53 protein-coding genes and 1 tRNA gene (2 of these 54 only partly in view) are annotated in these 57,671 nt (G+C 61.4%); 15 read left to right on the top strand and 39 right to left on the bottom strand.

The features are described from left to right. A protein-coding gene (locus LZ012_RS07540; protein WP_275709192.1) for a tautomerase family protein crosses the window boundary here: on the top strand, positions 1-45 show its 3' portion. The gene continues 387 nt to the left of window position 1, outside the view; the window shows 45 of its 432 coding nt (coding positions 388-432); the start codon falls outside the window, past its left edge; it ends in the stop codon at positions 43-45. A 9-nt stretch (positions 46-54) separates the two neighbouring features. On the opposite strand, the gene LZ012_RS07535 is transcribed toward LZ012_RS07540, so the two are convergent. Beyond that, positions 55-699: a DsbA family oxidoreductase gene (locus LZ012_RS07535; RefSeq protein WP_275709190.1), complete on the bottom strand. Its 645-nt coding sequence runs from the start codon at positions 697-699 to the stop codon at positions 55-57. Between the two features lie 244 nt (positions 700-943). Between LZ012_RS07535 and LZ012_RS07530 the strand changes: the two genes are divergently transcribed. From LZ012_RS07530 to LZ012_RS07520, 3 genes are read left to right on the top strand one after another with little or no spacing between them, the layout of a single operon-like run. Next, positions 944-3,697, top strand: coding sequence for a type VI secretion system Vgr family protein (locus LZ012_RS07530; RefSeq protein WP_275709188.1), 2,754 nt, complete (start codon positions 944-946; stop codon positions 3,695-3,697). Continuing rightward, complete coding sequence (locus LZ012_RS07525) at positions 3,694-4,302, top strand: hypothetical protein (RefSeq protein WP_275709186.1); 609 nt, start codon at positions 3,694-3,696, stop codon at positions 4,300-4,302. Before LZ012_RS07530 ends, LZ012_RS07525 begins: the two co-directional genes overlap by 4 nt. Continuing rightward, a complete protein-coding gene (locus tag LZ012_RS07520) occupies positions 4,299-4,961 on the top strand; it encodes a hypothetical protein (RefSeq protein ID WP_275709184.1) in 663 nt (220 codons plus the stop codon). The genes LZ012_RS07525 and LZ012_RS07520 overlap by 4 nt, the downstream gene beginning before the upstream one ends. 70 nt (positions 4,962-5,031) lie before the next feature. Here LZ012_RS07520 and pip read toward each other — a convergent pair whose 3' ends face one another. From pip to LZ012_RS07485, 7 genes are read right to left on the bottom strand one after another with little or no spacing between them, the layout of a single operon-like run. Beyond that, positions 5,032-5,982: a prolyl aminopeptidase gene (gene pip, locus LZ012_RS07515; protein WP_275709182.1), complete on the bottom strand. Its 951-nt coding sequence runs from the start codon at positions 5,980-5,982 to the stop codon at positions 5,032-5,034. Between the two features lie 11 nt (positions 5,983-5,993). After that, a complete protein-coding gene (locus LZ012_RS07510) occupies positions 5,994-6,635 on the bottom strand; it encodes a response regulator (protein WP_275709180.1) in 642 nt (213 codons plus the stop codon). Then, a complete protein-coding gene (locus tag LZ012_RS07505) occupies positions 6,632-8,023 on the bottom strand; it encodes a HAMP domain-containing sensor histidine kinase (protein ID WP_275709178.1) in 1,392 nt (463 codons plus the stop codon). Before LZ012_RS07505 ends, LZ012_RS07510 begins: the two co-directional genes overlap by 4 nt. A 2-nt stretch (positions 8,024-8,025) precedes the next feature. After that, a complete protein-coding gene (locus tag LZ012_RS07500; protein WP_275709176.1) occupies positions 8,026-10,332 on the bottom strand; it encodes a TonB-dependent receptor in 2,307 nt (768 codons plus the stop codon). Beyond that, on the bottom strand, positions 10,329-11,039 hold the full coding sequence (locus LZ012_RS07495; RefSeq protein WP_275709174.1) for an energy transducer TonB: 711 nt from the start codon (positions 11,037-11,039) through the stop codon (positions 10,329-10,331). The genes LZ012_RS07500 and LZ012_RS07495 overlap by 4 nt, the downstream gene beginning before the upstream one ends. Continuing rightward, on the bottom strand, positions 11,036-11,986 hold the full coding sequence (locus LZ012_RS07490; RefSeq protein ID WP_275709172.1) for a quinoprotein relay system zinc metallohydrolase 1: 951 nt from the start codon (positions 11,984-11,986) through the stop codon (positions 11,036-11,038). The genes LZ012_RS07495 and LZ012_RS07490 overlap by 4 nt, the downstream gene beginning before the upstream one ends. Next, entirely contained in the window at positions 11,983-12,753 is a 771-nt protein-coding gene (locus LZ012_RS07485) for a quinoprotein dehydrogenase-associated SoxYZ-like carrier (RefSeq protein WP_275709170.1), read from the bottom strand. The genes LZ012_RS07490 and LZ012_RS07485 overlap by 4 nt, the downstream gene beginning before the upstream one ends. Before the next feature lie 400 nt (positions 12,754-13,153). Between LZ012_RS07485 and LZ012_RS07480 the strand changes: the two genes are divergently transcribed. The 5 genes from LZ012_RS07480 to LZ012_RS07460 all read left to right on the top strand — a co-directional run bounded on the left by LZ012_RS07480 (position 13,154) and on the right by LZ012_RS07460 (position 20,023). Next, complete coding sequence (locus LZ012_RS07480; RefSeq protein ID WP_275709168.1) at positions 13,154-14,935, top strand: PQQ-dependent methanol/ethanol family dehydrogenase; 1,782 nt, start codon at positions 13,154-13,156, stop codon at positions 14,933-14,935. A gap of 212 nt (positions 14,936-15,147) precedes the next feature. Beyond that, positions 15,148-18,027 (top strand): PAS domain S-box protein, encoded by a 2,880-nt coding sequence (locus tag LZ012_RS07475; RefSeq protein ID WP_275709166.1) that lies wholly within the window; start codon positions 15,148-15,150, stop codon positions 18,025-18,027. 424 nt (positions 18,028-18,451) lie between these two features. Further along, on the top strand, positions 18,452-18,703 hold the full coding sequence (locus tag LZ012_RS07470) for a hypothetical protein (protein ID WP_275709164.1): 252 nt from the start codon (positions 18,452-18,454) through the stop codon (positions 18,701-18,703). Continuing rightward, entirely contained in the window at positions 18,700-19,080 is a 381-nt protein-coding gene (locus tag LZ012_RS07465) for a c-type cytochrome (RefSeq protein WP_275709162.1), read from the top strand. Before LZ012_RS07470 ends, LZ012_RS07465 begins: the two co-directional genes overlap by 4 nt. 88 nt (positions 19,081-19,168) lie before the next feature. Next, complete coding sequence (locus tag LZ012_RS07460; RefSeq protein WP_275709160.1) at positions 19,169-20,023, top strand: cache domain-containing protein; 855 nt, start codon at positions 19,169-19,171, stop codon at positions 20,021-20,023. A gap of 114 nt (positions 20,024-20,137) precedes the next feature. Here the strand turns inward: LZ012_RS07460 and LZ012_RS07455 are convergent, their stop codons facing one another. Then, entirely contained in the window at positions 20,138-22,111 is a 1,974-nt protein-coding gene (locus LZ012_RS07455; RefSeq protein WP_275709158.1) for an ATP-binding protein, read from the bottom strand. A 357-nt stretch (positions 22,112-22,468) separates the two neighbouring features. Here LZ012_RS07455 and exaC point away from each other — a divergent pair, with 357 nt between their 5' ends. The 3 genes from exaC (at position 22,469) to LZ012_RS07440 (ending at position 24,881) form a co-directional block, all read left to right on the top strand. Then, positions 22,469-23,989, top strand: coding sequence for an acetaldehyde dehydrogenase ExaC (gene exaC, locus LZ012_RS07450; protein WP_275709156.1), 1,521 nt, complete (start codon positions 22,469-22,471; stop codon positions 23,987-23,989). 167 nt (positions 23,990-24,156) lie between these two features. After that, on the top strand, positions 24,157-24,528 hold the full coding sequence (locus tag LZ012_RS07445) for a DUF779 domain-containing protein (RefSeq protein WP_275709154.1): 372 nt from the start codon (positions 24,157-24,159) through the stop codon (positions 24,526-24,528). Between the two features lie 14 nt (positions 24,529-24,542). Next, positions 24,543-24,881: a c-type cytochrome gene (locus tag LZ012_RS07440; RefSeq protein ID WP_275709152.1), complete on the top strand. Its 339-nt coding sequence runs from the start codon at positions 24,543-24,545 to the stop codon at positions 24,879-24,881. Positions 24,882-25,043: 162 nt separating this feature from the next. Here the strand turns inward: LZ012_RS07440 and LZ012_RS07435 are convergent, their stop codons facing one another. The 22 genes from LZ012_RS07435 to rlmE form a co-directional block, all read right to left on the bottom strand. After that, positions 25,044-25,586 carry an NUDIX domain-containing protein gene (locus LZ012_RS07435; RefSeq protein WP_275709150.1) on the bottom strand — a complete coding sequence of 181 codons (543 nt, stop codon included), beginning with the start codon at positions 25,584-25,586 and terminating at the stop codon, positions 25,044-25,046. 66 nt (positions 25,587-25,652) lie between these two features. After that, positions 25,653-27,131, bottom strand: a complete 1,479-nt coding sequence (nuoN, locus tag LZ012_RS07430; protein ID WP_275709148.1) for an NADH-quinone oxidoreductase subunit NuoN — start codon at positions 27,129-27,131, stop codon at positions 25,653-25,655. Positions 27,132-27,143: 12 nt separating this feature from the next. Continuing rightward, positions 27,144-28,628: an NADH-quinone oxidoreductase subunit M gene (locus LZ012_RS07425; RefSeq protein WP_275709146.1), complete on the bottom strand. Its 1,485-nt coding sequence runs from the start codon at positions 28,626-28,628 to the stop codon at positions 27,144-27,146. A gap of 32 nt (positions 28,629-28,660) precedes the next feature. Beyond that, a complete protein-coding gene (gene nuoL / locus LZ012_RS07420) occupies positions 28,661-30,715 on the bottom strand; it encodes an NADH-quinone oxidoreductase subunit L (protein ID WP_275709144.1) in 2,055 nt (684 codons plus the stop codon). Between the two features lie 2 nt (positions 30,716-30,717). Beyond that, entirely contained in the window at positions 30,718-31,029 is a 312-nt protein-coding gene (nuoK, locus tag LZ012_RS07415) for an NADH-quinone oxidoreductase subunit NuoK (RefSeq protein ID WP_275709142.1), read from the bottom strand. Positions 31,030-31,043: 14 nt separating this feature from the next. Further along, positions 31,044-31,640, bottom strand: coding sequence for an NADH-quinone oxidoreductase subunit J (locus LZ012_RS07410; protein ID WP_275709140.1), 597 nt, complete (start codon positions 31,638-31,640; stop codon positions 31,044-31,046). Positions 31,641-31,652: 12 nt separating this feature from the next. Continuing rightward, complete coding sequence (nuoI, locus tag LZ012_RS07405; protein ID WP_150427518.1) at positions 31,653-32,141, bottom strand: NADH-quinone oxidoreductase subunit NuoI; 489 nt, start codon at positions 32,139-32,141, stop codon at positions 31,653-31,655. Positions 32,142-32,151: 10 nt separating this feature from the next. After that, positions 32,152-33,201, bottom strand: a complete 1,050-nt coding sequence (gene nuoH, locus LZ012_RS07400) for an NADH-quinone oxidoreductase subunit NuoH (RefSeq protein WP_275709138.1) — start codon at positions 33,199-33,201, stop codon at positions 32,152-32,154. Beyond that, the gene (gene nuoG, locus LZ012_RS07395; RefSeq protein ID WP_275709136.1) at positions 33,202-35,538 is read right to left on the bottom strand and encodes an NADH-quinone oxidoreductase subunit NuoG; all 2,337 of its coding nucleotides are present in this window, start codon (positions 35,536-35,538) and stop codon (positions 33,202-33,204) included. A 45-nt stretch (positions 35,539-35,583) separates the two neighbouring features. Next, on the bottom strand, positions 35,584-36,912 hold the full coding sequence (gene nuoF, locus LZ012_RS07390; RefSeq protein ID WP_275709134.1) for an NADH-quinone oxidoreductase subunit NuoF: 1,329 nt from the start codon (positions 36,910-36,912) through the stop codon (positions 35,584-35,586). After that, positions 36,912-37,385: an NADH-quinone oxidoreductase subunit NuoE gene (gene nuoE, locus LZ012_RS07385; protein WP_150427514.1), complete on the bottom strand. Its 474-nt coding sequence runs from the start codon at positions 37,383-37,385 to the stop codon at positions 36,912-36,914. The genes nuoF and nuoE overlap by 1 nt, the downstream gene beginning before the upstream one ends. Continuing rightward, positions 37,385-38,638, bottom strand: coding sequence for an NADH-quinone oxidoreductase subunit D (locus LZ012_RS07380; RefSeq protein ID WP_275709132.1), 1,254 nt, complete (start codon positions 38,636-38,638; stop codon positions 37,385-37,387). Before LZ012_RS07380 ends, nuoE begins: the two co-directional genes overlap by 1 nt. Then, entirely contained in the window at positions 38,631-39,236 is a 606-nt protein-coding gene (locus tag LZ012_RS07375) for an NADH-quinone oxidoreductase subunit C (protein ID WP_275709130.1), read from the bottom strand. Before LZ012_RS07375 ends, LZ012_RS07380 begins: the two co-directional genes overlap by 8 nt. A gap of 19 nt (positions 39,237-39,255) precedes the next feature. After that, positions 39,256-39,732, bottom strand: coding sequence for a NuoB/complex I 20 kDa subunit family protein (locus LZ012_RS07370; protein WP_011286715.1), 477 nt, complete (start codon positions 39,730-39,732; stop codon positions 39,256-39,258). Between the two features lie 9 nt (positions 39,733-39,741). Continuing rightward, complete coding sequence (locus LZ012_RS07365) at positions 39,742-40,116, bottom strand: NADH-quinone oxidoreductase subunit A (protein WP_275709651.1); 375 nt, start codon at positions 40,114-40,116, stop codon at positions 39,742-39,744. Positions 40,117-40,178: 62 nt separating this feature from the next. Next, a tRNA-Leu gene (locus LZ012_RS07360) sits at positions 40,179-40,263 on the bottom strand. Between the two features lie 53 nt (positions 40,264-40,316). Further along, a complete protein-coding gene (gene secG, locus LZ012_RS07355) occupies positions 40,317-40,688 on the bottom strand; it encodes a preprotein translocase subunit SecG (RefSeq protein WP_275709128.1) in 372 nt (123 codons plus the stop codon). A gap of 11 nt (positions 40,689-40,699) precedes the next feature. Then, positions 40,700-41,449, bottom strand: coding sequence for a triose-phosphate isomerase (tpiA, locus tag LZ012_RS07350; protein ID WP_275709126.1), 750 nt, complete (start codon positions 41,447-41,449; stop codon positions 40,700-40,702). A gap of 86 nt (positions 41,450-41,535) precedes the next feature. Then, positions 41,536-42,888, bottom strand: coding sequence for a phosphoglucosamine mutase (glmM, locus tag LZ012_RS07345; RefSeq protein WP_275709123.1), 1,353 nt, complete (start codon positions 42,886-42,888; stop codon positions 41,536-41,538). Next, positions 42,885-43,721 (bottom strand): dihydropteroate synthase, encoded by an 837-nt coding sequence (folP, locus tag LZ012_RS07340; protein ID WP_275709121.1) that lies wholly within the window; start codon positions 43,719-43,721, stop codon positions 42,885-42,887. The genes glmM and folP overlap by 4 nt, the downstream gene beginning before the upstream one ends. A 55-nt stretch (positions 43,722-43,776) precedes the next feature. Continuing rightward, the gene (gene ftsH, locus LZ012_RS07335) at positions 43,777-45,657 is read right to left on the bottom strand and encodes an ATP-dependent zinc metalloprotease FtsH (protein WP_275709119.1); all 1,881 of its coding nucleotides are present in this window, start codon (positions 45,655-45,657) and stop codon (positions 43,777-43,779) included. A gap of 54 nt (positions 45,658-45,711) precedes the next feature. After that, complete coding sequence (gene rlmE, locus LZ012_RS07330; protein ID WP_275709117.1) at positions 45,712-46,329, bottom strand: 23S rRNA (uridine(2552)-2'-O)-methyltransferase RlmE; 618 nt, start codon at positions 46,327-46,329, stop codon at positions 45,712-45,714. Positions 46,330-46,361: 32 nt separating this feature from the next. On the opposite strand from rlmE, the gene yhbY reads away from it, so the two are divergent. Further along, positions 46,362-46,715, top strand: a complete 354-nt coding sequence (gene yhbY / locus LZ012_RS07325; RefSeq protein ID WP_275709115.1) for a ribosome assembly RNA-binding protein YhbY — start codon at positions 46,362-46,364, stop codon at positions 46,713-46,715. On the opposite strand, the gene LZ012_RS07320 is transcribed toward yhbY, so the two are convergent. The 7 genes from LZ012_RS07320 to LZ012_RS07290 form a co-directional block, all read right to left on the bottom strand. Further along, the gene (locus tag LZ012_RS07320; RefSeq protein ID WP_275709113.1) at positions 46,716-47,177 is read right to left on the bottom strand and encodes a DUF4149 domain-containing protein; all 462 of its coding nucleotides are present in this window, start codon (positions 47,175-47,177) and stop codon (positions 46,716-46,718) included. Between the two features lie 6 nt (positions 47,178-47,183). Further along, positions 47,184-47,660 (bottom strand): transcription elongation factor GreA, encoded by a 477-nt coding sequence (gene greA, locus LZ012_RS07315; protein ID WP_275709111.1) that lies wholly within the window; start codon positions 47,658-47,660, stop codon positions 47,184-47,186. A 68-nt stretch (positions 47,661-47,728) separates the two neighbouring features. Then, positions 47,729-50,935, bottom strand: coding sequence for a carbamoyl-phosphate synthase large subunit (carB, locus tag LZ012_RS07310; protein WP_275709109.1), 3,207 nt, complete (start codon positions 50,933-50,935; stop codon positions 47,729-47,731). Positions 50,936-50,950: 15 nt separating this feature from the next. After that, a complete protein-coding gene (gene carA / locus LZ012_RS07305; protein WP_275709649.1) occupies positions 50,951-52,099 on the bottom strand; it encodes a glutamine-hydrolyzing carbamoyl-phosphate synthase small subunit in 1,149 nt (382 codons plus the stop codon). A gap of 121 nt (positions 52,100-52,220) precedes the next feature. Further along, a complete protein-coding gene (locus LZ012_RS07300; protein ID WP_275709107.1) occupies positions 52,221-54,776 on the bottom strand; it encodes a response regulator in 2,556 nt (851 codons plus the stop codon). Positions 54,777-54,781: 5 nt separating this feature from the next. Further along, the gene (gene dapB, locus LZ012_RS07295) at positions 54,782-55,588 is read right to left on the bottom strand and encodes a 4-hydroxy-tetrahydrodipicolinate reductase (protein WP_275709105.1); all 807 of its coding nucleotides are present in this window, start codon (positions 55,586-55,588) and stop codon (positions 54,782-54,784) included. Next, positions 55,589-56,074 carry an outer membrane protein assembly factor BamE gene (locus LZ012_RS07290; protein ID WP_275709103.1) on the bottom strand — a complete coding sequence of 162 codons (486 nt, stop codon included), beginning with the start codon at positions 56,072-56,074 and terminating at the stop codon, positions 55,589-55,591. Between the two features lie 94 nt (positions 56,075-56,168). Here LZ012_RS07290 and fur point away from each other — a divergent pair, with 94 nt between their 5' ends. Both fur and LZ012_RS07280 read left to right on the top strand, forming a co-directional pair. Continuing rightward, positions 56,169-56,591 carry a ferric iron uptake transcriptional regulator gene (gene fur / locus LZ012_RS07285; RefSeq protein WP_275709101.1) on the top strand — a complete coding sequence of 141 codons (423 nt, stop codon included), beginning with the start codon at positions 56,169-56,171 and terminating at the stop codon, positions 56,589-56,591. A gap of 9 nt (positions 56,592-56,600) precedes the next feature. After that, positions 56,601-57,206: a TMEM165/GDT1 family protein gene (locus LZ012_RS07280; RefSeq protein WP_275709099.1), complete on the top strand. Its 606-nt coding sequence runs from the start codon at positions 56,601-56,603 to the stop codon at positions 57,204-57,206. Positions 57,207-57,227: 21 nt separating this feature from the next. On the opposite strand, the gene recN is transcribed toward LZ012_RS07280, so the two are convergent. Continuing rightward, positions 57,228-57,671: the final stretch of a DNA repair protein RecN gene (recN, locus tag LZ012_RS07275; protein ID WP_275709097.1), read on the bottom strand. It continues 1,221 nt past the right edge of the window; 444 of the gene's 1,665 nt are visible here — the last part of the coding sequence; the start codon falls outside the window, past its right edge; it ends in the stop codon at positions 57,228-57,230.

Raw genomic sequence — 57,671 nt, 5'->3', positions numbered from 1 at the left:
AGCATCCGCCGCGCCGCCGAACTGGCCGTCCGCCAAGCAGGCTGAGCACCGAACTCAGCCCCGTGCGATGGTTTCGCGGATGGCTGCGGCTAGCACCGCAGGGTCTTCGGCGCCGACTACCACGCGCTTCCGGTCGACGATGAAAGTGGGCACCGAGCGTATGCCGACAGCCCGGATTTCTGCCTCCATGGCGCGCAGCAGTTCGACATCCCGGTCGGAAGCAAGGTAGGCAGCGACCTCGTCGGCCGGATAGCCGCATTCGCCAGCGATGGCAGCCAGTAAGCCGAGATCGCCGATAGGCTCGCCACGCTGGAACTGAGCAACGAACAGACGCTCGACCAGCACTTCGGCATCGCCGCGCTGCTGCGCCCAGTGGATCAGGCGATGCGCCCGCAGCGTGTTGGCGCGCAGGGCGATCTTGTCGAACGCGTATTCTAGGCCGTATTCGCGCCCGGCTTCGCGCACGCGCTCGAAGATAGCCTCAACCCGCTCCCGGCTCCCGAACTTGGCGACCAGGAAAGGCAGGTAGGGCTCACCTTCCGGCGGCGTGTCCGGATTCAGGAAGAAGGGTAGCCACAGCTTGCGGCAATGGAAATCCGGAATATCCCGGCGCACCAGCTCAATGGCCGTGGACAGGCGGCGCAGGCCGATGAAGCACCACGGGCAGACGACGTCGGAAACGATTTCTATGGTCAGCATGGGGGAATGATACGGCCTTATCGGCTATTGGCCCGACGATACGGAAAATGCGTGGAAGGTTGGCAAAAGCTTACGGGGGAGCAAATCATTGGGCAATGCAAGCGGGTCTTGGTTGGCATTTCGACAGCCGCTCCTCAACATCGGTTCATGCCCGATGGCTATTCCGCAATCCGTCGAAAGCGAATTTCCAATTGAGCCAACAAAGCCATTTGTCATACAATGACATTTTCATTTTGGCATGCATATGCCCACCCTCGACACTCTGTTTGCGTCACTCTTCGATCAGCACGCCCGTCTGCTCGAACTCAAGACTGCCCTGCCCGACGCCGCACTGATCGTCGAGCGTTTTTCCGGGCACGAGGCGGTTTCCGCATCCTTCCGCTTCGATATCGACTGCGTGTCGACCAACGCCCACTTCGATCTGCGCCCGCTGCTTGGCGAGGAAATCACCCTGCGCCTGCTGCAGGCTGACGGCAGCAAGCGATCCTGGCACGGCTACGTCACCCAGGCCCTGCAACTGGGCGCCGACGGCGGCCTCGCCCGCTACCGGCTGGTCATGGAACCCTTCCTGGCCTTTCTCGCCCAGCGCCGGGACTGCTACCTGTTCCAGAACAAGACCGCCGTCGACATCGTCGGGCAGATCCTCGCCGACTACCCCGAGGCCGACTGGGCCAGCCAGGTCACCCAGCCGCTGCGCACTTACAGCATCGCGACGCAGTACCGGGAAACCGACTTCGAATTCATCCGCCGCCTGCTCGCTGAAGAAGGCCTGTCCTTCCGCTTCGAACACGATCAATCCGCCGTGGCCGGTGACCAGGCGACGCACGCCCGGCATCGACTCGTCGTTTTCGACCGCGACACCGAGTTGCCTGCCGGCCGCCAGCCGGCCATCCGCTTTCATCGCAACAACGCCACCGAGACCGCGGATACCGTGCAGGTCTGGCAGGAAACCCGCTCCGTCCAGCCCAACGCCGTGACCCTCGCCGGCTGGGACTACAAGAACCTGGTCGCCACCGGCGCCCAAGCACACAGCGCGCTGGACAATGGCGAACTGCCGCGACTGGAAATCCATGACGCCTCCCGTCCTTACCGATTCGAAGACAGCGCCGCCGCCCAGTTGCGCACCGACCTCGCGCTGGCCGCCAGCGAATCGCGTTTCCGGCGGTTCACCGGTCACAGCACGGTCCGTCAGTTGGCCGAAGGCACGGTGATCACCCTGCTCCAGCACGATGCGTTCTCGGGCGACGATGCCCGTTTCACCATCCTGTCCGTCGACCATCAGGGCGCCAACAATCTCGGTGCCAAGGTCGGCCGGTTGTTGGGTTCGGCCGACGTCGAGGCCGGCAGCTATCGCAACACCCTGCTCGCCCAGCCGGCAACTGTGGCGGTAGTCCCCTCGCCCTTGCCCAAGCCAGTGACTCGGCCGCAAACCGCCCTGGTCGTCGGCCTGCCCGACCAGGTCATCACCACCGACCGCGATCACCGCATCAAGATCCAGTTTCCTTGGCAACGTGGTGCAACGCCCAATCCCGGCGGCCAGTCGGAAACCGGACCGGCCGGACGCACCGCCGGCAAGACCGGCAATGCGCCGGGCAACGATCAATCCGGCACCTGGGTGCGAGTCGCCGAATGGCAATCCGGCGCCAACTGGGGCAGCCACTTCCTTCCGCGCGTCGGGACCGAGGTGCTGGTCGATTTTCTCGATGGCGATATCGATCGCCCTATCGTCGTCGGCCAGAACTACAACGGCGCCGACCTGCCGCCCTTCTCGGCTGGCCACGAAGCCGGCGCCAACCACCCCGGCGTGCTCTCCGGCTGGATGAGCCACAACCACGTAGCCGGTTTCAACCAATGGGTGACCGACGACGCGCCGGGTCAGCTACGTACCCGTCTGGCGACCAGCGAAAACGCCGGCCAGCTTGGCCTTGGCCACCTCATTGACCAGGCGCCGGAATCGGCCACCCGCGGTGCCTGGCGCGGCAGCGGCTTCGAATTGTGCACCGACGGCTGGCTGGCCGTGCGCGCCGGCGAAGGCATCCTGATCTCGGCCACCGCCCGACCGAATGGGCAGAGCACGCAAATGGACGTGGCCGAAGCGGTCGCCCAATTGAAGTCAGCACACGAAACAGCCCAAGCCCTCTCCGATGCAGCCCAACAGCAACAGGCTTTGCCGCTCAAGGCCAATGCGGCACAGGAGGCCTTCCTGAAAGCCATCGATCCGCAACAGGAAGGAAAATTTTCCGGCAGTATCGGCGGCCAGGAGGCCAAAAAAGCCCGTCCCGGCAGCCGGGAAGTCGGCGACCCGACCGAACGCTTCGCCCAGCCATTCATCGTCAACGAAGCCCCGTCCGACATCGGCCTCTCCTCCCCCGCCAGCACCCTGCTCTTCGCCGGCGCCAACCTGCACGCCACCGTCCAGCAAGATTTCCACATCGCCAGCGCCCATACCGTGTCCACCGCCGCCGGCGAAAGCGCCAGCTGGTTCAGCCACGCCGGCGGCATCAAGAGCATTGCGCAAGCCGGAAGCCAGACAATCCAGGCCAACACCGACGCCCTGGAAATCCTCGCTGATCAGTCGATCACGGTGACCAGTTCCAACGACGAAATCCACATCCTGGCCAAGGAGAAGATCGTGCTGCAGGCAGGGCAATCTTCAGTCACCCTCGAAGGGTCGAACATTACCTTTGCCTGCCCGGGGAAGTTCTCGGTCAAAGGCAGCGGGCAGGCGTTTATGGGGCCGGGGAATCAGCCGGCTAAATTAGAAGAATTACCAGACTCAAGGGCAAGTTCCGGCCAGCACGACAATCTCCTAGAAACCGACAACCTGGAGTATTTCTTTGTAGCTGAGCGTGAAGATGGCTCCCTGAGCAACTTGGCTTATCGAATTGATTCCGAAGATAAAAAACTACATGAGGGGCCACTAGGAGCAAATGGAGAAACAGCAGCCTTTCCTATGACAAAGGTTGGCGAACCGACTTTCTGGATACCTGCCGTATGACTATTGACGCACAAACAAGAAAATTGGCTGCAATTGCCTATGGCGAAGCCTCTGGTGCAAACGATGCAAATGAAATCGGCGGCATTGCTTGGGCGGTAGCAAACCGCGCGAGAGCGTGGGGAGAAAAAACCGTGGGCCAGCTTCTGGCTGCTGACCCCAATTACACTTACGCTGTCAAAGATGGCAACCCGCGTTACAAGAAGCTTATGGCCGCAAGCGAAAAGGAAGTCGCTGCCGACAAAGGCATGACACTGGCCCTCGACTGCGCCAGTAATGCCCTAGCCAACACCGGCACTGACCCATCCAATGGCGCGTATTGGTGGGATGGTCTGGACTTTAAGACGAACTACCAGAACCACCCAAAGGTAAAAGACGGATTTCATATAATCGAACCAGCACACAACATCTTCGACGTCAAAGAGACAAGCTATCTGACCACTATCTACTGGAAGGTACGCGACAAAAAAACGGGGAAGGAGGTGAACTCCAAAGTACGGGGCACATACAAGTATGTGTGGGAATCCACCGCAGCCTATGGGAAAACCATTTTTTGGAAACACGACGCTGACTATCTAAAAGCAACCGCAGGGAAAGCCTACAAATGAAATTACTCGGACTCCTGCTGTTGTTGCCGGCGCTGGCTTCGGCCGAAACCGTATTTGACGGATATGGCGCTTACTATGCCACGCTGCCTGGACAGTTGTTCAACAGCAAAGGCATTAACCTTCACCCATACAGCGTACGAGGAGACAAAGGTATCCGTCTTGCGTGGTCCGGTACGGCCGGTGGCCGCCACCATACGCTTGAAATCCGCAACGGTGTGCTGGCTATTGATGGCCTCGTCTTGAAACCCTCGACGGTGACCACATTCCCGGACGAAGTAGTGAACGATGGCGATCTAGGCATCGGCACTACCGCATATTTCGCACCGGGTTGGGCTTGCGTGGAAAACACCCCGATGTCCGCGTCCGGTACTGCGGTCAGACACAAAGCGGTCTATCTGATGCGATTAGCAAATCCCAAGCCTCAAGCATGGAAACTTCCCAGCCTATTTCAGGCCTGTGAAGGAATTCGCCAGCAAGCAAATCGGATTGTGTTTGACAAGATCGAATACCGTTACCGAGCTGAAGAAGACAATCCAGTAGGTATTTCACTGAAGGAATACATCATCCGGGGCAAAACGTTCATTCCGTCTGGCAATAGCCGGTCCGCAACCTTTGTTGAGTCCGGCAATGTTTATAGGTTCGTCATAGATCCGCGTTGATGCGCTCGTTATTTACGAACGCACAACACCGTCACTCCTACTGAAGTGACGCTTCCCCCAAGGCCCGTAGCTACTCCGCGAAATTGCTCGCCGCCTCGGCAACCCACTCCAACGCCTTGATGCAGGCCCGGGCGATGGGGGGTGACAACCCGGCGTGGCCGGCTTGGGCGACGGGGAACCAGGTCGCTTCGGGCCAGGCGCGGTGCAGCATTTCCGCCGCCTGCGGCGGGCACACTGGGTCGGCCAGGCCCTGCACGATGGCGGCCGGGATATGGCGCAGGCGTTCGACGCCGGCCAGCAACTGGCCAGGCATCAGGAAGCAGTCGCGGGTCAGGTAGTGCATCTGGATGCGTACCTTGGCCAGTTCCCGGTCGTCCGGCTCACGCTCCAGCGGCGGCTCACCGAGCAGAGCCCGCTCGTAATCGAGCCAGGCGCGGCAGGCGCTCATGGCCTGCGATGCCTTGCCGCGCAGGATGCGGTCGGCACAGGTGGCGAGCAGGTAGGCCGAGGCCGGCTCTTGCAACGCGCTGGCAAACGCCGTCCACGCGTGGTGCGCCAGGGGGTTGATGCCCCCGACGTAGGCGGCGATTTCCTGGCGCGAGCCGAGGAAGATGCCGCGCAGCACCAGGCCGAGCACGCGTTCCGGGTAAATCTGGGCATAGGCCAGCGCCAGTAGGCTGCCCCACGAACCGCCGAAGACGATCCAGGCCGGAATGCCCAGCGCCTCACGGACGATTTCCAGGTCGGCGACCAGGTCGGCCGTCGTGTTGTCGCCCAGTTCGCCGAGCGGCAGGCTACGCCCGGCCCCGCGCTGGTCGACCAGAATGGCGCGGAAACGCTGCGGATCGAACAGCCGGCGCTGGGCCGGCGTGCAGCCGCTGCCCGGCCCACCATGCAGGAAGAGGACCGGCAGGCCATCGGCCGGACCGAGTTCCTCGACGTACAGATAGTGGCCGTCGCCCACGGCGATGCGCCGGGCGCAGCGTGGCTGTGCTTCGGGAAACAGCGGATTGATGCTCACCGACCCCTCCATCAGGATTCGATCAGGCCGTTGCGTACGGCGACCAGCGTCAGTTCGGCGGCGTTCTGCACATTGAGTTTCTGTTTGATGTGATAAAGGTGGGTGCCGACCGTACTCGGGCTGAGGCAGAAATCGTTGGCGACGTCATTTACCGAACGGCCTTCGGCCAGCTTCAGGAAAACCGCCAGTTCCTTCTCGGTCAGCGATTCGACCGGATTGGTCGAACCGGACAATTGCGCCAGGGCCACGGCCTGCGCCAGTTCCGGGTCGAGATAGCGGCGGTCGCGCGCCACTTCGCCGACCGCGCGCAGGAATTCCTCCGGCGCCGCCCGTTTGCACAGGTAGCCACGGGCGCCGAGCTTGAGGGCGCGGACGGGCACGATGTCGTCATGGTGCGCCGACAGCATCAGCACGCGCGCCTTGGCTTCCCAGACCAGCAGACGTTCGAGGGCAGCCAGGCCGCCGATGCCGGGCATCGACACATCCATCACCACGAGGTCCGGATTGCTCTCGGCGAACAGGCGGACGGCGCTCTCGCCGCAGTCGGTCTCGGCTACTACCGAGGCCCCCGCCCCTTCGAGCAGCAGGCGGAAGCCCAGGCGGACCATGGCATGGTCGTCGGCCAGCAAGACGCGGATTCCGTTCAGGTTCATGCTTCTACCCTCCTCGTTTCAGCCGGCAGGCTGGCTTGCAGTACGAAGCCACCTTCTGCCGGGCTGGAAAATTCCAGTTGGCCGCCGAGCAGCGCGATCCGTTCGCGCATACCCTGCAGACCGAGGCCGCAACCGGCCTGTCCTGAAGGGCCGCCATCGAGGCCACGACCGTTGTCGGCAATCCGGATCTGCACAGTTGCTCCATCGTGGAGCAAGGACAAATCGACCCGGCTAGCGTCGGCGTGGCGAACAATATTGGTCAGCCCTTCCTGGACGATACGGAGCACACACTGTGCCAGCTCACCGTCGAAAACCTCGCCCATCAGGGCGATCCGGCTGTACAGGTCGATCCCGTGCTGTCGGCGCCAGGCGTCGACCACGCTTTCCAGCTGGCTGGCCAGGGGCTCCGGTTCCTTGCGCCGCAGGCGATGCAGGATGTGGCGCACGCCGTCCTGCATTTCGCCGGTGACGGCGACGATGCTTCGCGCGTGGCCATGCAGCGCCGGCTGCTCCGTAGTGCGCTGGACGATGGCGCCGGCCAGGGCGCGCACCGCCGTGACGCCCTGCGCCAGTTCGTCATGCAGTTCGCGGGCAATGCTTTCGCGCTCGGCGCGGCGTTCGGCGGCGAGTCGGGTACGCATCTGCTCGCCCACTTCACGGGCTGTTTCCAAGCGGACATTGTCATCGACCGCCGCCTTCAGGCGATCGGCCATACCGTTGAAGGCGCCCGCTAGGCGGCCGAGTTCAGGCGAGGCGAATTGTGGCAGGCGGGTATCGAAGCGACCACGGCCGGTGCGATCCAGCGCCTGCATGACCTGGTCGAGCGGGCGCAAGGCCTGCACCAGCGCCTGGCGCACGACGGAGAACAGGCCGACGAGCAGCAGCAGGGCCCAACCTGCCATGCCGAGCAGTTCGTCCCAGGCATCAAGGATCGCCCGCGACGGGTCCGGGTGCAGGCTCAACTGGTAGCCCTCGAAGTTTATCTGGCGGGGCGGCAGGTCGCTGGCCAGCAGAGCGGCGAACCACGCCGGCGCCAAACGACCAGTCTTGTAGGCGGACGGCGGCGAGACGTGGCGCAGCTGGCCGGCCGGATCACGCACTTCCAGCACATTGGCGCGTACCCGGCCGATGCTCTCGGCCACGGCCAGCAGGCGTTCGCCGCGCTCGGCCGGCGGCAGGGCGCGCAGTTCGCCGAGGACGACCTTGAGCCACTGTTCCGAAACCCGCGTCGCCGCTTCGACTTCCTCATGCACGGCCTGACGCGTGGCATGCAGCCACAGGCCGCCGAGCACCAGCAGCAGGCAGGTGGCGAGCACTGTCAGCACGAGGCCGACGCGGGTGTGCAGGCCGGCCTGGCGAAGCGACGAAAAGTCGGGCAGCAGGCGCATGGCTATTTGCCGCCGAAGACGTAGCGCACGCCGAGCCAGGCGGCGCGCGGGGCGCCCGGGGCGACGAAGGTCTGGCGGTGCCAGTCGTTCGGATCAGCCTGGAAGCTGCCGGCAAGGAAGGGGTTTTCGGCCAGCGCCCCGGCCGTCGCATAGCGGCGGTCGAAGACGTTGTTGATCTTGGCGAACATCTGCCACCCCGCCCCCAGCTTGGCTTCGGCATTCAGGTTGAGGATGGCGTAGCCGCCGACCTTGCCCGGACCATCGAAGGTACGGGTATTGCCCAGGGCATCGGTATAGGTGCCGCTCTGGTGCTGGTTGTTCTCGTTGCCGCGCACGTACTGGCCGGAGAAGGCCTGCACGTCGCCGCCGATGCGCAGCCAGTCGGTCGTCCGCCAGGCCAGGCCGAACTTGAGGCTGTGCTCGGGCAGGCCGGTCAGGCGGTTGCCCTTCTTGACCAGGATTTCGTCGTCCTGGCCGGCGCCGGTGCATTCGGCTGCCGTGCCGCGCGTGCTGTTGTTGGCGCCGAGCAGGCAGGCATCCGAGCGGAAGGTGGCGTGCAGCCAGCTGTAGTTGGCATACCAGTCGATGGCCCTCACGCTGCCGTTGAGGCCAAGTTCGATGCCCTGGCGCTGCGTCTTGCCGTAGTTGGTGAAGTAGCCGGCGCTGGTCGAGGTACCGACGAACAGAATGTCGTCGGTGTTCAACGTGCGATAGACCCCGGCGTTCCACTGGGTGTTGCCAGGTAGCGTGCCGCGCAGGCCGGCCTCGACGGTGCGGGCGACGACCTGCTTGAGGTAGGGGTCGGAAGCCATCGAATTGGGCAGGGTGCACGGATTGGCCTGGTCAGCGCAGCCGAGTTCGATCGGCGTCGGCACGCGATTGCCCTGGCTGAACCCGGCGTAGGCATTGAGCGCCGGCAGCACCTGCCAGCTCAGGCCGATGGCCGGGTTGAGCTTGTGATAGCTGTGGTCGCCATCAAGGTTGGGGGCGACCAGATTGAGTTCGTCGTGCGTCGTCACCCGGCTCATGTTGTAGCGGGCTGAGGCGGTCAGGTGCAGGCTTTTGGTCAGCGACCAGGTATCGGTGGCAAACAGGCTGGCGGTGCGGGTGGTGCCCCACAGCTTGTTCTCTTCGGTGGCGTCGAGCAGGTTGCCGATGCCGCGCGTGTCGTCGATGGTACCGAGCTGGCGGGTCTGCACGAAACGCATGCGGGCCTGGTCCCAGGAAGCGCCGAGCGCCAGCTGGTGGGCGTCGGTGCTCAGGTTCCACTGCACGGCGGACCCGGTACCCAGCTGGCGGGTCCGCGTCCGGTTGTGGGCGCCGTTCGGCGTGGTCGGATCGATCGGCCAGTCGTCCTCGTAATCATCGTTCATGTCGCCGTTCAGCGTGCGCATGCGGGTCTTGCGGACATAGACGCTGCCGCTCAGGCTCTGCGCATCGCTCAGCCACAGCTTGCCATTGAGGGCGAGCTGGGTCAGGTCGTTGCGGGTCTGGTCGGGATGGGTGAAGATGTTGGCGCGGCGCTCGTCGAGCATCGCTTGCGGCACCAGGCCGTTGCCGACCAGCCGGGTGCGCGCCTGGCTCAGCGTCAGGTCGGCCTCGCCGGCGCTGTTGCGGAAGGACAGCTTGGCGAACAGCTGCTTGACGTCGGACGGCGAGTAATCGCGCCAGCCGTCCTCGCGGAACCAGTCGCCGGCGACGTACCAGCCCAGCGTGCCGTTGTTGCCGCCGTATTCGACTTCGGTGTTGCTGCGCCCGAAGCTGCCGCCGGACAACTCCAGCTTGCCGCCCGGATTGGAGAAGCCGCTCTTGGTCCGGATGGCCAGCGCGCCGCCCAGCGTGTTGAGGCCGAAGGCGGGGTTGGAACCGGGAATCAGGTCGATGCCGGCAATGGCCGAATGCGGGATCAGATCCCAGTTCACCGTGTCGCCGAAGGGTTCGTTGACTCGCACGCCATCGACGTACACCGACAGCCCCTGCGCCGTGCCGAGCAAGGGCGAGGCGGTGAAGCCGCGGTAATTCAGGTCCACCTGGTAAGGATTGCCCTGGATATCGTTGACCGTGACCGCCGGCACCTGGCGCACCAGCTGTTCGGCGACGTTGAGGCTTTCGACTTCCTCCAGCCGCCGGTCGTCGAGCGACTGGACGTTGGCCGGCAAATGCAGGCGCGGCACGCCGATGCCGGCCAGCGGCGTGGTGCCGATCACCTCGACGGTCTCGGTGGTGACGATCTGCTGGGCACTGGCCGGGGCGAAGGCTGCGGCCAGTGCGATGGCCAGCAGGCTGCGTTGTGGGGTGTGTCTCTTCACGTTGTTTTTCTGAGTTTGTAATTGATCGGCACGATGACCTGAATTTCGTTACCTTCCAGCGCATCGGGCAGCGGCGGCAGGTTGCCATGGCCTTCAAGCATGCTCAGCGCGTGCTGGTCGAGCACATCGAAGCCGCTCGAATGGTCGAGCTGGACCCCGATCAGGTTGCCCTTGCGCGCCACTTTCAGGCGCAGGCGGACCTCGCCTTCCCAGCCGCGCATGGCCGCCACGCGTGGGTATTCGTAGCCGCGGGCGAACAGTTCGGTCAGGCGCTGGCGGTAGTTGGCAAGCATGTCGCTCTGGGCCTGCGCCGAAACGGCAGGCGCTGCCGGGCGCGGCGTTTCCGCCACCGCAACTGGTGCGGCCGGCGCTGCGACAGGCGCCGGACTGGCTTCGCTCACTGTCGCCGGGGCGACTGTTTGGGCCGGCACACTGGCCGGCCCGGCAGTCCTGCTCAAGCGCGGAGTCGACCGTTGGTCTACGCGTGGCGCATCCTGCCGGGCCTTTGGGGGGATGGCTGCCATGGCCGGGGTCGGCGTGGCAGGCGATCCGGAGGGAGCGGTGTCGACCATCCGGATCGACGCCATGATGGTCGGCAGCACGGGGGCCGGCTGGCGTTGCTGCGAAAACACCGCGAACAGCGCGCCATGGAGGAGCACCGACAAGCCGAGCATGACCTGGAAGCGGCGGTTTTCGCGGCTATTCATCGGCCGGACTCCAGCGCCTTCTGTTCGATAGCCGGGAACAGGTGCCCGACCGAACGGCGGTATTCCGCCGCTGCCATTGGCATGGCCGCATACTCAGGCGGCAGCGGACGGGCCAGCACGTCGTTCATGTCCAGGCCGGCGACGGCCGAGTCGCGCAGCGTGGTGGTCAGCCAGTTCAGCCAGGTGCGGGTCTGGCGGATCGGCGCCGCATCGCGGGTGAGCGCGCCGTGGCCGGGCACCAGAACCCGGAAACCGCCCTCACGGGTCAGCGCTTCCAAACGGTCGAGCGCGCCCAACCAGTGCCCGACATCGGCATGCGGGGTGGTCGGCGCCCGGCCGTTGAAGACCAGATCGCCGGCGAACAGCACACCGCTTGCCTCGTCGATGACTACCAGGTCGGCCCCGGTATGGCCGTCGAGCGCCACCAGGCGCAGGCTGCGACCGGCCACCGCCAGCGGGCCGGCGCTCAGCGTGCGGTTCGGCGCTTGCACTTCGGTGCCCTTCATCCAGTCGCCGCTCATCCGGTACAGGTTTTCGGCGAAGGCATTGCCGTCGCTGGCAATTCCCTGCCGTGTCTCGGCCAGCGCACCGATCGGCACATCGGTGAAGGCCTGGTTGCCGAGGAAATGATCGGGATGGTGATGCGTGTTGATGACCAGCGCGACCGGCTTGTCGCTGACCTGGGCGATGGCTTGGCGCATCTGCTGGCCGTAACGCAGCGACGGGCCGCTGTCGATGACGATGACGCCCTGCGGGGCGACGATAAAGGCGGTATTGACGATATTGCCGCCGTTACCGGTGGTGAAATCCTCGGTCCTACCGACGAAGACATAAACGTCCTTGGCCACCGGCTGCGCCGCCAAGCGATAGTCGAAATCCTCGGCAGCGACCCGGCCGGCCAACCCGGTCAGCCCAGCGAGCAGCATGCAGAGCAGAAAACGCTTCATGGTGCGATGGCGGCGCGGAAGGCATTGCCGTTGTTGTCGCGGCCGCTCGCCTCAAGCGCGCCGTCGACTGCCACGCGCTGCAGTGTGAAGACCGGGTTTTCGCTGACCGGCTCGTAGGTCTGCACCCGCATCAGGCGCTTGCCGGCCGCATCGGTGAAGTTGATTTCCTCGATATGAAAGGCCGGTGTGCCGGCAACCAGCCCGGTATCCATCGGATGCACGATGCGCAGGCGGACCCGGCCGGCATTCGGCCCTTCGGACCACTGGCGACCGCTGACCTCGTTCAGGCGCTTTTGCCATTCCGGCGAGGCGGCCGCCGCAGACGGGGCCGTGCAGCCGCCACCGACCGTTTCCACCCAGGTGCCGCCGACATGCCAGACGCCATCGGTCGTGCGGACCGCGGCGCGCACCGGCGTCGACTGCTGCAGCTTGACGCGGAAACCGAGGTAGGCCGGCGCGCCTTCCGGGAAGAAGCGCAGTACCTGGACGATGGGGTTGAAATCGGCGAACACCACCACCTCGACAATGCCGGGCAGAGCCGTGGCATCGACGGTGACCGGAACCTGCATCGGGTTTTCCGCCATCGACGGGGCAATGACCTTGACGCGCGGGTCAAACAGTACCGGGGCGCCGGCCAGGAAGGCCTTTTCCATGTCCGCCCAACGCGCCGAGTCGAGCGGATCGCCGCTTTCCTTCAGCGCGGCTGCTTCAGCTGGCGACATCAAGGCCGCCAAGGCAATGGCCGCAATGGTCAGGGGATATTTCACGTGTCTCGCTCCAATTCGCCGTTCAGGCTGTTTGCCAGAATGGTCTGCAAGCGGCGTGCCAATGTGGCCCCAAAAGGACGAATGCGCCAGCTGGCGGGCGATACGGCAGCCCTTGACGGAAACGTCATGTCTGCGCCACATCAAAAGTGTTCCACTTTGGAGCAACTGGTGACAATTGAAACAGCGCGGCGCGACGCATTTGCTCCATATCAAAAACCGGACGGAACCCCGCTTTTGCCCGCCAACTGGGCTTTTCCGGCCTCAACGGGATGTTGGCACAGCCCTTGCAGATAGCCCTCACGCTTGTGTGCCGATTCAGGGAAAGGAAGGCGGCGCACCGGCAGACATTCCGGCTAGCGGGACCCGGCTGGAACCAATTGGATAAACAAGGAGACAATCCATGCATCGTCAACACCCCCTCAAGCGGAGCGCAATTGCGCTGTTCATCGCCGCCGCACTGGCTGGCGGCCAAGCCTCCGCCGTCGTTACCGACGCCGACATCCTGAACGACGCCAAGACCACCGGCGACGTCGTCAGCTTCGGTCTCGGCACGCAGGGCCAGCGTTTCAGCCCGAGCACCCAGATCAACACCAAGACTGTCAAGAACCTGGTCCCGGCCTGGTCGATGTCCTTCGGCGGCGAGAAGCAGCGCGGCCAGGAATCGCAACCGGTCATCCACAACGGCAAGATGTTCGTCACCGCCTCCTACAGCCGCCTGTTCGCCATGGACGCCAAGACCGGCAAGAAGCTGTGGAAGTACGAGCACCGCCTGCCGGACGGCATCATGCCGTGCTGCGACGTGATCAACCGCGGTGCCGCCCTGTACGACAACCTGGTCATCTTCGCCACGCTGGACGCCCAGTTGGTTGCCCTGAACCAGGATACCGGCAAGGTCGTCTGGAAGGAAAAGCTGGAAGACTACGCTGCTGGCTACTCCGCTTCCGCCGCCCCGATCATTGCCAAGGGCAAGCTGATCACCGGCGTTTCCGGCGGTGAATTCGGTATCGTCGGCCGCATCGATGCGCGCGACCCGAAGACCGGCAAGCTGATCTGGACCCGCCCGACCGTTGAAGGCCACATGGGTTATGCCTTCGACAAGGACGGCAACAAGACCGAAATCGGTATCTCCGGTACCACCAACGCCACGTGGACCGGCGACCTGTGGAAGACCGGCGGCGCTGCCACCTGGAACGGCGCCACCTACGATCCGGAAACCAACCTGATCTTCGCCGGCACCGGCAACCCGGCTCCGTGGAACAGCCACCTGCGCCCGGGCGACAACCTCTTCTCGTCCTCCACCGTGGCCATCGACGCCGACAGCGGCAAGATCGTCTGGCACTACCAGAACACCCCGCACGACGGCTGGGACTTTGACGGTGTGAACGAATTCGTTTCCTTCGACTACAAGGATCCGAAGACCGGCAAGATCATCAAGGCTGGCGGCAAGGCTGACCGTAACGGTTTCTTCTTCGTCAATGACCGTACAAACGGCAAGCTGCTCAACGCCTTCCCGTTCGTCAAGCAAATCACCTGGGCCAAGAGCATCGACCTGAACACCGGCCGTCCGAACTACGTCGAGGAAGGCCGTCCGGGTAATCCGGCCGACGCAGCCGACGGCAAGAAGGGCAAGGTCGTCTTCTCCGCCCCGTCCTTCCTCGGTGGCAAGAACCAGATGCAGATGGCTTACTCGCCGCAGACCGGCCTGTTCTATGTGCCGGCCAACGAGTGGGGCATGGACATCTGGAACGAACCGGTTGCCTACAAGAAGGGCGCTGCCTATCTGGGCGCCGGCTTCACCATCAAGGCGCTGCATGACGACTACATTGGCGCCCTGCGTGCCATCGATCCGACCACCGGCAAGATCGTCTGGGAAAACAAGAACTACGCCCCGCTGTGGGGTGGTGTCCTGACCACCGCTGGCGGCCTGATTTTCTACGGCACCCCGGAAGGCTTCCTGAAGGGTGTTGACGCCAAGACCGGCAAGGAACTGTGGTCCTTCCAGACTGGTACCGGCATCGTTGCACCGCCGGTCACCTGGGAACAGGATGGCGAGCAGATGATCGCCGTGACCACCGGCTGGGGCGGCGCTGTGCCGCTGTGGGGCGGCGACGTCGCCAAGCGCGTGAACTACCTCGAACAAGGCGGTTCCGTGTGGGTGTTCAAGCTGCACAAGGGTAGCTGAGCAATCTCTCCTGGGGGCGGTTCGCCGCCCCTCCCCTGCGGCCCGGCTGCCTCGGCACCCGGGCCGTTCTTTTTGGCCTGCCGCCGGGAAACCGTATCGGGTATACCCCAAGGGGTCGCAGGTTGCCCCCGCCTCACGAAACGATTAGATTGACGAAAACACCCTGCCCGGCAAGGGCAGGTTACGGCAATTCAGTTCCGAAGGAAGTATCGATGAGATTCGCTGAGCTGGTCGATATCGGCGAAATGAGGGCGCTCTGCGAGAGCTTCACGGCCGCTACCGGCGTCGTCACGGCGATTCTCGAACTGGATGGCGAAATTCTCGTCGCCACGGGCTGGCAAGATGTCTGCACCCACTTTCACCGCCGCAATCCCGGCACCGCCAAGCGCTGTCTGGAAAGCGACACCATCCTCGCCGCCGAGCTGCAGCAAGGCAAACCCTACAACATCTACCAATGCCGGAACGGGCTGGCCGACATTGCCGTTCCGATCACCGTCGGCGGCGAGCACGTCGCCAATTTCTTCACCGGGCAGTTCTTTTTCGAAAAACCGGACGAGGCCTTCTTCGTCCGCCAGGCCGGCGAATTCGGCTTCGCCCAGGACGAATACCTGGCGGCGCTGAGAAAGGCGCCGGTTTTCACTCGCGAGCAGATCGAGCGGGTCATGGGTTTCCTCACTCGCCTCGCCAAGGTGATCGGCGAAATGGGGCTGGCCCGCCGCAAACTCCAACAGGCGAACCGGGCGCTGCAGGAGAGCGCCGCGATCATCCGCTCGTCCGACGACGCCATCATCGGCAAGACGCTGGACGGGGTGATCACCAGCTGGAACCCGGGAGCCGAGGCGATCTTCGGCTACACGGAACAGGAAGCGATCGGAAGTTCGGCCAGCATGCTGCTGCCGCCGGGAACCGAGGACGAGGAAGCTGCCATCCTGTCGCGCATCCGGCACGGCCATACTGTGGAGCACCTCGAGACCCGGCGGCTGCGCCGCGACGGCACGGTCATCGACATTTCTGCCACCATCTCGCCCATCCTGGACGAAACGGGCCGCATTGTCGGCGCCTCGAAGATCGCCCGTGACATCACTCGGCAACGCCTGGCCGACCGCGCGCTGGCCAATGAGCGCGGATTCCTGCATACCCTGATCAATACCCTGCCCGATCTGGTCTGGCTGAAGGACGTCGACGGGGTGTATCTGAGCTGCAACCGCCGCTTCGAGGATTTCTTCGGCGCCCGGGCCGACCAGATTGTCGGCAAGACCGATTACGACTTCATCGACAAGGAACTGGCCGACTTTTTCCGCGCGCACGACCGCAAGGCGATGGAGGCCAATGCGCCCTCGGTGAACGAGGAGGATATTTCCTTTGCCTCCGACGGCCACCACGAGCGCCTCGAAACGACCAAGGTGCCGATGCGCGACGAAAACGGCCAGCTCATCGGCGTGCTCGGCATCGGCCACGACATCACCGGGCGCAAGCAGGCCGAGGCGACGCTGCGGGAAAGCGAGCAGCGCTACCGCCACCTCGTCGAAACCCTGCCGGACATCGTCTACACCTTCTCGCTGCAGCGCGGCGGCCTGTACTACTCGCCGCGCGCCGCCGAGGTGTTCGGCCGTCCCATAGCCGAATTGCTCGCCCGCCCCCTGCTGTGGGCCGACTCGATCCATCCCGAGGACCGTCCCAAGGTCCGCCAGGCCATCGCGCGCCTGGTGGCCGAGCAGACGCCGTTCCAGCTCGAATACCGGGTTCTCGATGCCGCAGGGCGATGGCGCTGGCTGTTCGACCGCTCGATCGGGATCAGGAGCGACAATGGCGACACCCTGATCGAGGGGCTGGCCATGGACATCACCGAGACCAAGGCAATCCAGGACGAACTGGCCGAACATCGCTACCACCTCGAGCGTCTGGTCGAGGAACGGACCCGTGAACTGGTCGCCGCTAAGGACCAGGCGGAAACAGCCAATATCGCCAAGAGCGCCTTCGTGGCCAACATGAGCCATGAAATCAGGACGCCGCTGAATGCCATTACCGGCATGGTGCACCTGCTGCGCCGCGCCGGCGTGACGGAGCAGCAGGCGGCCAAGCTCGACAAGATCGAGTCGGCCGGCACGCATCTGCTCGAAATCCTCAATGCGGTGCTCGACCTGTCGAAAATCGAGGCCGGCAAGTTTTCGCTGGCAGAGGAACCGATCGACATTGCGACCATGATCGACGCCATTTCCGGCATGGTCGGCCACCGGGTCAAGGCCAAGGGGCTGAGCTTCGCCATCGACACAGCCCCGCTGCCCGGCCCTTTGCTCGGCGACCGCACCCGCCTGCAGCAGGCCCTGCTCAACTACCTGACCAACGCCGTCAAATTCACCGAGCACGGCGGCATCGTGCTACGTACCCAGGTCATCGCCGACCATCCGGCGGCCAGCACCCTCCGCTTCGAAGTCAGCGACAGCGGCCCGGGCATTTCCTTCGAGGCCCGGCCCCGACTGTTTTCCGCCTTCGAGCAGGCCGACAACTCGATTACCCGGAAATACGGTGGAACCGGACTCGGCCTCGCCATCACCCGCAAGCTGGCGCTGTTGATGGGCGGCGACGCCGGCGTCCATAGTGAGCCCGGTGAAGGCAGCACCTTCTGGCTGACCGTCCGGCTCAACAAGGGCAACCACGGCGAAGCACCCGCCGCCCAGGCCGGCCGGGATGCCGAAGCCGCCCTGAAGCGCGCGTTCGCCGGCCGCCGAATCCTGCTCGCCGAGGACGAACCTGTGAACCGCGAGGTCGCCCTCAGCCTGCTCGACCAGGCCGGCCTGACCGTCGATGTCGCCGAAGATGGCCAGCAGGCGCTGGCGCTGGCCGGGAAAAATGACTACACGCTGATCCTGATGGACATGCAAATGCCCAATATGGACGGCCTGGAAGCCACTCGCCGCATACGCCAGCTCCCCGAGCGCGGCGGCATTCCCATCCTCGCCATGACAGCCAACGCCTTCGCCGAGGACAAACTGCGGTGCACCGAGGCCGGCATGAACGACTTCATCACCAAGCCGGTCGACCCGGACACCCTCTTCGTCTTCCTGCTGCGCTGGATGACGCAATCGGCCTAGACGAGGAGCTGGTGCCCAATCCGAAAGCGACCAATACCGCGCAGGTGCACTGTTCGACTATTGATCACCCTGCTGCTCCATTCTGCAACACACCTGTTCGCCACTTGCCTCCCCATCACCCGTACCCGGCGCCCAGACCGCCTCTATGCTGCTGGTTTGAGCAAAACCACGCGGCAACAGGTCGATAATTGGCGTAGTCCGGAAACCGGCATTGAATTTGCAATGGAGTTACGCCAGCCGGCTGCCAGTAAACGAAATCCGGGCGCCGGCGCCGTACACCTTCATTCAGGAAACCGTGATCAACGTTGTTCGCCATCGTGCCACCCCGGGAGCCAGCCCACCGCAATGCGGGCGGACTGCACCCGTGCGCCGGCTTGCCGCGCCGCGGCAAGGTAGGTGTATAACGTTAACCATGAGCGGAGGAATGACACGTATCGTGCTGATTGACGCGCACACCGTGATGCATACCGGTTGCTGCCGCCCGCTTTCGGCCCGAGCCATGCATCTGAACCCCGAAATTATCCGCATCAAGCTTTCGTCGCCCCGGCCGACAATGGACGCCGGCAACGATTGCACACCGCTTCATATCGCCGCTCGCCACGATTTGTTCGCCACCCGCGGCCCGATCCGCGCCTGCGGCATTTACCGTGTACCACCACAGGGAGTCCCATCATGAAACACCACCGTCTCACCATCGCCTGCCTGGTTGCCAGCCTGGCCAGCCCCTTGGCACTGGCCGACGCCAAGAAGGATGCCGAGATGCTCAAGCTGGCCAGCAGCAGCGGTTGCATGACCTGCCACAGCATTGAATCCGGCAAGCCCGGTCCGGACGGCCTGAAGCCGATCGGACCGGCGTGGGCCGACGTCGCCGCCCAGTATCGCGGCAAGCCGGGCGCCACCGAGTTCCTCACCCGTGTGGTTCAGGAAGGCTCCAACCCCTATTCCAGCCACTGGAAGAACCGCGTGTCCGGCATCGCCATGCCGCCCAACGCCGTCGCCATCACGCCGGCCAACACCCGCGAACTGGTTTCCTGGATCCTGTTACTGAAGTAAGCCCGCCGCAAAAGGCGGCTATGATGCCGCCCTTTGGTCACGACCGCCCGACGCCGGCACCCCGGCCCCACACCATGGAGTTTCGAGTATGAGCAAACCATCCCTCGCAATCCGACTGGCCGGCCTTCTGCTGGCAGTCTGTTGCGGCACCGCCCTGGCCGGCGATCGCGCCACGCCGCGCGAAGCCCGCGCCCTGTTCGACCAGGCCGTCAGCTATCTGAAGGCGAACGGCCCCGAGAAGTCGTGGGCCACGTTCAGCAACCGCAAGGGGCCTTTCGTCAAGAAGGACCTTTACGTTTACGTGATCGACCGCAAAGGCACCTATATCGCCAACGGCGCCGCCCCCGACACGCTGGTCGGCCTCAATGTTCTGGACAGTGTCGATGCCGCCGGCACGCCGCTCTTCCGCCACATGATCGCTGTGACCGACAAACAGACTGAGGCACGTATCCGTTACGTCTGGCTCAACCGCAAGACCAACCACGTCGAGCCGAAAAATGCCTGGATACATCGTGAAGGCGATTACATCCTCGGCGTCGGCTACTACGCCCCGCACGCCACCGCCAACGATGCCATCAAGCTCCTCGATGAGGCCGTCGCCTACGCACGCAAAAGCGGCATGACCTCAGCCGCCCGCGCTTTCAACGACACCAAGGGCAACTTCGTGCGCGACGACCTCTATGTCTTCGCCGTCAATCTGGATACCGGAAAATTCGAGGCTCATGGCATCAATCCGGCCTGGACCGGCACCGACGCGCGCGAACTGCACGATGTCGAAGGCCACGCTCTGATCCAGGAAATGATCGAACTTGCCAAGACCAAGGGTGAAGGCGCCGTCGACTACGTCTGGCGGAACCCGATCACCAATGCGGTCGAACGCAAGCGTTCTTTCATCCGCCGCATCGACAACAGCTTCCTGGGCGTCGGCTACTACCTCGACTAAGGCCTTGCCCAAGCCAGCCGCCATGCCGCTCAGCTGACACTGAGCGGCATTTTTATTGGCCTTGTTTTCCCTTCACCTCATCCTGCACGGAGACACTCGGGAAATCCGCCGTACTTAGGTCGACGGGCTCAGGCAGCGCAACAGCGCGGCAAACAGCAGCTGGGGCTCGACCGGCTTGGCAACAAAGTCGTCCATGCCAGCGGCGATGCAGCACTGGCGATCTTCCTCGAAGGCATTGGCGGTCATGGCGATGATCGGCACCTCGGTGCAGGCCGGCATGGCCCGGATCGCCCGGGTCGCCTCCAGACCGTCCATCAGCGGCATCTGCATGTCCATCAGGATGGCATCGTAGACCCGCTTGCCCGCCGCAGTCACGGCCTCCCGGCCATTGGCCGCGATATCGGCGGTCAGCCCGACCTCGTCGAGCATGGACAGGGCAATTTCGCGATTCAGCGCATCGTCCTCGACCAGCAGTAACCGCTTGCCGCGCCCGGCCTCGGTCAGCCGGCGAGCAATTTCACAGGCATCGATAGCCGGCACCGCGCCACGGACCGCACGATCGATCGCAAAGCGGGCGGTGAACCAGAACAGGCTGCCCTTGCCCAACTCGCTGTGCACGCCCACGTCGCCGCCCATCATTTGGGCAAACTTGCGGGTAATGGCCAGCCCCAGCCCGGTGCCGCGATGACGACGGGTCGACGAGTTGTCGATCTGCTCGAATTCCGAAAACAACGACGCCATATCCTCCGCTGCGATGCCGATGCCGGTATCCTCGACCTCGAAGCGCAACAGCACGTCGTCGGCCGTCTGCTCGATCGGGCTTACCCGTAGCCGTACATGCCCCGCTTCGGTGAACTTGAGGGCATTGCTGACGTAATTGAGCAGAGCCTGCTGCAGGCGCGCGCCGTCGCCAATCAAGTTCTCGGGAATGCCGGGATCGACCTCGACGTCCAGCGCCAGCCCCTTGTCGGACGCCCTTTCCTTCTGCATCGAGAGCAGATTGGCAACCACCTGGCGCACGGACAGCGGCGCCGTGGCGAAAACGAATTTTCCGGCCTCGATCTTGGACAGATCGAGCACCCCGTTGATCAGGTCGAGCAGATGCCGGCTCGCCGTATCGATCTTGGCCAGATGTTCGCGCTGCCCGTCCTGCAGACCATTGCGCCGCAACAGGTGCAGCCCGCCAGTGATGGCATTGAGCGGTGTGCGGATCTCGTGGCTCATATTGGCGAGAAAGGCACTCTTCGCCCGGCTGGCTGCCTCGGCGGCCCGCATCGATTCGGACAGGGCGGCGGTCCGCTCGGCCACCTGCGACTCCAGATCGTCGCGATGGCGCTCCAGTTCACGCTGCGCCGCCTCCCGCTCGCGCGCGCGGCTGATGCCCAGCCAGTGCCCCCAGAAAATGCCGACCAGGCCCATCAGCCAGATCGTGATGTGGGTCGCGCCCAGGCCAAACTGGGTTTCCGCGATCTGTTGCAGATACGGCGCCAGCGGCAGGTTGAGACCGGTTGCGCCGCGCAGGTCGCCGGTCTTATAGCCGAGTATGCCGTGGCACTTGTCGCACCCCGGCTCCATGAACATGGCGCGCAGGTAACGCAGATGCGGCTTGCCGTCGATATTGGTCACGTCCCAGACCTCCTCGGTCTCGAGACGGGAAAAACGCTCGAGCTGATTTTTCTCCCAGTCGTCCGGCGCGTTGTCCGGATTCAGGTAGCGCAGGCCGGTGATGCGGCCGCGCACGCCGTAGCTGACGGCATAGAGGTCCATCATCTGGCGCAGCATGGAAGCCGGATTGAGGAGGGTCAGCTGGTGTCCATCGGTCGTCGTGACGTCGCGCCCCGGCACATGCGACAGCCAGGGCACCGATTTCTGCGTTTCGGTGATCGGCACGTAGACGCCGCCATGCATCGTTCCCCAACGCCGGAAGGTGATGTCCTTGTTGAGACTGGCTCGCGCTGCGGCATAGGCCATATTCATGGTCTGCTGCTCGGCGTTGTTCAAATTCCAGAACATCGAAAAGCCGACCGTGCCGGTCCACAGCACGATAGCCAGCAAGAACAGGCGTCCGCGCAATTTATTCTCAGCCATTCCGCTCACCGCAGGCATTCATAGCCCGAACTTAGCACATTTGAATGAACCTTCCTTGACCTGGCTCACCATTTCAGGGATCTGCCGGATACATCTGTTGCTCGCGTGAAACGACTAACGCTCCATAACGCAACAACTGTATCGTCCCTGCACACCACCAACTGCCCGGCATTCACCGGCCGATTGGCCGAAAACCGCACAATACGGTGATTTTAAAGCTATTTATGGCTTATTCCGAGGCAATTGGCACAGCTGGCACGGGGCCTGCACATTGTTGAGCACGAGTCACGGCGGTTACACAACGCCGGCCTTGAGTTAACCCGTTCGCAACTCCATTCCAGAAGACAGGAGACAAATATGATTTATGCAGCTCCCGGTAACGCCGGCGCCACGATCGCCTACAAGGACCGTTACGACAACTTCATCAACGGCAAGTGGGTCGCCCCGGTCAAGGGTGAATATTTCGATGTAATCACCCCGGTTAACGGCAAGGCTTATACCAAGGCTGCCCGCTCCACCGCCGAGGACGTCGAACTGGCGCTGGATGCCGCCCACGCTGCCTTCCCGGCATGGGGCAAGACCGATGCCACCACCCGCTCCAACATCCTGCTGAAGATCGCCGACCGCCTGGAAGCCAATATCGAACGCCTCGCCTACGCCGAGACCGTCGATAACGGCAAGCCGATCCGCGAAACCCTGGCTGCCGACATCCCGCTGGCTGTCGACCACTTCCGTTACTTCGCCGGCTGCCTGCGCTCGCAGGAAGGCGGTATCTCGGAAATCGACGAAAACACCATGGCCTATCACATCCACGAGCCGCTCGGCGTCGTCGGCCAGATCATTCCGTGGAACTTCCCTATCCTGATGGCTGCCTGGAAGCTGGCCCCGGCCCTCGGCGCTGGTAACTGCGTCGTGCTGAAGCCGGCCGAATCGACCCCAATCTCCATCCTGATCCTGGTTGACCTGATCGCCGACCTGCTGCCGCCGGGTGTCCTGAACATCGTGAACGGCCTCGGCCGCGAAGCCGGCATGCCGCTGGCCACCTCGAAGCGCATCGCCAAGATCGCCTTCACCGGCTCCACCGCCACCGGCCGCGTCATCGCCCAAGCCGCCGCCAACAACCTGATCCCGGCCACCCTGGAGCTGGGTGGCAAGTCGCCCAACATCTTCTTCGCCGACATCATGGACAAGGATGACGGCTTCCTCGACAAGGCCATCGAAGGCATGGTGCTGTTCGCCTTCAACCAGGGCGAAGTGTGTACCTGCCCGTCGCGCGCCCTGATCCAGGAATCCATCTACGACAAGTTCATCGAACGCGTCCTGAAGCGCGTTGCCGCCATCAAGCAGGGTTCCCCGCTCGATACCGACACCATGATGGGTGCCCAGGCTTCCGACGTGCAGATGGAAAAGATCCAGTCCTACCTCAAGCTGGGCAAGGAAGAAGGCGCTGAGTGCCTGATCGGCGGCGAGCGCGCCCACCTCGGCGGCGACATCGAAGGCGGCTACTACATCCAGCCGACCCTGTTCAAGGGCCACAACAAGATGCGCATCTTCCAGGAAGAAATCTTCGGGCCGGTGCTGGCCGTGACGACCTTCAAGGACGAAGCCGAAGCCCTGGCCATCGCCAACGACACCCCGTACGGCCTCGGCGCCGGCGTGTGGAGCCGTAACGGCAACGTCGCCTACCGCATGGGTCGCGCCATCCAGGCCGGCCGCGTATGGACCAACTGCTACCACGCCTACCCGGCACACGCTGCCTTCGGCGGTTACAAGGAATCCGGTATCGGCCGCGAGACCCACAAGGTCATGCTCGACCACTACCAGCAAACGAAGAACCTGCTCGTTTCCTACACGGAAAGCAAGCTGGGCTTCTTCTAAGCAATCGTTTTCGGTACCGGCCGGTCGCCGTCTCCTTTACCCAAGGCAGGACGGCTTCTGCTCGGCACCTCAGAGGCATCTCCTCCACTGGCCCCTTTGTTTTGCGGGCAACTCTTCGGGGGCGGGCAACCGCCCCCCTTTTTTAGATACCGTTTCGGGAGAAATCCATGATCGACCGCGTCACCGCTACCCCGGCCACGCTGGAACTGATCCAGCTCCTGAAACAGCGACACGGGCCGGAGCTGATGTTCCTCCAGTCCGGCGGCTGCTGCGACAACAGTTCCCCGAATTGCTACCTGCCCGGCGAACTGACCATCGGCCAGCACGAAATCCACCTCGGCGACATCGGCGACGTGCCCTTCTACATGACCGTAGCCCAATACGAGTACTGGAAGCACACGCAGCTGATCATCGACGTCATTCCCGGCAACGGCGACACCTTCTCGCTCGAAGGGGGCACGGGCAAATCCTTTATCACCCGTTCCCGACTGTTCACTGATGCCGAATGGGCCGAATTGCAAACGGCCGGTCTCGTTTAATTCAAGGAAAGTTCATGAAACAGCAAATGCAAAAAGCCATGCTGACCGGCCTTGCCGCCGCAGCCACCATGATCGCCATGCCGTCGGCCCAGGCCGCCGATGGTGAAGCCATCGTCAAGAAAGCCCGCTGCGTTGCCTGCCACGCCGTCGACCAGAAGCGCGTCGGCCCGGCCTACAAGGAAGTGGCCGCCAAGTACAAAGGCGATGCCAAGGCCCCCGCCGCCCTGTTCGACAAGGTCCGCCACGGTGGCTCGGGCAACTGGGGCCAAGTACCCATGATTCCGCACCCGGCCGACAAGATCAGCGACGAAGATCTGAAAGCGGCCATCCACTGGGTCCTGTCGCTCGACTAAGGAAGACTCCTGCCCCGGTTTCCGGGCAAAAGGGAGAACAGCAATCTCCACAAACAGAATGGCTGCAGGCCGTTGAAAGTGAAACCAGAAGATAGAAAACCAGGCTAGATGCCTGGTTTTTTCTTTCCCCGTCGCTGGGTAAATCCAGACGACCAGGGTATATCAGGGCTTATCCAGCCAGAACAACGATGTGATGGTCTTGGCATCGGTAATCCGCCCATCCCACACCGCTTGTCTGGCCTCAGCCGGCGACAGCTCGATCACATCGAGGAACTCATTGTGATCGAGTTCCTTTTCGCCAGCCAGATGGAGGCCACGCGCGGCAAAGATTTCGATGCGTTCATCGGAATAACCGATACACGGATGCATCACACCGAGATATTCCCATTCGGCAGCGACATAACCCGTTTCCTCCTTCAGCTCGCGCCGCGCCGTATCGATGATCGCTTCACCCGGGTCGATCTTGCCGGCCGGTAGTTCGAGGAATACCCGGCGCAGCGGATAGCGATACTGGCGCTCGAAGAGCAGATTGCCGTTATCCAGGAAGGCCAGGACGACGACGGCCCCCGGATGCACGATGTATTCCCGTACCGACTCTTGGCCATTCGGCAGCAACACGCGATCCCTGCGGACATCGAGCAAGGCCCCCTTGAAGACAGATTCGCTGCAAAGTTCCGACTCGATCAGATGTGCATCGTGCGACATTTTTGACTCCACAAAGTAAAACGCCCCGACTAGCGGGGCGTTCTCATTCAGCAGTTTGCGTCTCGATCAGAGCGAGCGCAGCAGGGCATAGGCGCACAGCGACATGATCACTTGCGGGAAGATACCCAGGAAAGCCACAGCCAGACCGTTGGCGGAAATCAGGATACGCATGTCCATGCCGGCGGTAAGCGGGGTCTCGTCAGCCGGTGCATCGAAGTACATCAGCTTGACGACACGTAGGTAGTAGAAGGCACCAATCAGCGAGAAGGCAACGGCAACCAGGGCCAGCCAGGTATAGCCGGCAGCAATGACAGCCTGCAGCACCGAGAACTTGGCGAAGAAGCCGATGAAGAACGGGATACCGGCCAGCGAGAACATCATCATCAGCATGATGCCGGCGAACCACGGGCTGCGCTTGTTCAGGCCCTTCAGGTCTTCCAGTTCGTCAGCTTCAAAACCGGCGCGCGACATCAGGAGAATCATGCCGAAGGTACCAGCGGTGGTCAGCACGTAAGCGATCACGTAGAACATCGACGAGCTGTAGGCATTCAGGGCATAGCGCGCGTCGCCGCCGACCACCCCGGTGACGATGCCGAGCAGCATGAAGCCCATGTGCGAGATGGTCGAATAGGCCAACATTCGCTTCAGGTTGGTCTGGGCGATGGCCGCCAGGTTACCGATCGCCATCGACAGGACGGACAGGATGACCAGCATGGCCTGCCAATCCTGCGCCATCGTGATCAGGCCATTGACCAGCAGGCGCATGACGATGGCAAAAGCAGCCAGCTTCGGTGCCGAACCGATGAACAGAGTAACGGAGGTCGGTGCGCCGTGATAGACGTCCGGAATCCACATGTGGAAGGGCACGACGCCGAGCTTGAATGCGAGACCGGCAACCAGGAAGACCAGGCCGAAGACCATCACGGTCTTGTTCACGCCGCCACCATAGAGACGCTCGGCGAGGCCGGTGATTTCCAGCGTACCGGTCGCCCCGTAGATCATCGACATGCCGTACAGCAGCAGGCCGGAAGCCAGCGCACCGAGAACGAAGTACTTCATGGCGGCTTCCGTGGACACCACGGAATCGCGGTTCATGGCAACCATCGCGTACAGCGACAGGGAGAGCAGCTCCAGACCGATGTAGATGGTCAGGAAATGGTTGGCCGAGATCATGACCATCATGCCAAGCGTGGCGAACAGGGCCAGCACGTAGTACTCGCCCTTGTTCATCGTTTCGCGGTCGATGATGTAGGCACGCGAGTAGAACATCACGATGACGACCGTCATGTACAGGAACAGCTTCAGCAGGTCGGACATCAGGTCATCGACGAACATGTTGCTGAAGGTGTAGGTGATCTCGCCGGTGCTCGTCGCGAACTGGATCGCGGCACAACCGATCAGGGTCAGCTGGGTCAGCACGAAGGTGACGGTGCGCCGGCTGTCCTTGACCAGCAAATCGATCATCAGGATGGCGAGCGCCATCGTCGTCAGAAAGATTTCCGGCGCGGCGGGCAGAAGATTGGGGACAACGAAATTGTCGAACATGTCGGCTACCGTTTATTGAATCTTGCTAATGGCAACGTGATGCAGCAGGTCGTTGACCGAGGCATGCATGACTTCGGTGAAGGGTTGCGGATAGACGCCCATCCACAGCGTGGCGATGGCCAGCATCCCAAGGATGGCGAATTCGCGCTTGTTGATGTCGGTCAGCTCGGCGACGTGGTGATTGGCGACATCGCCGAAGATCACGCGCTTGTACATCCACAGCGAGTAGGCGGCACCGACGACCATCGAGCTGGCTGCTGCGAAAGCCACCCAGAAATTGAGCTTCACAGCGCCGAGGATGACCATGAATTCGCCGACGAAGCCGGACGTCGCCGGCAAGCCGGAGTTGGCCATGGTGAATAACATGAACAGGGCCGCGAACTTCGGCATGGTATTGACCACGCCGCCGTAATCGGCGATCTGACGGCTATGCACGCGGTCGTACATGACGCCGATACAGAAAAACATGGCACCGGAGACGAAGCCGTGGGAAACCATCTGCACCAGCGCACCTTCGATACCCATGGCGCTGAACATGAAGAAACCCAGCGTCACGAAACCCATGTGGGCAATGGAAGAGTAGGCGACCAGCTTCTTCATGTCGGCCTGAACCAAGGCGACGAAACCGATATAGACGACGGCGATCAGCGACAGCGCGACGACCAGGCTGGACAGCTCATGCGAAGCATCCGGGGCGATCGGCAGCGAGAAACGCAGGAAACCGTAGGCACCGAGCTTCAGCGCGATGGCCGCCAGGACGATGGAGCCACCCGTCGGCGCTTCGACGTGGGCATCCGGCAGCCAGGTATGCACCGGCCACATCGGCACCTTGACGGCGAAGGCGATCAGGAAAGCCAGGAACAACCAGATCTGCGGACCGAGACCGATCGGCAGCTTATGCCATTCGAGGATGGAGAAACTGCCGCCGGACTGGATGAACAGGTACATCAGCGCCAGGAGGAACAGCAGCGAACCGAACAGCGTATAGAGGAAGAACTTGAACGCGGCATAAACGCGGTTCGGGCCGCCCCACACGCCGATGATCAGGTACAGCGGGATCAGCGAAGCTTCGAAGAAGACGTAGAACAACACGCCGTCCAGCGAGGTGAAAATGCCGTTCATCAGGCCCGACATGATCAGGAAAGCGGCATTGTATTGGGCCACTTTCTGCTCGATCACTTCCCAGCCGGCCGCCACCACGACGATAGTGATGAAGGCGTTGAGGATGACGAACAGCATCGAGATGCCATCGACACCCAGGTGGTAGTTGATATTGAAGCGCGGGATCCACGTCTTCAGTTCGACGAATTGCATGCCGCCGTTGGCGATGTCGAAATTGGTCCAGAGCGGAATCGTCACCAGGAAGGCAACGACCGCACCGATCAGGGCAAGCATCCGCGCCAGCGGAGCGTTCCGGTCGTTGCCGGTGGCGAGCACGAACGCCCCGGCGAGGATCGGAATCCAGATTGCGAGAGATAGCAGCGGGTAAGTCGACATGTTATTCCTTGCTCTTCTGCGAACTATTCACGCTATGCGCGGTTGATCCACAGGGTCATCAGCACAAAGACGCCGATGATCATGGTGAAAGCGTAGTGATAAACGTAACCGGTCTGGAACAGGCGGGTCACGGTGGCAATCCATCCGACCAGCTTGGCCGAACCATTGACGATCAGCCCGTCGATCACGGCGACATCGCCGCCCTTCCACAAGGCCTTGCCGAGCAGGCGGGCACCGCCTGCGAATACGGCTTCGTTGAACTTGTCGAAGTAGTACTTGTTCTCGAACAGGGTATTGATCGCGGAGAAACGGCGCTGGATGGCTGCCGGGATGTCCGGACGCTTCATGTAGAAGAACCACGACACGACGACACCGGACAGGGCAAGAATGAACGGCAACGAGGTCAGCGAGTGGATACCCATCGCCGCGGCGCCATGGAATTCTTCAGCCAGATGTTCCATGGCCGGGTGAGCGTGGTGATCGATGAAGATCACGCCCTTGAAGTAATCGCCATACAGCATCGGTTCGATTGCCAGATAGCCGATAGCCAGCGACGGGATGGCGAGCAGAACCAGCGGCAGCCAGACAACCCAGGGGGTCTCGTGCGGTTTCTGCCCCGGAGCCAGACCGTGGTGATGGTCCTGCGTGGCTTCCTCGTCGTCATGATCGCCGTGATGTTCATGGTGATGGGCATCGTCCACCTTGCCAAAGCGTTCTTCGCCGTGGAAAACCAGGAAGTACATGCGGAAGGAGTAGAAAGCCGTGACGAAGACACCGGCAAGAACGGCGTAGTAGGCAAAGGCAGCGCCCGGCTGACCGGCGTGGTAAGCCACCTGGGCCGCCTCGATGATCGAGTCCTTGGAGTAGAAACCGGACAGGAAGGGCGTGCCGATCAGGGCCAGCGAACCCACCAGCGAAGTGATCCAGGTGATCGGCATGTACTTGCGCAGGCCGCCCATGTTGCGGATGTCCTGGTCGTGGTGCATGCCGATGATGACCGAACCTGCGGCAAGGAACAGCAATGCCTTGAAGAAGGCGTGGGTCATCAGGTGGAAGATGGCGACCGAGTAGGCGGAGGCACCGAGCGCCACCGTCATGTAACCGAGCTGGGACAGCGTCGAGTAGGCGACAACACGCTTGATGTCGTTCTGGATGATGCCTAGGAAGCCCATGAACAGGGCGGTGATGGCGCCAATCACGATGACGAAGGACAGGGCCGTGGTCGACAGCTCGAACAGCGGCGACATCCGGGACACCATGAAGATACCGGCGGTAACCATGGTCGCGGCGTGAATCAGCGCGGAAATCGGGGTCGGGCCTTCCATCGAGTCCGGCAGCCAGACGTGCAGCGGAACCTGGGCCGACTTGCCCATGGCGCCAATGAACAGACAGATACAGGTCGCCGTCATCAGGGACACGGTAGCCCACTCGCGGTCAGCAAACAGACTGATCGTGGTGGCAGCGAATTCAGGCGCCTTCTGGAAGACAGTCGCGTAGTCCAGGGTGCCGAAATGGGTCAGGATCAGACCGATGCCGAGGATGAAACCGAAGTCACCGACACGGTTGACCAGGAACGCCTTCATGTTGGCGAAGATCGCCGTCGGGCGGGTGTACCAGAAACCGATCAGCAGGTAGGAGACCAGACCCACGGCTTCCCAGCCGAAGAACAGCTGCATGAAGTTGTTGCTCATCACCAGCATCAGCATGGAGAAGGTGAACAACGAGATGTAGCTGAAGAAGCGGTTGTAGCCCGGATCTTCCTGCATGTAGCCGATGGTGTAGATATGGACCATCAGCGACACGAAGGTCACCACGATCATCATGGTCGTGGTCAGCGAATCAACCAGGAAACCCACCTCGAACTTGTAGTCGCCGCTGGTCAGCCAGGTGTAAACCGGACCGTTGAAGGTATGCCCGGCCTGGACATCCTTGAAGACCATCACCGAGGCGATGAAGGCGATGGCGACACCGGCGATGGTGGCGGTGTGGGCAACCCAGCGCGGAATGATCCGGCAGAACAGACCGGCGATCATGGCGCCGATCAGCGGTGCCAGCGGAACGAGCAGATAGAGTTTTTGCATTTCCATGTTTAACCCTTCAGGCTGCCCAGGTCATCCACATGGATGCTCTTGAGGTTGCGGAACAGCACGATCAGGATGGCCAGACCAATCGCCGATTCAGCAGCAGCAACAGTCAGGATGAAGAAGACGAAAATCTGGCCGGACAGATCCTGCAAGTAGTGGGAGAAGGCCACGAAGTTCATGTTCACCGCCAGCAGCATCAGTTCGATGGCCATCAGCAGGACAATGAGGTTCTTCCGGTTCAGGAATATCCCGACCACACTGATCGCGAACAGGATCGCGCCCAGTATCAGGAAATGCGAGAGAGTCAGATTGAGCATAATCTTCCCTGGGTTCAGTCTTTTTCGACCGGCATCTGCAGGACGCGGACACGATCCTTCGCCTTGACGAAGACCTGCTGATTCGGGTTGGTGTATCTGGATTTCTTCGGACCGCGATGGGTCAATACGATCGCGGCGATCATGCCGACAAGCAGGATCAAGGAAGCCAGTTCGAAGGGATAGACGTAGTCGCTGAACATCAGCGCGCCGATGCTCTTGGTATTGGATACGCCGGTCGGCACCATCGCTTCGGCAGCCGGCACCTGGAAGTACTTGCTGCCCAAGACCAGGCCCATTTCCATGGCCATCAGCAGACCGAGCAGCGTGCCCAGCGGCAGATAGTTCCAGAACCCCTCGCGGATGCGGTCGATATTGATGTCCAGCATCATGACGACGAACAGGAACAGGACCATGACCGCGCCGACATAAACCAGAATGATGGCGATCGCCAGGAACTCGGCCTGCAACAGGGCCCAGATGCCGCCACAGGTAAAGAAGGCGAGAATCAGGTGAAGTGCGGCATGCACCGGATTGCGGGCGGTGATCACGCGAAGGCTCGCGAAAATCAGAATCGCCGACAGGAAGTAGAAAACCCCAGTTTGAAAATCCATCGCTAGCACCTGTTATCGGTAAGCAGAATCAAGCTCGCGATCCTTCGCGATTTGATCTTCGTAGCGGTCGCCGTTGGCCAGCAACATCTGCTTGGTGTAATACAGATCGCCGCGCTTCTCACCGTGGTATTCGAAAATGCGGGTCTCAACAATCGCATCGACCGGGCATGCCTCTTCGCAGAAACCGCAGAAGATGCACTTGGTCAGATCGATATCGTAGCGGGTGGTACGACGCGAGCCATCGTCACGCGGTTCCGCCTCGATGGTGATCGCCAAGGCCGGGCAGATCGCCTCGCACAACTTGCAGGCGATGCAACGTTCTTCGCCATTCTCGTAGCGACGCAGCGCGTGCAGGCCACGGAAACGGAAGCTCTGCGGCGTCTTCTCTTCCGGATATTGAACAGTAATCTTGCGGGCAAAGAAATATTTGCCGGTTACCGACATCCCCTTCAACAATTCCTTGAGGAAGAGGCTGTTGAAGATTTCCTTCATCGAACCCATTAGTCTCTCCTCACTTCCAGATATTCAGCGGCGACATCATCCAGACGCCGACAACAACCAGCCAGATCAGACAGATCGGCACAAACACCTTCCAGCCCAGACGCATCAACTGGTCATAGCGGTAACGCGGGAAAGTCGCGCGGAACCACAGGAACAGGAAGAGGATCGCCGACATCTTGGCGAACAGCCACAGGATACCGTCCGGCAGGAAACCAACCGGAGACAGCCAGCCACCGAGGAACATGATGGAGGTCAGCGCGGCGACCAGAATCATGTTGGCGTATTCGGCCAGGAAGAACACCGCGAAGGCCATACCGGAATATTCGACGTGGAAACCGGCAACGATTTCCGACTCGCCTTCGGCCACGTCAAACGGTGCGCGGTTGGTTTCAGCCACGCCGGAAATCAGATAAACCAGGAACATCGGGAACAACGGCAACCAGTTCCAGGACAGGAAGCTCAAGCCCCAGCCGGCGAACATCCCGTGATCCTGGATCTTGACGATTTCCACCAGGTTCAGGCTGTTGGAAACCATCAGCACGCAGATCAGCGAGAAACCCATCGAAATTTCGTAGGAAACCATCTGGGCTGCGGAACGCATGGCGCCGAGGAAAGCGTACTTGGAGTTGGAAGCCCAGCCAGACAGGATGATCCCGTACACCCCCATCGAGGTGATGGCCATGATGTACAACAGGCTGGCATCGATGTTGGCCAGGACCAGGCTATCGGTAAAAGGAACCACAGCCCAGGCAGCCAGTGCGGGAGCGATTGCCAGCATCGGAGCGATGACGAAAATCCCCTTGTTGGCGGTAGCCGGAACAATAATTTCCTTCATCAGCAGCTTCAGGCCATCGGCGATCGGCTGGATCAGGCCCCACGGACCGACGCGGTTGGGACCGATACGGACCTGCATGTAACCAATGACCTTGCGTTCGAAGTAGGTCAGGTAGGCGACGCCAAGCATCATCGGCGCAACGATCAGGACAATTTTGACCAGAGCCCATACCGCAGGCCAGGCACCGCCAAAAATGCCTTGTCCGAAATTCATCAGTGCGTCCATTTATGCACGCTCCACGGAAATCGAGCCGAACATGTCGCCCAGCATCGCAGTACTCGCATGTGCCGCGGCGACACGAACACAACCGGCCGGTACGCTGTTATCCAGCTTGGCGGCCAGAACAGCCTCACCCAAACCTTGCTTGACCCGAACCTGCCCCTTGTCAGCGACGCCGACCTGGCTCAGGGTTTGCTCATTCATGCGAGCGGTCGGCGCGACCGAGTCGGCCGTCTGCTGCAGCGCCGGAGCGCGGCGAGCCATCGGATCGGCGAAGTTGATCGGCACATCGGCAATCCGCTGCAGGCCATTCGCAGCAACCGCCGGCGCGACGATGGAAACACCGTTGAGCTCATTGCTGAGGCCGGAGACAAATTCAACCGCCTTGCCGCCGAGCACCTCGTCGCGAACCTCTTCGCTAGAGGCGTAGGCAAAGCCGTCCAGATTGAGAACGTTGCCCAGCACGCGCAGGATCTTCCAGGCCGGACGTGCATCGCCTCGAGCCTTGGCCACCCCGTTGAAGCTTTGGGCACGGCCTTCGGTATTGACGAAGGTACCCGAGGTTTCGGTAAAGGGTGCAATCGGCAGCATAACGTCGGCGTACTCCAGCGCCGGAGCGTGTTTGAAGGCCGACATATAGACAACTAGGCTGGCCTGCTTGAGTGCGCCGAGCGCCAGTTGCGGATTGGCGCAATCGAATTCCGGTTCGATGCCCATCAGCACGTAGGCCTTGCGTGGCTGCTCGAACATCTGGCGAGCGTTGGCACCGGACGGCAACGCCCAGGACAGGTGAGCACCGACGGTGTTGGCACCTTCGCCGAGGAACCCGACGGTGGCACCGGTCAGCTTGCCCAGTTCCAGAGCCAGCGCATGCAATTGGGTAGCATCTGCCGACTGGGTTGCCGCGTTGCCCAGGAAGACAGCACGCTTCTCGCCATCGACCAGGCTTTGTGCAATCTTCTTGCTGGCATCGCAAACAACAACGTTTGCTAAAGCAGCCGGGACAGCAGCGCCCTTGATCTCGGCGGCAGCCTTGACCACGGCGGCCAGCGCAGTGGCTAGCGCGGCCGGAGCAACGGTGATGCGGGCGTGCAGATTGATCAGTTGATCGTCGCCGGCAACGTCGAGCAGGCTGACCTTGGTAAATTTTTTGGCCGCTTGCCGCAGGCGTTGGGCGATCAGCGGGTGATCCTTGCGCAGGAAGGAACCAACCACCAGAGCACCGTCCAGATCCTTGATCTCGGCGAGGCGCATACCCAGCCACGGCGCGCCGGCGCGCTTGAAGTCGGACGAAAAATCGCTCTGGCGCGGACGGAAATCGGTATTGCCGCTGCCCAAGCCCTTCATGACCTTGCCGAGCAAGAACAGTTCTTCAACGGTCGAGCTTTGTGCGGCCAGCGCGGCAACCGAATCGCCGCCATTTTCGCGGGCGACATCCTTCAGACCGTGTGCGACGTAATCGAGTGCAACGTTCCAGTCGACTTCCTTCCATTCACCGCCCTGCTTGACCATCGGCTTAGTCAGACGCTCATCGGAGCTCAGGGACTGATAGGAAAAGCGCTCCTTGTCGGAGATCCAGCATTCATTGACGGCTTCGTTTTCACGCGGCAGAACGCGCATCACGTTGTCGTGCTTGACCTGAACGACCAGATTGGCACCGACGGAATCCTGCGCGCTGATCGACTTGCGGCGCTGCAGTTCCCAGGAACGGGCGGTGTAGCGGAAAGGCTTGGAAGTTAGCGCACCGACCGGGCACAGGTCGATCATGTTGCCGGACAGCTCGGAATCCACCGAACGACCGACGAAAGTCATGATTTCCGAGTGCATGTTGCGGTTGGCCATGCCGAGTTCCATGATGCCACCGATTTCCTGACCGAAGCGGACGCAACGGGTGCAGTGGATGCAGCGGCTCATTTCTTCCATGGAGATCAGCGGACCGACGCTCTTGTGGAAGACAACGTGCTTTTCTTCGGTGTAACGGCTCTTCATCGGGCCGTAGCCGACCGACATATCCTGCAACTGACACTCGCCACCCTGGTCGCAAATCGGGCAATCCAGCGGGTGATTAATCAGCAGGAATTCCATCACCCCCTTCTGCGCCTTGACGGCCAGTTCGGAGTGGGTGAATACCTTCATGCCGTTGGTCACCGGCGTTGCACAAGCCGGCAACGGCTTCGGCGCCTTTTCCACCTGCACCAGACACATCCGGCAGTTGGCGGCGATCGAAAGTTTCTTGTGGTAGCAGAAATGCGGAATGTAAACACCAACCTGCTGCGCGGCGTCCATCACCGTGCTGCCGTCGGGCACTTGCGCCTTTTTGCCGTCGATCTCGATTTCTAGCATGTCGCTACCTTGTAGCCAGTTTTTTCGTTACTAACCCGCGGCCTGTCAGGCCGGAATCTTGTGGAAGCCGCTGCCCGCCCATTGCACATCCTTGGGAACCAGACAGGTCTTGTTTTCGATGTGGTACTCGAATTCCTTGCCGAAGTGCTTGATGAAGCTCTGCACCGGGAAGGCTGCCGCGTCACCGAGCGCACAGATGGTACGGCCGGCAATATTGCCGAGTACGCTGTTCAGCAGATCCAGGTCTTCGGGCTTGCCCAGACCGTTCTCGATGCGATGCACCACCTTGTACATCCAGGCCGTACCTTCACGGCAGGGCGTGCACTGGCCGCAGGACTCTTCGTGGTAGAAGAAGGACAGACGCTCCAACGCCTTGACCATGCAGACCGTCTCGTCCATGACGATGACTGCGCCCGAACCCAGCATCGAACCGCCCTTGCTGATCGAGTCGTAGTCCATGGTGCAGTCCATGATCACTTCGCCGGGCATGACCGGAGCCGACGAGCCGCCGGGGATGACCGCCTTCAGCTTGCGGCCGCCACGCATCCCGCCGCACATTTCGAGCAGGGTCGAGAACGGCGTGCCGAGCGGAATTTCATAGTTGCCCGGGCGATTGACGTGGCCGGACACCGAGAATAGCTTGGTGCCGCCGTTGTTCGGCTTGCCCAGATTGAGGAACTCTTCGCCGCCCATCTTCAGGATGAAGGGGATGGAAGCGAAGGTTTCGGTATTATTGATCGTCGTCGGCTTGCCGTAGAGACCAAAGGAAGCCGGGAACGGCGGCTTGAAGCGCGGCTGGCCCTTCTTGCCCTCGATCGATTCGAGCAGCGCGGTTTCTTCACCGCAGATATAGGCACCGTAGCCGTGGTGGGCAAACAGTTCGAAATTGAAGCCGGAGCCGAGAATGTTCTGGCCGATGAAGCCGGCAGCGCGCGCTTCGTCGAGCGCCTCTTCGAAGCGCTTGTACTCGAGCCAGACTTCGCCGTGCACGTAATTGTAACCGCGGTTAGCACCCATCGCGTAGGCGGCGATGGCCATGCCTTCGATGACGGAATGCGGGTTGTAACGCATGATGTCGCGGTCCTTGAAGGTTCCCGGCTCGCCTTCGTCGGTATTGCAGACGACGTACTTGTCGCCCGGGAAGGAGCGCGGCATGAAGGACCACTTCAGGCCAGTCGGGAAACCGGCGCCACCACGACCACGCAGCACGGATTTCTTGACTTCGCTGATCACGTCTTCCTGGGTCATCTTGCTCTCCAGGATGCGTTTCAGCTGCGCATAGCCGCCACGGGCGACGTAATCCTTCAGATGCCAGGTGTTGTCACCGTCCAGACCATCCATCAGGACGCCGTTGATCGAACCAAGCATTGCCATTATTTGCACTCCTCAAGCAGCTTGTCGATCTGTTCCGGGTGCATGTGGCTGCACATCGAGCGGTTGTTGACGATGAAAACCGGCGCATCACCGCAGGCCCCCATGCACTCGCCTTCCTTCAACGTGAACTTGCCGTCTGCCGTCGTTTCGCCGTAGCCGATGCCGAGCTTCTTCTGGACGTATTCGCCGGCATGGTAGCCACCGGAAAGCGCGCACGGCAGATTGGTACAGACCGTGATCTTGTACTTGCCGACCGGCTTCAGGTCGTACATGTTGTAGAAGGAAGCGACCTCGTACACAGCCATCGGGGCGATGCCGAGATAATCGGCAACAGCCTCGATGGCCTCGGAAGGCAACCAGCCCTTCTCTTCCTGGGCGTGAGCCAGACAGGACATGGTGGCCGACTGCTTTTGATCAGCCGGGTACTTGGCGACTTCGCGCGCAAATTTCTGGAGGGTTTCAGCGGAAAACATCAGCGGTCAATCTCGCCAAAAACGATATCTTGGGAGCCGATGATCGTAACGACGTCGGCAATCATGTGGCCACGGGACATTTCATCCAGACCGGAAAGGTGGACGAAGCCCGGCGCCCGAATCTTCATGCGGTACGGCTTGTTTGCACCATCGGAGACGAAGTAGATACCGAACTCGCCCTTCGGATGCTCGACGGCAGCATAGGCTTCGCCTGCCGGGACATGAATGCCTTCGGTAAAGAGCTTGAAATGGTGAATCAGCTCTTCCATGTTGGTCTTCATGTTTTCACGCGGCGGCGGAGCCACCTTGTTGTTGTCGGTGATCACCGGGCCGGGATTCTTGCGCAGCCAGGCAATACATTGCTTGATGATGTTGTTCGACTGGATCATTTCTTCCATGCGAACCAGGTAGCGGTCATAGCTGTCGCCATTGACGCCGACCGGCACATCGAAATCGATCTTGTCGTAGGCAGCGTACGGCTGCTTCTTGCGCAAATCCCAAGCGATACCCGAGCCGCGCAGCATGGCGCCGGTGAAGCCCATCTGCAAGGCACGTTCCGGCGTCACGACGCCGACATTAACCAGACGCTGTTTCCAGATCCGGTTGTCGGTCAGCAGGGTGTGATATTCGGAATGGTAGGTCGGAAACCGATTGGTGAAATCCTCAAGGAAGTCGAGCACTGAACCGCTGCGGTTCTCATTCTTCTCGCTCGCCTTCTTGGCATTGGTCCAGGTCGATTCCTGATACTGCGGCATGCGGTCCGGCAGATCGCGATAGACGCCACCCGGACGATAGTATGCAGCGTGCATCCGGGCACCGGAAACCGCCTCATAGACGTCCATCAGGTCTTCGCGTTCGCGGAAGGTGTACAGCGCCATGGTCATCGCACCGACGTCCAGGGCGTGACAGCCGATCCACAACAGGTGGTTGAGGATACGGGTGACTTCGTCGAACATGACGCGGATGTACTTGCCACGCTCCGGCACCTCGATGCCGAGCAGCTTTTCAGTTGCCAGACAGTAGGCATGCTCGTTACACATCATCGACACGTAGTCGAGACGATCCATGTACGGCACGGACTGAACCCAAGTGCGGGTTTCCGCCAGCTTTTCGGTGGCACGGTGCAGCAAACCGATGTGCGGGTCGGCGCGCTGGACGACTTCGCCATCCAACTCGAGCACCAGACGCAAAACGCCGTGCGCCGCCGGGTGCTGCGGACCAAAGTTCAGGGTGAAATTGCGGATATCAGCCATGTGCCGGATCCCCGTAGGTATCTTCGCGCACGATGCGCGGGGTGTTTTCGCGAGGCTCGATGGTCACCGGCTGGTAGATCACGCGAGCCTGATCCGGGTCATAACGCATTTCGACGTGACCGGAGATCGGGAAATCCTTGCGGAAAGGATGACCAATGAAGCCGTAGTCGGTCAGGATGCGACGCAGATCGTCGTGACCAACGAAAGCAATGCCATAGAGATCGAAGGCTTCGCGCTCGAACCAGTTGGCCGTGGACCAAACACCGGTTACCGAATCGACCGACGGAAAGCTCTCGTCATCAGCAAAAACGCGAACGCGCAAGCGGATGTTCTGTGACACCGACAGCAGATGAACAACGACAGCGAAACGCTGACCTACCCAGGCACCGTCGCCATAGGTCGAGTAATCGACGCCACAAAGATCGATCAACTCTTCGAAACGGAAGTCCGCCTCATCGCGCAGCGCAGTCATCACGCCGAGATAGTCGGCAGCACCGACTTCAATGGTTACTTCACCGAGCGCCAGCTTCAGAGACTTTACTTTGTCGCCGAAATGCTTCTGCAGGTTCTCACTAAGCGTTTCCAGCTTGGCAGACATATTCGATCAGCCTTGGCAATTAACGAGCAATGGTATTGGTACGGCGTATCTTGTTCTGCAACTGAATGATCCCGTAGATCAGCGCCTCGGCGGTCGGCGGACAGCCCGGCACATAGATATCAACGGGAACAATGCGGTCGCAGCCACGCACCACGGAATAGGAGTAGTGATAATAACCACCACCGTTGGCACAGGAGCCCATGGAAATAACCCAACGCGGCTCGGCCATCTGGTCATAGACCTTGCGCAGTGCCGGTGCCATCTTGTTGGTCAGGGTACCCGCCACGATCATCACGTCGGACTGACGCGGGCTCGGGCGGAACACGACACCAAAACGGTCAAGGTCATAACGGGACACACCCGCATGGATCATCTCGACCGCACAGCACGCCAGACCGAAGGTCATCGGCCACAAGGAGCCGGTGCGCATGTAGTTGATCAGCTTGTCAGCCGTCGTGGTGACGAAGCCTTCCTGAAGAACGCCTTCAATAGCCATATTCGAGCCTTATTCCCATTCCAGCGCGCCCTTGGCCCAGGCATAGATATAGCCGATGACCAGAATGGCAACGAATACCAGCATTTCAACAAAACCGAACATCTTGATCGATTCTGTCGCCACAATGTCTTTGAAGATCGTCGCCCACGGGAAAAGGAAGGCAACTTCAAGGTCGAACAGAATGAAGAGAATGGCAATCAGGTAATAACGCACATCGAACTTCATGCGCGCATCTTCGAATGCCTCAAAGCCACACTCGTAAGGAGAGAGCTTTTCCGGGTCCGGACGGCTAGGAGCGAGTATGAAACCCATTGCAACAGGCAGAACGCCAATCGCAACCCCCACCAGAACGAACATCAGGATTGGAAAGTAGTTTTCCATGATCCGCCGCCAATATTCAGTTTCTTGTTCGAAACAGCGTACCCGCAGGCCACTGCCCCAGTTTTTGGTGCCGACGGCGAGACTCGAACTCGCACAGCTTGCGCCACTACCCCCTCAAGATAGCGTGTCTACCAATTTCACCACGTCGGCACGTATTTTTGACTCACCCGGCGAGGACTTCATGCCCGGCAAGTATCCCTGCGTTACTTCGGTATATCTTTCGCCTTGGAGCCTGCATCAGCAGGCGCTGCCGGCGCTTCGCCCCCCGCCGTAGCCGGCTGCGAAACAGACTGCGATTGTACCGGTTCTTGCATCAGACTGCCAGTCGTTTTTGGCTTATTGGAACCAATATAGGCCAAGGTCAGACTGGTCACGAAAAACACGGCAGCCAGAATACCGGTGGCGCGACTCAGGAAATTGGCTGAGCCGGTGGCGCCAAACAGGCTACCGGAAGCACCACTACCGAAGGCCGCGCCCATATCGGCACCCTTGCCGTGCTGCATCAGCACCAAGCCGATGATGGCGACCGCCACCAGGATATGGATCGTCAGGACGAGAGAAAATAACCAGTTCATGTATCAGCCTATCAATTTGCCGCCCGGCAAATTGCCAGGAAATCATCCGCAACCAAGGCAGCGCCGCCGATCAACCCGCCATCGACATCCGCCTGCCCAAACAATTCAACCGCGCTTTGCGGCTTCACGCTACCACCGTACAAAATGCGCAAACCGCCTGCTACCACAGCATCGAGCTCCGCCACTTGGCGACGGATCGCCGCATGCACTTCCTGAGCCTGCTGCGGCGTAGCGGTAACCCCCGTACCAATCGCCCAGACCGGCTCGTAGGCGATCACCGCCAAAGCCAGGGCCGACACGCCGACCACCTCGAGCACCGCCGACAACTGCCGGGAGACCACCTCGGCCGTTAGGCCGGACTCGCGCTCGGCCAGGGTTTCGCCAACACAGAGCACCGGGGTCAAACCCGCCTTCTGCGCGGCGACAAACTTTGCGGCAACGACCGCATCACTTTCGCCATAGAGGGCTCGCCGCTCCGAATGACCAACCAGCACATATCGGCAGCCAAAATCCTGCAGCATGGAAGCGGAAACTTCAGCCGTATAGGCACCGATCGCATGCTCGCTGACCGACTGCGCCCCCCAAGCCACCGCGCTGCCGGAGAGCAACGCCTGAGCCTGAGCCAGATAGGGATAGGGTGGACAAACCGCCACGTCGCACGCCAAGTCAGCCACCCCAGCCTTGACCTGCGCAAGCAGCGCTGCATTCTGCTGGAGACTGCCGTGCATTTTCCAGTTACCAGCGACTAGCTTTTTGCGCATAGGTGCAACGATTCGGTTGACGAAAAACTTTTGGATTATAGCGACTTGGCGATTTTTCGGTCAATACAAAGCTGCCTGCCAGCGACCTACTGCGCCGACTCCCTGACTACGGCAGCCAGCTTTTCAGCCGCATCAAGAACCTCCGCGGCATCATCGCCTTCGACCATGACCCGGAGCAGCGGCTCGGTTCCCGATGCCCGCAGAAGGACACGGCCACGCCCAACCAAGCGCGTTTCGGTATCCGACAACGCAGAATTGATCGCCGGGTGATCCTTCCAGGAAAAGCCACGCACCACCGGCACATTGATCAGTTTTTGCGGATACAGCACCAGACCACCCAGCAGCGATTTCAGATCGCCGCCCGACTGGCGGAGCGCCGCCAGGACCTGCAAGGCGGCAACGATGCCGTCACCGGTCGTATGGCGATCCAGGGCGAGAATATGGCCGGAGTTTTCGCCGCCGTAGTACCAACCCTTTTCGTTGAGCATCTCGACTACATAGCGGTCGCCGACCGCAGCGCGCGCAAAGGGGATGCCAAGCTTACCCAGGGCATGCTCGAGGGCCAGATTGCTCATCAGGGTACCGACAACGCCCTTGACCGGCGCCAGACTGGCACGGCTACGCACGATGGCGTAAAGCAACTGGTCACCGTCGTACAGATTGCCTTCGGCGTCGACCATCTGCAGGCGATCCGCGTCGCCATCTAGGGCGATGCCGAGATCGGCACGATTAGCCAACACCGCTTCGCACAGCGCCTTCGGTGCAGTGGCACCCACCGCATCGTTGATATTCAGACCGTTAGGCTGAACGCCGATGGTCACCACTTCGGCGCCCAACTCGTGGAAAACGCTGGGCGCGATGTGATAAGCGGCGCCATGCGCGCAATCGACGACGACTTTCAGACCGCGCAGATCGAGATCATTGGGAAAGGTGCTTTTGCAGAATTCGATATAACGTCCGCGCGCATCCTCGATCCGTCTCACCCGCCCCAATTCGGCCGGAGGAGCGCAGACCATGGGCTCGTCAATGCCCCGCTCGATCGCATGCTCGACGTCGTCCGGCAGCTTGGTACCTTGTGCCGAAAAGAACTTGATGCCGTTATCGTAGTACGGGTTATGCGAAGCCGAAATGACGATGCCGGCCTGCAGGCGCAAGGCGCGGGTCAGATAGGCCACCGCCGGCGTAGGCAGCGGCCCGACCAGGCAAACTTCCACCCCGGCAGCCGAAAAGCCGGCCTCAAGGGCTGATTCGAGCATGTAGCCGGACAGCCGGGTATCCTTGCCGATCAAGACCGCCGGGCGCTCGCCGGCCGGCATTTCGCTGCGTCCGAGCAAGACCTTGCCAGCCGCATAACCCAGACGCATCACGAAATCCGGCGTGATGGGCGATTGACCGACGCGGCCGCGCACACCATCGGTACCGAAGTATTTTCTGCTCATTTGGAATCTCCCTGTTCGATAGCCGCCCATACCGCCAAGGCATCCCGGGTAGCGGCGACATCATGCACGCGCAATATTTTCGCACCTTTTTGGGCCGCCATGAGGGCCGCGGCAACACTGGCCGCCTGGCGCTGCTCGACCGGACGCCCGGTTATCGCGCCGAGCATGGACTTGCGCGACACACCGACCAGGAGCGGCAAGGCTTCAGCCGTCCACTCGCTCAAGACCCGGAACAGCGCCAGATTGTGGCCCAGCGTCTTGCCGAAGCCAAAACCCGGATCCAGCACCAGCCGTTCATTGGAGATGCCGGCGGCTCGACAACGATGCACCATGTCCGTGAGAAAGGCACGCACCTCGCCGACCACATCATCGTAACTGGGCGCCTGCTGCATAGTGCCCGGCTCGCCCTGCATATGCATGACGCACACGGCGCAATCGCTGCCAGCCACCGCATCAAGCGCTCCCGGACGAGTCATGCCGGTAATGTCGTTGATCATCGATGCGCCAGCCTCAAGGGCCGCCCGCATCACTACCGGTTTGTAGGTATCCACCGAGACCGGGACTCCCCAAGTCGTAATCTCGCGCAGAACCGGGATCAATCGGCACAGCTCCTCGTCTTCCGGCGTTGGAATGGCTCCCGGACGCGACGACTCGGCACCGATATCGAGAATATCCGAGCCGGCTTCCAACTGCTCACGTGCGTGGCGTATGGCTTGATCGACACTGCCCACCAAGCCGTCGCCGGAAAAGGAGTCAGGGGTCAAATTGACGATCCCCATGATCAGGGGGCGATCAAGCGCCAAGCGGAACTGGCCGCACTGTAATTTGGTCATGGCAAAAACAAAAAAGGCCGGGAGATGATCCCGGCCGGATTGATGGCAGTGGGGCTCAGGCCGGCGCCGCGGCGCTCGGTTCCGCACCCGGCGTATCGTTCGAAGCGGCAGGGCGCGACGAGCTTTGCGACGGCTTCGGTGGACGCGGCGGTTTGCCGCCCATGATGTCGTCGATCTGCTCGGCGTCGATGGTTTCCCATTCCAGAAGCGCCTTGGTCATCGCCTCGACCTTGTCGCGATTATCTTCCAGCAACTGGCGCGCCAAGGCGTACTGCTGGTCGATGATACGGCGGATTTCGGCGTCGACCTTCTGCATGGTCGCTTCCGAGACGTTCTTGTGCTGGGTCACCGAACGGCCGAGGAAGACCTCGCCGTCGTTTTCCCCATAGACCATGACGCCCAAGTCGGACATCCCGTAGCGCGTCACCATGTCACGGGCCATCGCGGTTGCCCGTTCGAAGTCGTTCGAAGCACCGGTCGTCATCTGGTTCATGAACAGTTCTTCGGCGATACGGCCGCCAAACAGCACGGCGATGCGGCTCATCAGATATTCACGGTCATAGGCGTAGCGATCTTGCTCGGGCAACTGCATAGTCAGGCCCAAGGCGCGGCCGCGCGGAATGATCGTGACCTTGTGCACCGGGTCGGATTTCGGCACCAGCTTGGCTACCACGGCATGGCCGGACTCGTGGTAAGCGGTGTTCATCTTTTCGTCTTCGGTCATGACCATGCTGCGGCGCTCGGCGCCCATCATGATCTTGTCCTTGGCCATCTCGAAGTCGTCCATATCGACCAGACGCTTGTTGCGGCGGGCGGCGAACAGCGCCGCCTCATTGACCAGGTTGGCCAGGTCGGCACCGGAGAAGCCCGGCGTGCCGCGCGCAATGACGTCAGCCTTGACGTCGCCGGCAATCGGCACCTTGCGCATATGCACCTTGAGGATTTCCTCGCGGCCGCGGATATCCGGCAGCGGCACGACAACCTGGCGGTCGAAACGGCCCGGGCGCAACAGCGCCGGATCAAGGATGTCCGGACGGTTGGTCGCGGCGATGACGATGATCCCGGTGTGGCCTTCGAAGCCGTCCATCTCGACCAGCAGCTGGTTCAGGGTCTGCTCGCGCTCGTCATTGCCACCACCGAGGCCGGCACCGCGATGGCGGCCAACGGCATCAATTTCGTCGATGAAGATGATGCACGGGGCGTGCTTCTTGGCATTCTCGAACATGTCGCGAACGCGGGCGGCACCAACACCGACGAACATTTCCACGAAGTCCGAGCCGGAAATACTGAAGAACGGCACTTTGGCCTCGCCAGCGATGGCCTTGGCGAGCAGCGTCTTGCCGGTACCCGGATTGCCGACCATCAGCACACCCTTGGGAATGCGACCGCCGAGTTTCTGGAATTTGGAGGGATCGCGCAGGAAGTCGACGATTTCCTGGACTTCTTCCTTGGCCTCGTCGCAACCGGCGACATCAACGAAGGTAATCGTGTTCTGGGCTTCGTCTGTCATGCGCGCTTTGGACTTGCCGAACGAGAAGGCACCGCCCTTGCCGCCACCCTGCATCTGGCGCATGAAGAAAACCCAGACGCCGATCAACAGCAGCATCGGGAACCAGCTGACGAAGATGTTCATCAGGAAGGACGGCTCCTCTTCCGGCCGCGCCTCGATCTTGACACCATTCTTCAGGAGGTCGGAAACCAGCCACAGATCGGGCGGCGCGTAGGAGGTAATGCGCTTGCCCTCGGTCGTCGTTGCCTTCAGTGTGCGGCCTTCCATGACTACCTTGGAAATGCGGCCGGCCTTCACTTCTTCGATGAACTGCGAGTATTCGACTGCACCGGTCGCAACCTGACGGTTGTTGAACTGATTGAATACCGTCATCAGCACCAAGCCGATGACCAGCCAGATTGCGAGGTTTTTGAACATGTTGTTCAAGCTTGCTCTCCTTCTACAGCGTCGAGCGATAAAAATGCCATTCTAAACAAACTCTCAGCGTAATGCTCGGCCCAGCAAATAAAGCTCAGGGCTACGATCGCGCGAAGCATCCGGTTTCCGCACTGCGACAGTCTTGAACGTTTCCCGCATCGAGCGCAGAAAAGTCTCATAATCGGACCCTTGGAAAACTTTGACCAGAAAAGCGCCATCCGGTTTCAAATGGGCCCGGCAAAACTCCAGCCCCAGTTCGGCCAAGTGCATGACACGCGCCTGATCGACCAAGGGTACACCAGACATATTGGGGGCCATGTCCGACATTACAAGCCCCACCCGACGGTCGCCGAGCTTTTCTTCCAGCTGCTGGAGCACCTCTTCTTCGCGGAAATCGCCCTGGATGAAATGAACGCCATGAATTGGCTCCATTTCGAGCAGATCAAGTGCAAACACCAGTCCTTGGTCGCCGACGCGCTTGACTGCCACCTGCGACCATCCGCCGGGCGTTGCCCCAAGGTCGACCACGACCTCGCCGCGCTTAAGCAGCAGATCCTTGTCGTCGATCTCCATCAACTTGAAGGCGGCCCGCGAACGCCAACCCTCTTTCTTGGCCAATTGGACGTAGGGGTCATTGATGTGCTCGCGCATCCAAGCTTTGCTGGTTCTGGTTCTCTTCATTCGGTAAAATGCCGTTTTTGAAAGGTTATTCCATGCTGCAATTATCGTCTGCCCAGCGCCGCGAACTGCGCGCCCAGGCACACAACCTGAATCCAGTCGTCTCGATCGCCGAGAACGGCCTCACCGAAGGCGTCCTCAAGGAAATCGACAACTGCCTGAAGGCGCACGAACTGATCAAGATCCGTGTCTATGGCGACAGCCGTGAAGACCGTATCGCGTATTACGAACAGATCTGCGCCCAACTTGAGGCAGCGCCGGTCCAACACATCGGCAAGCTGCTGGTCGTCTATCGCCACTGCCCGGAAAAAGCTGCCGCCGAAGCCAAGAAGAACGCCCCTGCCCGCACTTCTGCCCCCCGCCGTACCAAGCGCAGCCACCAGGGCTGATTACTTCAGTCCGCGCCCGCTCCACACCACCAGCCACAGGCCCAGCAGACTCTGCACCAGGTAGAGAATGCTGGATATGCCGTGCCACGCGGCAAAACGGTCGCGCAGCACGCTTTCCATCACTTCCCGCGGCAGGGCATCGGCCTTCAGCTGCGCCATCAGCGGCTGGATGCCAAACTGGCTGGCCGCAGTCAGCAAACCCATCAGCAAAACCAGCCAGAAGATCGCGCTCCTAAAAAACCCGGCGCCTGAACGGGTCACTGCAAAAACAATCAGGTAGGCCGCGCAGCCGAGGCCTATCCAGCCCACCAGGGCAAACAGCTTGCCGGCCACCATGCCGGCCAATTGCCGGTCGCCCAGACTGGAAAAAAGAACGGGCGCCGCGAGGTAGCCGATGGCCCACAAGCCGCCGACCCACAGCGCAATGGCAATCAGGTACAGTGCTTCGGCAAGGCGGCGCATCGCTGCTTATTCGTAGCGGACGTCGATCAGTTCGTATTCGCGCATGCCGCCCGGGGCCTGAACCTGGGCGATATCGCCGGCGTACTTGCCGATCAGCGCTCGGGCCACCGGCGAATTGACGGAAATTTTGCCGTTCTTGATATCGGCCTCGTCTTCACCGACGATCTGGTAGGTGACGCTGTCGCCGCTATCCTGGTCTTCCATCTCGACGGTTGCACCGAATACGCAGCGGCCGTCGGCATCGAGCATTTTCGGATCGATGATCTGGGCGTTCGACAGCTTGCCTTCGACTTCCTGAATGCGCCCTTCGATGAAGCCCTGACGCTCCTTGGCAGCATCGTATTCGGCATTTTCCGACAGGTCGCCATGCGAACGCGCTTCGGCAATCGCCGCCACGACGTTCGGGCGTTCGATGGTTTTCAGGCGGTGCAGTTCTTCACGCAGTTTTTCTGCACCAGTCACGGTCAGCGGTACTTTGCTCATTGTTTTTTCCAGCAAAAGCAAAACCGCCGGCGCCCGAAAAAGGGGCTACCCGGCGGTTCCGGTTGGTTTTAGTGAAGCTGCGAATGCAGCGTCTGGATTGGATAGACCACAAGCTCACCCAGATGGCGGATGCCTTCGGCCGCGGCTTCCGCACCCCAGATCGTCGTGTACATGGTCACCCGGGCCTGCAGGCCGGAAGTACGGATCGAACGCGAATCGTTGATCGCCCCGCGTTTTTCTTCCACGGTGTTGATGATCAGGGCGATTTCGTCGTTCTTGATCATATCGACAACATGCGGCCGACCTTCGGTCACCTTGTTCACCTGCTGCACCGGCAAACCGGCCGCCTCGATGGCGTGTGCCGTGCCGCGCGTCGCCGCCAACTGGAAGCCGGCGTCGTGCAGATGGCGTGCGATCTCGATGGCCTTGGCCTTGTCGCTGTCCTTGACCGACAGGAAGACCTTGCCCGAGACCGGCAATTTGACACCAGCGGCCAGCTGCGACTTGACGAAGGCTTCGGCGAAGGTATTGCCGACGCCCATGACTTCGCCAGTGGACTTCATTTCCGGACCCAGAATGGTATCGACGCCCGGGAACTTGACGAAGGGGAAGACCGCTTCCTTGACCGAGAAATACGGCGGAATGACTTCCTTCGTGACGCCCTGATCCTTCAGGCTACGCCCCGCCATACAGCGGGCAGCGATCTTGGCCAGTTGCAGGCCGGTCGCCTTCGAGACATACGGCACGGTCCGCGAGGCGCGCGGATTGACTTCCAGCACGTAGACGTCGTTTTCCTTGATGGCGAACTGGACGTTCATCAGGCCACAAACGTTCAGGGCCTTGGCCATCAGCTTGGTCTGGCGGCGCAGTTCGTCCTGCACGGCAGCGGACAGCGAGTACGGCGGCAGCGAGCAGGCCGAGTCGCCGGAGTGTACGCCGGCCTGTTCGATGTGTTCCATGACGCCGCCGATGATCACTTCTTCGCCATCGGACAGGGCATCGACGTCGCACTCGACGGCATCGTTCAGGAAGCGGTCGAGCAACACCGGCGAATCGTTGGAAACCTTGACCGCTTCGCGCATGTAGCGCTCGAGGTCCTTCTGCTCATGAACGATTTCCATGGCCCGGCCGCCCAGCACATAGGACGGACGGACGACCAGCGGATAGCCGATTTCCTGCGCCAGACGCAGGGCATCTTCCTCGGTACGGGCAGTACGGTTGGGCGGCTGCTTCAGCCCGAGATCGTGCAACAGCTTCTGGAAACGTTCGCGGTCTTCGGCGATGTCGATCGATTCCGGCGTCGTGCCGATGATCGGCACGCCGTTGGCTTCCAGCGCCAGCGCGAGCTTGAGGGGGGTCTGGCCGCCGTACTGGACGATGACGCCGACCGGCTTCTCGATGGCGCAGATTTCCAGAACGTCTTCCAGGGTCAGCGGCTCGAAGTACAGACGATCCGACGTATCGTAGTCGGTGGATACGGTTTCCGGGTTGCAGTTGACCATGATGGTTTCGTAACCGTCTTCACGCATGGCCATGGCGGCATGCACGCAGCAGTAGTCGAACTCGATACCCTGGCCGATGCGGTTCGGACCGCCGCCCAGCACCATGATCTTCTTCTTGTCGGTCGGCTGGGCCTCGCACTCGTCCTCGTAGGTCGAGTACATGTAGGCGGTACCAGTGGCGAATTCGGCAGCACAGGTGTCGACGCGCTTGTAGACCGGACGCACCTTCAGTTCGTGGCGACGCTCGCGGACAGCGGCTTCGCTCGTCTTGGTCAGGTGGGCCAGACGACGATCAGCGAAGCCTTTGCGCTTCAGATAGCGCAGTTCTTCGGCGCTCAGCGAGGCCAGTTCGCGCTTTTCGATCTGCAGCTCGAGGTCGACGATTTCCTTGATCTGGACCAAGAACCACGGATCGATCTTGGTCAGTTCGAAGACCTTCTCGACGGTCATGCCGACGCCGAAGGCATCGGCGACGTACCACAGGCGGTCCGGCGACGGACGGGCCAGCTGCTCGTCGATGGTTTCCGGATCGACCGACTTCAGGTTGAAGCCGTCGACGCCGACCTCCAAGCCGCGCAGGGCTTTCTGCAGCGATTCCTGGAAGGTGCGGCCGATGGCCATCACTTCGCCGACCGACTTCATTTGCGTGGTCAGCGTCGAATCGGCCTGCGGGAATTTCTCGAAGGCGAAACGCGGCACCTTGGTGACGATGTAGTCGATCGACGGCTCGAACGAGGCCGGAGTCTTGCCGCCGGTGATGTCGTTGGACAGTTCGTCGAGCGTGTAGCCGACCGACAGCTTGGCGGCGATCTTGGCGATCGGGAAGCCGGTGGCCTTGGAGGCCAGGGCCGACGAACGCGACACGCGCGGGTTCATTTCGATGACGATCATCCGACCGTCCTTCGGGTTGATCGAGAACTGCACGTTGGAACCACCGGTATCGACACCGATTTCGCGCAGCACGGCGATCGAGGCGTTGCGCAGGATCTGGTATTCCTTGTCAGTCAGCGTCTGAGCCGGGGCGACGGTGATCGAGTCGCCGGTATGGACGCCCATCGGATCGAGGTTTTCGATCGAGCAGATAATGATGCAGTTGTCCGCCTTGTCGCGGACCACTTCCATCTCGTATTCCTTCCAGCCGAGCAGCGATTCTTCGATCAGCAACTCATTGGTCGGCGAAGCCTCGAGACCACGCTTGCAGATGGTCTCGAACTCTTCCATGTTGTAGGCGATGCCGCCGCCGGTGCCGCCCAGCGTAAAGGACGGACGGATAATGGTCGGGAAGCCGATAGCGGCCTGCACCTGATAGGCCTCTTCCATGCTGTGGGCGGTGGCCGACTTGGCGGAACCGAGACCGATCTTGGTCATCGCATCCTTGAACTTCTGGCGGTCCTCGGCCTTGTCGATCGCTTCCTTGGAGGCGCCGATCAGTTCGACGTTGAACTTGGCGAGCACGCCTTCGCGGTCGAGGTCGAGCGCGCAGTTCAGGGCGGTCTGGCCGCCCATGGTCGGCAGCAGCGCATCCGGACGTTCCTTCTCGATGATCTTGGCAACCACCTGCCAAGTAATCGGCTCGATGTAGGTGACGTCGGCCATCTCCGGGTCGGTCATGATGGTCGCCGGATTGGAGTTGACCAGGATGACCTTGTAACCCTCTTCGCGCAGGGCCTTGCAGGCCTGTGCCCCGGAGTAGTCGAATTCGCAGGCCTGACCGATGATGATCGGGCCGGCGCCAATAATCAAAACACTCTTTATGTCTGTACGTTTCGGCATTTCTTTACTCTCGCCTTATTGCGCCGGCTGCAGCGCGGCAACGCCACGGCTCATGGCATCGAGGAAGCGGTCAAACAGGTAGGCCACGTCGTGCGGCCCCGGGCTGGCTTCCGGATGGCCCTGGAAGGAGAAGGCCGGCACGTCGGTGCGGGCGATGCCTTGCAGGGAACCGTCGAACAGCGAAACGTGGGTAACCCGCAGGTTAGCCGGCAGCGAATCGATATCGGCAGCAAAGCCATGGTTCTGGCTGGTGATCAGCACTTGACCGCTATCCAGATCCTTGACCGGGTGGTTGGCGCCGTGGTGGCCGAATTTCATTTTCGCCGTCTTGGCGCCGGAGGCCAGAGCCAGCAATTGATGGCCGAGGCAGATGCCGAAGGTCGGGATGCCACGGTCGAGGAATTCACGGATGGCGGCAATCGCGTAATCGCACGGCTCCGGATCGCCGGGGCCGTTGGACAGGAAGACGCCGTCCGGCTTCATGGCCAGCACGTCGGCGGCCGGCGTCTGGGCCGGCACCACGGTCAGGCGGCAACCACGCTCGGCCAGCATGCGCAGGATGTTGCGCTTGACGCCGAAGTCGTAGGCGACGACATGGAAGCGTGGTTCAGCGGCAGCCCGGTAGCCCTTCAGCGTCCATTCGGCTTCGGTCCACGGATAGCTTTCTTTGGCCGAAACCACCTTGGCCAGATCCATGCCGGCCAAGCCCGGGAAGGCGCGCGCCATGGCCAGCGCCTTGGACTCGTCAACCTCACCGGCCAGAATGCAACCAGCCTGGGCGCCCTTCTCGCGAAGGATGCGAGTCAGCTTGCGTGTATCGATGCCGGCAATAGCGACGATACCGTGTTTTTTCAGGTAGGACGATAGATCATCCTGGGTACGCCAATTGGACGCGACCAAGGGCAGGTCGCGGATGACCAGGCCGGCAGCGTAGTTGGCATTGGATTCAAAATCCTCCGCATTGCAACCGGTGTTGCCGATATGCGGGTAGGTCAGGGTGACGATCTGACGGCAATAGGACGGATCGGTAAGGATTTCCTGATAGCCGGACATGGCGGTGTTGAACACCACTTCGCCACTGGTTACGCCATCAGCGCCGATGGATTGGCCCTTGAAAACCGTTCCGTCGGCGAGGGCGAGAATGGCGGGTATGAATGAGGGCAGCAGTGACACGTCGGCTCTCCAAAATTTCTGCTTATCATGTGCCAAGCGGGAAGGCTTGCGCCTCCCCGCTTGTGCTTTTTAACCTTACTATTCTAGCCGAAAAGAGCCTTTTCAGGCAAATTCAAGGGATTACACGTGTCTCGACGTAACGTGCAAAAGTCGGCTTGATGACATTCATTTCATCGAGCAAAGCCCCGTAAAGCCGATGGCAGGCGGGCCAATCGACATTCTCCACATCCAGCGTCGCCTGCTCGATTTCCATCGCCCTCCGTCGGGCATGTTCGGCATGGAACATGGCCAGCAAGCTCTTCAGGGTATGGGCGTGCATACGGGTTTCATGAGAACTGGTGGCATCGATCGACGAGCGCAGGCGCGCCAGGTGAGCGTCCCATTCGCCCAGCAGCATGCCGGCCATGGTGGCAAACAGCTCGGGCTCGCCGATATCCTCCAAGGCCGCCCCGAGATTAAGCTGTGTCGAGACACCAACGGGGGGGGCGCCCAACTCGGGCAAGTCCACCTCCCTGCCCCGCCCTTCAGCCCGGGCTAGGGCGGCATAAAGTTCTTCGGAGCGTAGCGGCTTGGCCACGTAGTCGTCCATGCCGGCATCAAGACAGCGCTCGCGATCGGAAGCCATGACATTGGCCGTCATGGCGATGATATAGACAGGCCGATATTCGTGGGAAACCACCCAGCTGCGACGCATTTCACGCGAACGGATGGCCTCCGTCGCCTCCTCGCCGCCCATGACCGGCATCTGCATGTCCATCAGGATCACGTCGAAATGCCCACTATCGAACAGATCGACCGCCTCTGCGCCGTTGTTGGCAATCGTCACCTGATGTGACTGACGTTCGAGCAGGCGCTTGGCCAACTCCTGATTGACCGGACTGTCTTCGACCAACAAGACATTCAACTTAGCCTTGGCACCAGCCACACCACTGGAGTCGGCGTCGGACAATACGAAATCGTCGAGCACCAACTCGTCACCCCCCTCGGTCAAGGCCAACGCATCAGCGAGATCCGCACCGCCGACCGGCTTGACCAGATGGGCCGAGACACCCAACTCCCTGGCCAGCGCCAGATCCTGCCGCTGGTTCTCGGTGGTCAGCATCAGAATCAACTTTTCCTTGCGCCCCGACTTGTTCCAGGCTTCGGCCAGCGCAAAACCTGCCGGCGCCTCCATATTGGCGTCGAGCACGATGTAGTCGTAGGGAAAGTCGACTCCGCGGCTGCGCTCGATGGCGGCCACAGCCGTCGCCCCGTCGGCCGACAGCGATGCCTGCACACCCAACTGCTCGAGCAAATGCACCAGGTAACGTCCGACGGTCGCATTGTCATCGATGATCAGGGCACGCCGCCCTTGGTAGGGAGCCACCCCCGAGTGCTCGGCGAGCGCCGCTTCGACGCCGAAACGCCCGGTAAAGGAAAATATAGAGCCCTGAGCCGGCACACTCTCCAGCCAGATCTTGCCATCCATCAACTGGACCAAGCGGGCGCAGATCGCCAGGCCGAGGCCCGTGCCGCCGAAACGCCGGGTGGTCGACACGTCCGCCTGGGAAAAGGCCTCGAAAATGGCCTGCTGCTTGTCGGCAGGAACCCCCATGCCGGTGTCGCGAATCGAAAAACGCAGAAATACCGAATGCTCGGTGCGCTGATCGACCTCGACGCGGATGACCACCTCGCCTCGGTCGGTAAATTTGATGGCATTGCCGATCAGGTTGATGATCACCTGACGCAGGCGTGTCGGGTCGCCAACAACGCGCGGCGGCACGTCCGGCCGGACATCGGCGATCAGTTCGAGGCCCTTTTTGTGCGCGCTGACTGCTAGAACGCGCACCGCCTCGAGGACGATATCCTGGAGTGAAAAAGCCAGCGACTCGAACTCCATCTTGCCGGCCTCGATTTTCGAAAAATCGAGAATGTCATTCACGATGGTCAGCAGCGCCTCGGCCGACGACTTCACGGTCTTCAGATAATGGCGCTGCTCGGCGTCAAGGTCGGTATCGAGGGCCAGTTCGGTCATGCCGATAATACCGTTCATCGGCGTTCGGACTTCGTGGCTCATATTGGCCAGGAAGGCGCCACGCGCCCGGTTGGCCGCCTCGGCGGCCTCCTTGGCCCCAATCAGCGCGGCCTCGGCAGCCTTGATCTCGCTGATGTCGCGCTGCAAGATCAACACCCGGACAGGATTGCCGTCCGCATCGCGCGCAGCGACCGCCCCGCGCAGCATGCACCAGCGCCACTGCCCATCGCGCGCCTTGAAGCGGCATTCTGACTGGAACAACCCCTCCTGATTCTTGAGGTGCGCATCGATCCGGGTCTGCAAGACCCGGAGGTCCTCGGGATGGACCATGCGCTGCCATTGGGCGATCGAATTATCAAGATCGCCCTCGGCATAACCGAGCATTTCCTTCCACTGCCGCCCGGAGTCGATATTGCCTGTACCAAGATTCCAGTCGGTCAGCGCATCGCCGGACAACCGGGCATACCAGCCGCTGAGATTGAGCCCGGCGTAGGCACGGTAAGAGGAATCGACAACCCCGAGCAGCTTGTCAAAACCATCGGCTAGGCCATCCAGTTGGGCCGCCCGAGCCTGCTCGAGCAACTGGCGAAACCGCGGCTCGCCTTCGCCACCAAAGATTTCCTGAAGCTGTTTCGCCAGCAGCTTGGATTTCATACAGGCTAGCGCAAGCCTAGAACGTCCTGCATATCGAACAATCCGTTCTTGCGACCGGCCATAAAGCGGGCGGCGCGCAGGCTGCCCAGCGCATACGGCATGCGGCTGCTGGCTTTGTGCGTGATTTCGACGCGTTCGCCGATACCGCAGAACATCACCGTATGGTCGCCGACGATATCGCCGCCGCGCACGGTGGCAAAGCCGATGGTCGATGGGTCGCGCTCGCCGGTCACACCTTCGCGGCCGTAGATGGCGCACTCTTCCAGATCGCGTCCCAGTGCGGCTGCGACCACCTCACCCATGCGCAGTGCCGTACCGGACGGCGCATCGATCTTCATGCGATGGTGGGCTTCGACCACTTCTATGTCGTAGCCCTGGTTCATGATGCGCGCCGCCATGTCGAGCAGCTTGAAGACGACATTGACGCCCACCGCCATGTTCGGCGCAAAAACAACCGGAATATCCTTGGCCGCCTCGGCAATGGTCGCCTTGTCGTCCGCTTCGAAGCCGGTCGTGCCGATCACCATGCCGACCCCGGCCTGGCGGCACAACTCGAGATGGGCCAGCGTGCCTTGCGGGCGGGTAAAGTCGATCAGCACATCGATATGCTTCAGCCCAGCCGCCACGTCGTCGGTGACGACGACATCCGAGGCAAGGCCGGCCAGTTCGCCGGCATTCTTACCGATGGCCGGACTGCCCGGCACGTCGAAAGCGGCGCCGAGCACGACGCCCTCGCCCTTGAGGGTTGCTTCGACCAGCATACGGCCCATGCGGCCGCCGGCACCTACGATGCCAATACGTGTTGCGTTCATTTACTGGAATCCAAACATGCTCAAAAAGCGCTGGAAATAACCCGGCTCCTGGCGCGGCGGCAGGGGCTTGTTGGCTGCCTCCCCGGACAGGGAGCCCAGATCGACCAGGCGGCTCTTGTTGACCGGCGCCGTCAGTTCGCTGGTTTCAGCCACGTCAACATCGCCACCGACGCGCTCCAGACGCCCGTCGGCATCGAAGAAGACGACGAATTTGCGCGACTCGACCTTGCCGGTCTGCCCGTTGCGGTAGCTATAGACGTAATCCCAGCGCTGCTGGTGGAAAATATCGGCAACCATCGGCGTGCCGAGCACGAAACGCACCTGATCGCGGGTTTGCCCCGGTTTCAACTGGGCAACCATCTCCTGCGTCAGGACATTGCCTTGCTGGATATCGATCTTGTATTCGTTGATAAAGCCCGGCTTCCAAGAACAGGCGGCGATAAGCACACAGGAGAGAGCAAGGAGCGTAAGTCGGGAACGGCGCATTCGGAATTCCGGGTTTTTGAATCGGCTTTGAAGCGGTATATCATACCCGAAATCGGCATCTCGCCCTGACAGAACTATTTCCGGAATCCCTGCAATGACCGATCCGCAAAGCCTCAAGAATATGGGGCTGAAAGCTACATTCCCCCGACTGAAGATTCTCGAACTGTTCGAGAAAAGCACCCAGCGGCACATGACGGCCGAAGATGTCTATCGCATGCTGCTTGCCGAAAATATGGATATCGGACTGGCCACCGTCTATCGCGTGCTGACCCAGTTCGAACAGGCAGGCCTGCTCGAACGCCATTTCTTCGAATCCGGCAAAGCGGTATTCGAAGTCAATCGCGGCAAGCACCACGACCACCTGGTCTGCGTCGAATGCGGCAAGGTCGAAGAATTCTACGACCCCGAAATCGAGAAGCGCCAGAATGCGGTGGCCGAGGAACGTGGCTTCACGATTCAGGATCACGCCCTGTATATCTACGGCCGTTGCGCCGGCTGCGGCAGCAAGAAAGCCTAATCCCCGACCATGCCCGATTTCGTTGCTGCACATGCGGCGGCTTGGCTGTCTTCGGCCGGAGCGACCTATTTACTGATCGCCCTGGCCGAATTCGGCGACAAAAGCCAGCTCGTGTGCATGACGCTGGCCGCCCGCCATCGCGGCCTGCCGGTGGTCATCGGGGCGGTCGCCGCATTCGCCATCCTCAACCTGCTCGCGGTGCTGTTCGGCGCCGCGGTCGCTGCCTGGCTGCCGGAATGGGCGGTAACCCTGGCCGTCGCCATGCTCTTCGCTTTTTTCGGCGTGCAGGCCCTGCGCTTCGAGGAGGAGGACGATGATGAGGAAATCGAGGAAAAGCCCGGCCACGGCATCGTCGCGACCACTTTTCTGATGATTTTTGTCGCCGAATTTGGCGACAAGACGCAGATTGCCGTCGCCGGCATGGGCAGCGCTGCGGCGCCCGCCGCCACCTGGGTCGGCGCCACGCTGGCCCTGGCCACGACATCGGTGCTCGGCGTCTATGCCGGCCGGCGCTTTCTGCAGCGGCTGCCGCTGAACTGGATACACCGCGTCAGCGGAGTATTTTTCCTGGTGCTGGCGCTGCTCGCCGCACTGCGCCTGTTCGGCCTGATCTGATTTTGGGTCGCGGCTGGCCGCTCAGGCCAGAACCCGGAGGTTCAGCAGTTCCCGGGCATGCTGCAAGGTGATGTCGGTGATTTCGACACCACCGAGCATACGGGCGATTTCCTGGACGCGGCCATCATCGTCTAGCGGCCGGATGGCACTCAGCGTCGCCCCATTGCGCGTCGCCTTGCTAACCTGCCACTGCCAGTTGGCCTGGGCCGCCACTTGCGGCAGATGGGTGACGCACAGCACCTGCCGCTCGCTGCCCAGTTCCCGCAACAGTCGACCGACGATTTCCGCCACGCCGCCGCCGATACCAACGTCGACTTCGTCGAAAATCAGGGTCGGCACGCTGGCCGAACGCGAGGTCAGCACCTGGATGGCCAGGCTGATACGCGACAACTCGCCGCCCGAGGCAACCTTGGCCAGCGGTTTGGCTTCGTTGCCGGCCAGGCCGCCGATGCGGAACTCGACCTG

It is taken from the genome of Dechloromonas hankyongensis (assembly GCF_022012295.1).
In the GTDB taxonomy this organism is placed as follows: Bacteria; Pseudomonadota; Gammaproteobacteria; order Burkholderiales; family Rhodocyclaceae; genus Azonexus; species Azonexus hankyongensis.
Note: the sequence above shows the minus strand (reverse complement) of the source record. Positions and strands in the feature narration are given on the sequence as shown.

What these genes read in the sequence shown, in the direction of transcription:
- LZ012_RS07535 (WP_275709190.1), bottom strand. Translation starts at nt 699, where the DNA reads ATGCTGACCATAGAAATCGTTTCCGACGTCGTCTGCCCGTGGTGCTTC.
- LZ012_RS07530 (WP_275709188.1), top strand. Translation starts at nt 944, where the DNA reads ATGCCCACCCTCGACACTCTGTTTGCGTCACTCTTCGATCAGCACGCC.
- LZ012_RS07525 (WP_275709186.1), top strand. Translation starts at nt 3,694, where the DNA reads ATGACTATTGACGCACAAACAAGAAAATTGGCTGCAATTGCCTATGGC.
- LZ012_RS07520 (WP_275709184.1), top strand. Translation starts at nt 4,299, where the DNA reads ATGAAATTACTCGGACTCCTGCTGTTGTTGCCGGCGCTGGCTTCGGCC.
- LZ012_RS07510 (WP_275709180.1), bottom strand. Translation starts at nt 6,635, where the DNA reads ATGAACCTGAACGGAATCCGCGTCTTGCTGGCCGACGACCATGCCATG.
- LZ012_RS07505 (WP_275709178.1), bottom strand. Translation starts at nt 8,023, where the DNA reads ATGCGCCTGCTGCCCGACTTTTCGTCGCTTCGCCAGGCCGGCCTGCAC.
- LZ012_RS07495 (WP_275709174.1), bottom strand. Translation starts at nt 11,039, where the DNA reads ATGAATAGCCGCGAAAACCGCCGCTTCCAGGTCATGCTCGGCTTGTCG.
- LZ012_RS07490 (WP_275709172.1), bottom strand. Translation starts at nt 11,986, where the DNA reads ATGAAGCGTTTTCTGCTCTGCATGCTGCTCGCTGGGCTGACCGGGTTG.
- LZ012_RS07480 (WP_275709168.1), top strand. Translation starts at nt 13,154, where the DNA reads ATGCATCGTCAACACCCCCTCAAGCGGAGCGCAATTGCGCTGTTCATC.
- LZ012_RS07475 (WP_275709166.1), top strand. Translation starts at nt 15,148, where the DNA reads ATGAGATTCGCTGAGCTGGTCGATATCGGCGAAATGAGGGCGCTCTGC.
- LZ012_RS07470 (WP_275709164.1), top strand. Translation starts at nt 18,452, where the DNA reads ATGACACGTATCGTGCTGATTGACGCGCACACCGTGATGCATACCGGT.
- LZ012_RS07465 (WP_275709162.1), top strand. Translation starts at nt 18,700, where the DNA reads ATGAAACACCACCGTCTCACCATCGCCTGCCTGGTTGCCAGCCTGGCC.
- LZ012_RS07460 (WP_275709160.1), top strand. Translation starts at nt 19,169, where the DNA reads ATGAGCAAACCATCCCTCGCAATCCGACTGGCCGGCCTTCTGCTGGCA.
- LZ012_RS07455 (WP_275709158.1), bottom strand. Translation starts at nt 22,111, where the DNA reads ATGGCTGAGAATAAATTGCGCGGACGCCTGTTCTTGCTGGCTATCGTG.
- exaC (WP_275709156.1), top strand. Translation starts at nt 22,469, where the DNA reads ATGATTTATGCAGCTCCCGGTAACGCCGGCGCCACGATCGCCTACAAG.
- LZ012_RS07445 (WP_275709154.1), top strand. Translation starts at nt 24,157, where the DNA reads ATGATCGACCGCGTCACCGCTACCCCGGCCACGCTGGAACTGATCCAG.
- LZ012_RS07440 (WP_275709152.1), top strand. Translation starts at nt 24,543, where the DNA reads ATGAAACAGCAAATGCAAAAAGCCATGCTGACCGGCCTTGCCGCCGCA.
- LZ012_RS07435 (WP_275709150.1), bottom strand. Translation starts at nt 25,586, where the DNA reads ATGTCGCACGATGCACATCTGATCGAGTCGGAACTTTGCAGCGAATCT.
- nuoN (WP_275709148.1), bottom strand. Translation starts at nt 27,131, where the DNA reads ATGTTCGACAATTTCGTTGTCCCCAATCTTCTGCCCGCCGCGCCGGAA.
- LZ012_RS07425 (WP_275709146.1), bottom strand. Translation starts at nt 28,628, where the DNA reads ATGTCGACTTACCCGCTGCTATCTCTCGCAATCTGGATTCCGATCCTC.
- nuoL (WP_275709144.1), bottom strand. Translation starts at nt 30,715, where the DNA reads ATGGAAATGCAAAAACTCTATCTGCTCGTTCCGCTGGCACCGCTGATC.
- nuoK (WP_275709142.1), bottom strand. Translation starts at nt 31,029, where the DNA reads ATGCTCAATCTGACTCTCTCGCATTTCCTGATACTGGGCGCGATCCTG.
- LZ012_RS07410 (WP_275709140.1), bottom strand. Translation starts at nt 31,640, where the DNA reads ATGGATTTTCAAACTGGGGTTTTCTACTTCCTGTCGGCGATTCTGATT.
- nuoI (WP_150427518.1), bottom strand. Translation starts at nt 32,141, where the DNA reads ATGGGTTCGATGAAGGAAATCTTCAACAGCCTCTTCCTCAAGGAATTG.
- nuoH (WP_275709138.1), bottom strand. Translation starts at nt 33,201, where the DNA reads ATGGACGCACTGATGAATTTCGGACAAGGCATTTTTGGCGGTGCCTGG.
- nuoG (WP_275709136.1), bottom strand. Translation starts at nt 35,538, where the DNA reads ATGCTAGAAATCGAGATCGACGGCAAAAAGGCGCAAGTGCCCGACGGC.
- nuoF (WP_275709134.1), bottom strand. Translation starts at nt 36,912, where the DNA reads ATGGCAATGCTTGGTTCGATCAACGGCGTCCTGATGGATGGTCTGGAC.
- nuoE (WP_150427514.1), bottom strand. Translation starts at nt 37,385, where the DNA reads ATGTTTTCCGCTGAAACCCTCCAGAAATTTGCGCGCGAAGTCGCCAAG.
- LZ012_RS07380 (WP_275709132.1), bottom strand. Translation starts at nt 38,638, where the DNA reads ATGGCTGATATCCGCAATTTCACCCTGAACTTTGGTCCGCAGCACCCG.
- LZ012_RS07375 (WP_275709130.1), bottom strand. Translation starts at nt 39,236, where the DNA reads ATGTCTGCCAAGCTGGAAACGCTTAGTGAGAACCTGCAGAAGCATTTC.
- LZ012_RS07370 (WP_011286715.1), bottom strand. Translation starts at nt 39,732, where the DNA reads ATGGCTATTGAAGGCGTTCTTCAGGAAGGCTTCGTCACCACGACGGCT.
- secG (WP_275709128.1), bottom strand. Translation starts at nt 40,688, where the DNA reads ATGAACTGGTTATTTTCTCTCGTCCTGACGATCCATATCCTGGTGGCG.
- tpiA (WP_275709126.1), bottom strand. Translation starts at nt 41,449, where the DNA reads ATGCGCAAAAAGCTAGTCGCTGGTAACTGGAAAATGCACGGCAGTCTC.
- glmM (WP_275709123.1), bottom strand. Translation starts at nt 42,888, where the DNA reads ATGAGCAGAAAATACTTCGGTACCGATGGTGTGCGCGGCCGCGTCGGT.
- folP (WP_275709121.1), bottom strand. Translation starts at nt 43,721, where the DNA reads ATGACCAAATTACAGTGCGGCCAGTTCCGCTTGGCGCTTGATCGCCCC.
- rlmE (WP_275709117.1), bottom strand. Translation starts at nt 46,329, where the DNA reads ATGAAGAGAACCAGAACCAGCAAAGCTTGGATGCGCGAGCACATCAAT.
- yhbY (WP_275709115.1), top strand. Translation starts at nt 46,362, where the DNA reads ATGCTGCAATTATCGTCTGCCCAGCGCCGCGAACTGCGCGCCCAGGCA.
- LZ012_RS07320 (WP_275709113.1), bottom strand. Translation starts at nt 47,177, where the DNA reads ATGCGCCGCCTTGCCGAAGCACTGTACCTGATTGCCATTGCGCTGTGG.
- greA (WP_275709111.1), bottom strand. Translation starts at nt 47,660, where the DNA reads ATGAGCAAAGTACCGCTGACCGTGACTGGTGCAGAAAAACTGCGTGAA.
- carB (WP_275709109.1), bottom strand. Translation starts at nt 50,935, where the DNA reads ATGCCGAAACGTACAGACATAAAGAGTGTTTTGATTATTGGCGCCGGC.
- LZ012_RS07300 (WP_275709107.1), bottom strand. Translation starts at nt 54,776, where the DNA reads ATGAAATCCAAGCTGCTGGCGAAACAGCTTCAGGAAATCTTTGGTGGC.
- dapB (WP_275709105.1), bottom strand. Translation starts at nt 55,588, where the DNA reads ATGAACGCAACACGTATTGGCATCGTAGGTGCCGGCGGCCGCATGGGC.
- LZ012_RS07290 (WP_275709103.1), bottom strand. Translation starts at nt 56,074, where the DNA reads ATGCGCCGTTCCCGACTTACGCTCCTTGCTCTCTCCTGTGTGCTTATC.
- fur (WP_275709101.1), top strand. Translation starts at nt 56,169, where the DNA reads ATGACCGATCCGCAAAGCCTCAAGAATATGGGGCTGAAAGCTACATTC.
- LZ012_RS07280 (WP_275709099.1), top strand. Translation starts at nt 56,601, where the DNA reads ATGCCCGATTTCGTTGCTGCACATGCGGCGGCTTGGCTGTCTTCGGCC.